The 56624-nt window shown below is 59.5% G+C and carries 56 protein-coding genes, 1 CRISPR repeat array and 1 other annotated feature (1 of these 58 running past the window's edge); of the genes, 20 read left to right on the top strand and 36 right to left on the bottom strand.

All coding sequences use genetic code 11. The features are described from left to right. A protein-coding gene (gene larA / locus HMPREF1153_RS06625; RefSeq protein WP_009646148.1) for a nickel-dependent lactate racemase crosses the window boundary here: on the top strand, positions 1-380 show its end. It extends 892 nt beyond the left edge of the window; 380 of the gene's 1272 nt are visible here — the last part of the coding sequence; its start codon lies beyond the left edge, outside the window; its stop codon occupies positions 378-380. 60 nt (positions 381-440) lie between these two features. Here larA and HMPREF1153_RS06620 read toward each other — a convergent pair whose 3' ends face one another. The 18 genes from HMPREF1153_RS06620 to HMPREF1153_RS06530 form a co-directional block, all read right to left on the bottom strand. Beyond that, entirely contained in the window at positions 441-1808 is a 1368-nt protein-coding gene (locus tag HMPREF1153_RS06620; RefSeq protein WP_009646118.1) for an FAD-dependent oxidoreductase, read from the bottom strand. 95 nt (positions 1809-1903) lie between these two features. Next, the gene (cas6, locus tag HMPREF1153_RS06615) at positions 1904-2659 is read right to left on the bottom strand and encodes a CRISPR-associated endoribonuclease Cas6 (RefSeq protein ID WP_009646133.1); all 756 of its coding nucleotides are present in this window, start codon (positions 2657-2659) and stop codon (positions 1904-1906) included. 192 nt (positions 2660-2851) lie between these two features. Beyond that, positions 2852-3148, bottom strand: coding sequence for a CRISPR-associated endonuclease Cas2 (gene cas2, locus HMPREF1153_RS06610; RefSeq protein ID WP_009646154.1), 297 nt, complete (start codon positions 3146-3148; stop codon positions 2852-2854). Next, positions 3129-3533: a CRISPR-associated endonuclease Cas1 gene (locus tag HMPREF1153_RS06605; RefSeq protein WP_009646124.1), complete on the bottom strand. Its 405-nt coding sequence runs from the start codon at positions 3531-3533 to the stop codon at positions 3129-3131. The genes cas2 and HMPREF1153_RS06605 overlap by 20 nt, the downstream gene beginning before the upstream one ends. 15 nt (positions 3534-3548) lie before the next feature. After that, positions 3549-3812: direct repeats of the CRISPR family, unit length 35 nt; unit sequence GTTTCCGTCCCCTTTCGGGGTTCGTGTTCTGAAAT. Positions 3813-4010: 198 nt separating this feature from the next. Further along, the gene (locus HMPREF1153_RS06600; RefSeq protein ID WP_009646135.1) at positions 4011-4853 is read right to left on the bottom strand and encodes an ankyrin repeat domain-containing protein; all 843 of its coding nucleotides are present in this window, start codon (positions 4851-4853) and stop codon (positions 4011-4013) included. Between the two features lie 375 nt (positions 4854-5228). Beyond that, positions 5229-5615: a biotin/lipoyl-containing protein gene (locus HMPREF1153_RS06595; protein ID WP_009646137.1), complete on the bottom strand. Its 387-nt coding sequence runs from the start codon at positions 5613-5615 to the stop codon at positions 5229-5231. 45 nt (positions 5616-5660) lie between these two features. Next, entirely contained in the window at positions 5661-5804 is a 144-nt protein-coding gene (locus HMPREF1153_RS12920) for a hypothetical protein (protein WP_006193510.1), read from the bottom strand. A 15-nt stretch (positions 5805-5819) separates the two neighbouring features. Then, a complete protein-coding gene (locus tag HMPREF1153_RS06585) occupies positions 5820-7349 on the bottom strand; it encodes a methylmalonyl-CoA decarboxylase subunit alpha (RefSeq protein ID WP_009646169.1) in 1530 nt (509 codons plus the stop codon). Between the two features lie 124 nt (positions 7350-7473). Continuing rightward, positions 7474-7896, bottom strand: a complete 423-nt coding sequence (mce, locus tag HMPREF1153_RS06580) for a methylmalonyl-CoA epimerase (protein ID WP_009646173.1) — start codon at positions 7894-7896, stop codon at positions 7474-7476. A 33-nt stretch (positions 7897-7929) separates the two neighbouring features. Next, entirely contained in the window at positions 7930-8868 is a 939-nt protein-coding gene (gene meaB / locus HMPREF1153_RS06575; protein ID WP_009646130.1) for a methylmalonyl Co-A mutase-associated GTPase MeaB, read from the bottom strand. A gap of 139 nt (positions 8869-9007) precedes the next feature. After that, positions 9008-9400 (bottom strand): cobalamin B12-binding domain-containing protein, encoded by a 393-nt coding sequence (locus tag HMPREF1153_RS06570; RefSeq protein WP_009646128.1) that lies wholly within the window; start codon positions 9398-9400, stop codon positions 9008-9010. An 87-nt stretch (positions 9401-9487) separates the two neighbouring features. Next, a complete protein-coding gene (locus HMPREF1153_RS06565; protein WP_009646138.1) occupies positions 9488-11137 on the bottom strand; it encodes an acyl-CoA mutase large subunit family protein in 1650 nt (549 codons plus the stop codon). Positions 11138-11280: 143 nt separating this feature from the next. After that, on the bottom strand, positions 11281-12780 hold the full coding sequence (locus HMPREF1153_RS06560) for an acetyl-CoA hydrolase/transferase family protein (RefSeq protein WP_009646151.1): 1500 nt from the start codon (positions 12778-12780) through the stop codon (positions 11281-11283). A gap of 251 nt (positions 12781-13031) precedes the next feature. Further along, complete coding sequence (locus tag HMPREF1153_RS06555; protein WP_009646119.1) at positions 13032-14378, bottom strand: O-antigen ligase family protein; 1347 nt, start codon at positions 14376-14378, stop codon at positions 13032-13034. Continuing rightward, the gene (locus HMPREF1153_RS06550; RefSeq protein WP_009646143.1) at positions 14368-15663 is read right to left on the bottom strand and encodes a bifunctional folylpolyglutamate synthase/dihydrofolate synthase; all 1296 of its coding nucleotides are present in this window, start codon (positions 15661-15663) and stop codon (positions 14368-14370) included. The genes HMPREF1153_RS06555 and HMPREF1153_RS06550 overlap by 11 nt, the downstream gene beginning before the upstream one ends. A 13-nt stretch (positions 15664-15676) precedes the next feature. Continuing rightward, entirely contained in the window at positions 15677-18337 is a 2661-nt protein-coding gene (locus tag HMPREF1153_RS06545; RefSeq protein ID WP_009646131.1) for a valine--tRNA ligase, read from the bottom strand. A gap of 123 nt (positions 18338-18460) precedes the next feature. Beyond that, positions 18461-18705: a binding site (T-box leader), on the bottom strand. 60 nt (positions 18706-18765) lie between these two features. Continuing rightward, positions 18766-19650 (bottom strand): Hsp33 family molecular chaperone HslO, encoded by an 885-nt coding sequence (gene hslO, locus HMPREF1153_RS06535; protein WP_009646162.1) that lies wholly within the window; start codon positions 19648-19650, stop codon positions 18766-18768. A 74-nt stretch (positions 19651-19724) separates the two neighbouring features. Beyond that, entirely contained in the window at positions 19725-20276 is a 552-nt protein-coding gene (locus HMPREF1153_RS06530) for a hypothetical protein (RefSeq protein WP_009646153.1), read from the bottom strand. Between the two features lie 292 nt (positions 20277-20568). Here HMPREF1153_RS06530 and relB point away from each other — a divergent pair, with 292 nt between their 5' ends. From relB to HMPREF1153_RS06465, 13 genes are all read left to right on the top strand, one after another. Further along, complete coding sequence (gene relB, locus HMPREF1153_RS06525) at positions 20569-20847, top strand: type II toxin-antitoxin system RelB family antitoxin (RefSeq protein ID WP_009646165.1); 279 nt, start codon at positions 20569-20571, stop codon at positions 20845-20847. After that, positions 20792-21055, top strand: coding sequence for a type II toxin-antitoxin system RelE family toxin (locus HMPREF1153_RS06520; protein WP_037370118.1), 264 nt, complete (start codon positions 20792-20794; stop codon positions 21053-21055). Before relB ends, HMPREF1153_RS06520 begins: the two co-directional genes overlap by 56 nt. A 151-nt stretch (positions 21056-21206) precedes the next feature. Then, positions 21207-22115, top strand: a complete 909-nt coding sequence (gene pfkB, locus HMPREF1153_RS06515; protein WP_009646155.1) for a 1-phosphofructokinase — start codon at positions 21207-21209, stop codon at positions 22113-22115. A gap of 29 nt (positions 22116-22144) precedes the next feature. Further along, positions 22145-24085: a PTS fructose transporter subunit IIABC gene (locus HMPREF1153_RS06510; RefSeq protein ID WP_009646149.1), complete on the top strand. Its 1941-nt coding sequence runs from the start codon at positions 22145-22147 to the stop codon at positions 24083-24085. A gap of 36 nt (positions 24086-24121) precedes the next feature. Then, the gene (locus HMPREF1153_RS06505; RefSeq protein WP_232208232.1) at positions 24122-24502 is read left to right on the top strand and encodes an ArsR/SmtB family transcription factor; all 381 of its coding nucleotides are present in this window, start codon (positions 24122-24124) and stop codon (positions 24500-24502) included. Positions 24503-24571: 69 nt separating this feature from the next. Then, the gene (locus HMPREF1153_RS06500; protein ID WP_009646159.1) at positions 24572-25132 is read left to right on the top strand and encodes a hypothetical protein; all 561 of its coding nucleotides are present in this window, start codon (positions 24572-24574) and stop codon (positions 25130-25132) included. Positions 25133-25157: 25 nt separating this feature from the next. Beyond that, positions 25158-26144: an asparaginase gene (locus HMPREF1153_RS06495; protein WP_009646134.1), complete on the top strand. Its 987-nt coding sequence runs from the start codon at positions 25158-25160 to the stop codon at positions 26142-26144. A 159-nt stretch (positions 26145-26303) separates the two neighbouring features. Continuing rightward, positions 26304-28034 (top strand): IS1096 element passenger TnpR family protein, encoded by a 1731-nt coding sequence (locus HMPREF1153_RS06490; protein WP_009646136.1) that lies wholly within the window; start codon positions 26304-26306, stop codon positions 28032-28034. Next, positions 28031-29137 carry a redox-regulated ATPase YchF gene (gene ychF, locus HMPREF1153_RS06485; RefSeq protein ID WP_009646158.1) on the top strand — a complete coding sequence of 369 codons (1107 nt, stop codon included), beginning with the start codon at positions 28031-28033 and terminating at the stop codon, positions 29135-29137. The genes HMPREF1153_RS06490 and ychF overlap by 4 nt, the downstream gene beginning before the upstream one ends. An 80-nt stretch (positions 29138-29217) precedes the next feature. Continuing rightward, positions 29218-30600 (top strand): MFS transporter, encoded by a 1383-nt coding sequence (locus tag HMPREF1153_RS06480; protein ID WP_009646122.1) that lies wholly within the window; start codon positions 29218-29220, stop codon positions 30598-30600. Further along, on the top strand, positions 30597-30809 hold the full coding sequence (locus tag HMPREF1153_RS06475) for a DUF951 domain-containing protein (RefSeq protein WP_006194016.1): 213 nt from the start codon (positions 30597-30599) through the stop codon (positions 30807-30809). Before HMPREF1153_RS06480 ends, HMPREF1153_RS06475 begins: the two co-directional genes overlap by 4 nt. A 49-nt stretch (positions 30810-30858) precedes the next feature. Further along, positions 30859-31506: a CheB methylesterase domain-containing protein gene (locus HMPREF1153_RS06470; protein ID WP_009646147.1), complete on the top strand. Its 648-nt coding sequence runs from the start codon at positions 30859-30861 to the stop codon at positions 31504-31506. A gap of 11 nt (positions 31507-31517) precedes the next feature. Continuing rightward, positions 31518-32096: a hypothetical protein gene (locus HMPREF1153_RS06465; RefSeq protein WP_037370113.1), complete on the top strand. Its 579-nt coding sequence runs from the start codon at positions 31518-31520 to the stop codon at positions 32094-32096. Positions 32097-32432: 336 nt separating this feature from the next. Here HMPREF1153_RS06465 and HMPREF1153_RS06460 read toward each other — a convergent pair whose 3' ends face one another. The 15 genes from HMPREF1153_RS06460 to HMPREF1153_RS06395 all read right to left on the bottom strand — a co-directional run bounded on the left by HMPREF1153_RS06460 (position 32433) and on the right by HMPREF1153_RS06395 (position 46237). After that, a complete protein-coding gene (locus HMPREF1153_RS06460; RefSeq protein ID WP_009646156.1) occupies positions 32433-33071 on the bottom strand; it encodes a DUF421 domain-containing protein in 639 nt (212 codons plus the stop codon). Between the two features lie 12 nt (positions 33072-33083). After that, positions 33084-33536, bottom strand: a complete 453-nt coding sequence (locus HMPREF1153_RS06455; RefSeq protein WP_009646167.1) for a DUF3290 domain-containing protein — start codon at positions 33534-33536, stop codon at positions 33084-33086. A 63-nt stretch (positions 33537-33599) separates the two neighbouring features. Continuing rightward, complete coding sequence (locus HMPREF1153_RS06450; RefSeq protein WP_009646150.1) at positions 33600-34439, bottom strand: metal ABC transporter permease; 840 nt, start codon at positions 34437-34439, stop codon at positions 33600-33602. After that, positions 34439-35308, bottom strand: coding sequence for a metal ABC transporter ATP-binding protein (locus tag HMPREF1153_RS06445; protein ID WP_009646146.1), 870 nt, complete (start codon positions 35306-35308; stop codon positions 34439-34441). The genes HMPREF1153_RS06450 and HMPREF1153_RS06445 overlap by 1 nt, the downstream gene beginning before the upstream one ends. A 54-nt stretch (positions 35309-35362) precedes the next feature. After that, positions 35363-36100, bottom strand: a complete 738-nt coding sequence (locus HMPREF1153_RS06440; protein WP_009646176.1) for an ABC transporter permease — start codon at positions 36098-36100, stop codon at positions 35363-35365. After that, the gene (locus HMPREF1153_RS06435) at positions 36101-36967 is read right to left on the bottom strand and encodes an ABC transporter ATP-binding protein (RefSeq protein ID WP_009646152.1); all 867 of its coding nucleotides are present in this window, start codon (positions 36965-36967) and stop codon (positions 36101-36103) included. A gap of 334 nt (positions 36968-37301) precedes the next feature. Next, the gene (locus HMPREF1153_RS06430) at positions 37302-37772 is read right to left on the bottom strand and encodes a hypothetical protein (protein WP_009646174.1); all 471 of its coding nucleotides are present in this window, start codon (positions 37770-37772) and stop codon (positions 37302-37304) included. A 74-nt stretch (positions 37773-37846) separates the two neighbouring features. Continuing rightward, the gene (locus tag HMPREF1153_RS06425; RefSeq protein WP_009646163.1) at positions 37847-38647 is read right to left on the bottom strand and encodes an ADP-ribosylglycohydrolase family protein; all 801 of its coding nucleotides are present in this window, start codon (positions 38645-38647) and stop codon (positions 37847-37849) included. 131 nt (positions 38648-38778) lie between these two features. Continuing rightward, positions 38779-39216, bottom strand: coding sequence for a WapI family immunity protein (locus tag HMPREF1153_RS06420; RefSeq protein ID WP_009646177.1), 438 nt, complete (start codon positions 39214-39216; stop codon positions 38779-38781). A 34-nt stretch (positions 39217-39250) separates the two neighbouring features. Further along, a complete protein-coding gene (locus HMPREF1153_RS06415) occupies positions 39251-39979 on the bottom strand; it encodes an ATP-binding cassette domain-containing protein (protein ID WP_009646168.1) in 729 nt (242 codons plus the stop codon). After that, on the bottom strand, positions 39976-41526 hold the full coding sequence (locus HMPREF1153_RS06410; protein WP_009646170.1) for an ABC transporter permease/substrate-binding protein: 1551 nt from the start codon (positions 41524-41526) through the stop codon (positions 39976-39978). The genes HMPREF1153_RS06415 and HMPREF1153_RS06410 overlap by 4 nt, the downstream gene beginning before the upstream one ends. Before the next feature lie 16 nt (positions 41527-41542). Beyond that, positions 41543-41614 (bottom strand): 4Fe-4S binding protein, encoded by a 72-nt coding sequence (locus tag HMPREF1153_RS13230; protein WP_369791800.1) that lies wholly within the window; start codon positions 41612-41614, stop codon positions 41543-41545. A 252-nt stretch (positions 41615-41866) separates the two neighbouring features. After that, positions 41867-42883, bottom strand: a complete 1017-nt coding sequence (locus HMPREF1153_RS06405; RefSeq protein WP_009646121.1) for a LacI family DNA-binding transcriptional regulator — start codon at positions 42881-42883, stop codon at positions 41867-41869. Further along, positions 42868-44337 carry a glycoside hydrolase family 32 protein gene (locus HMPREF1153_RS06400; protein WP_009646171.1) on the bottom strand — a complete coding sequence of 490 codons (1470 nt, stop codon included), beginning with the start codon at positions 44335-44337 and terminating at the stop codon, positions 42868-42870. The genes HMPREF1153_RS06405 and HMPREF1153_RS06400 overlap by 16 nt, the downstream gene beginning before the upstream one ends. Positions 44338-44341: 4 nt before the next feature. Continuing rightward, entirely contained in the window at positions 44342-46237 is a 1896-nt protein-coding gene (locus HMPREF1153_RS06395) for a sucrose-specific PTS transporter subunit IIBC (RefSeq protein ID WP_009646175.1), read from the bottom strand. Positions 46238-46438: 201 nt separating this feature from the next. On the opposite strand from HMPREF1153_RS06395, the gene HMPREF1153_RS06385 reads away from it, so the two are divergent. From HMPREF1153_RS06385 to HMPREF1153_RS06370, 4 genes are read left to right on the top strand one after another with little or no spacing between them, the layout of a single operon-like run. Continuing rightward, positions 46439-48652 (top strand): carbon monoxide dehydrogenase, encoded by a 2214-nt coding sequence (locus HMPREF1153_RS06385; protein ID WP_083847472.1) that lies wholly within the window; start codon positions 46439-46441, stop codon positions 48650-48652. After that, entirely contained in the window at positions 48649-49608 is a 960-nt protein-coding gene (locus HMPREF1153_RS06380; RefSeq protein WP_009646142.1) for an ABC transporter substrate-binding protein, read from the top strand. The genes HMPREF1153_RS06385 and HMPREF1153_RS06380 overlap by 4 nt, the downstream gene beginning before the upstream one ends. Before the next feature lie 14 nt (positions 49609-49622). Further along, the gene (locus tag HMPREF1153_RS06375; protein ID WP_009646126.1) at positions 49623-50384 is read left to right on the top strand and encodes an ABC transporter permease; all 762 of its coding nucleotides are present in this window, start codon (positions 49623-49625) and stop codon (positions 50382-50384) included. Further along, positions 50381-51154, top strand: a complete 774-nt coding sequence (locus tag HMPREF1153_RS06370) for an ABC transporter ATP-binding protein (RefSeq protein ID WP_009646160.1) — start codon at positions 50381-50383, stop codon at positions 51152-51154. Before HMPREF1153_RS06375 ends, HMPREF1153_RS06370 begins: the two co-directional genes overlap by 4 nt. Before the next feature lie 54 nt (positions 51155-51208). On the opposite strand, the gene HMPREF1153_RS06365 is transcribed toward HMPREF1153_RS06370, so the two are convergent. The 3 genes from HMPREF1153_RS06365 to serA all read right to left on the bottom strand — a co-directional run bounded on the left by HMPREF1153_RS06365 (position 51209) and on the right by serA (position 54800). Continuing rightward, a complete protein-coding gene (locus HMPREF1153_RS06365; RefSeq protein WP_009646144.1) occupies positions 51209-51850 on the bottom strand; it encodes a flavodoxin in 642 nt (213 codons plus the stop codon). 132 nt (positions 51851-51982) lie between these two features. Beyond that, a complete protein-coding gene (fliB, locus tag HMPREF1153_RS06360) occupies positions 51983-53197 on the bottom strand; it encodes a flagellin lysine-N-methylase (protein WP_009646127.1) in 1215 nt (404 codons plus the stop codon). A 19-nt stretch (positions 53198-53216) separates the two neighbouring features. Then, on the bottom strand, positions 53217-54800 hold the full coding sequence (serA, locus tag HMPREF1153_RS06355) for a phosphoglycerate dehydrogenase (protein ID WP_009646145.1): 1584 nt from the start codon (positions 54798-54800) through the stop codon (positions 53217-53219). Positions 54801-55003: 203 nt separating this feature from the next. Here serA and serC point away from each other — a divergent pair, with 203 nt between their 5' ends. Both serC and HMPREF1153_RS06345 read left to right on the top strand, forming a co-directional pair. Further along, a complete protein-coding gene (gene serC, locus HMPREF1153_RS06350; RefSeq protein WP_009646164.1) occupies positions 55004-56092 on the top strand; it encodes a 3-phosphoserine/phosphohydroxythreonine transaminase in 1089 nt (362 codons plus the stop codon). 241 nt (positions 56093-56333) lie between these two features. Then, positions 56334-56615: a helix-turn-helix transcriptional regulator gene (locus HMPREF1153_RS06345; protein ID WP_009646139.1), complete on the top strand. Its 282-nt coding sequence runs from the start codon at positions 56334-56336 to the stop codon at positions 56613-56615. Positions 56616-56624: the final 9 nt, after the last annotated feature.

Genomic DNA, 56624 nt, shown 5'->3' with positions numbered 1-56624 from the left:
GCATGACGGCGGCCGAGGCGAACTGCAACGAGGGCGGTGTCATCATCATGGTCGCAGCCTGCAACGACGGTCACGGCGGCGAATCCTTCTATAAGACCTTGAAGGCCGCAAAGACGCCGCGCGAACTGCTCGATCAAATCGAAGCAACGCCGCAGGAAAATACGCTGCCCGACCAGTGGGAGATGCAGATCCTCGCGCGCATCCTCGACCGCTTCACCGTCATCATGGTCACGGATCTCTGCGATCCGCAGATGATTCGCGACATGCACATGGAGCACGCGCTGACCTTCGACGAGGCCTTGAAGCGCGCCTTCGAGATCAAAGGCAAGGACGCAAAAGTCACCGTCATCCCCGACGGCGTTTCCGTCATCGTGCGCTGAAAAGACACTTGGCAACAAAAAAGGCTGCTTGCGCAGCCTTTTTTGTTGCCTATTTTTCATTCAAGCGAAAAGATCGTTGAACGCCTCCGTCATCGTCGGGTGCGTGTAAACAGCATCCGCCAGCGTACCCGCCGTGATGCCCGCATCCATGGCGAGCTTTATGATATTGATCATTTCCTGCGACTCCGGGCAAAAGAGATGCGCCCCTAAGATCTTGTCCGTCTTTGCATCGATGACCGCCTTCAACAACCCCGCGGGCTTTCGCAGCACCTGCGCCTTCGGGATAGCGGCAACAGCAAGCTTGCGCACGGCGACCTCGAAGCCTGCGGCTCGCGCTTCCTCCTCCGTCATGCCCACGCGAGAAAGCGGCGGGTCAAGAAACACCGAATAAGGCACGGCGCCGCGGTTCTTCGTCGTGCGTTCGCCCTTGTCGAACAGCGTATCCTTGACGATGCGGAAATCATCGAGCGAGATGTACGTGAACTGCAAACTGCCCGCGACGTCGCCCATCGCCCATATATGCTCTGCCGTCGTCCGCAGTTTCTCATCGACCGCGACCGCACCGCGCTCCGAAAGCTTTACGCCTGCCTTTTCCAACTGCAAAGCGGCAAGCTCAGGCCGTCTGCCCGTCGCAACGAGAACGGCGTCCGCGGCGAGCCGACGCTCACTTCCAGCCGCCTCGACCGTGAGCACAGCACCGCCGTCCTCATCCTTGACACCGAGCACCTTCGCGCTCTTCATGATCGATATGCCGCGCTCTTCAAGCACTTTCTCCACGCAAGCAGCGATTTCCTTGTCCTCACGCGGAATGAATTCCGCCGTATCCTGCACGACCGTGACGTCAGAACCGAAATTTGCATAGTAGGATGCAAACTCCAAACCGATGTAGCCGCCGCCAATGATGACAAGCTTTTCAGGCAGCTTGTCAAGCTCCATCATTCCCTCGCTCGTATAGACATGCGCACTCTCCTTAAGCCCCGGAATCGGCGGCACGAAGGGCGCCGCGCCCGTATTGATGAAGATGCGCCCGGCGCGCACGATTCTTTCTCCCGTCTCCGTCACAATGCGCACCGTATGCGCATCGAGGAAGGAAGCCTCTCCGTCGATGACCTCCGCTCCCGCCGCCGTGACCTTCTCGTAATTCTTCTGGCGGAGCATCGCCGTCAGACGCCGCTTTTCAGCGATTGCCGCCCGATAGCGCGCCGCCCTCGCCGCAAAGTCGCCGCCCGCCGCAGCAGAAAGCCGCGCACTGTACTCAAGTGACTTCGACGGGATGCAGGCGACATTGATGCAAGTGCCGCCGTAGCGTTCCTTCGAACGTTCGACAAGCGCGACAGACTCGCCGCGCTTTGCCAGAAGCCCTGCCAAAGTCTTGCCCGCCTTGCCGAAGCCAAGAATCAAATTCTGATATTCTCTCATTTCCTGCATAAAAAATCCTCCTTATTCATATATAAAAAATACGCATAAATGCGTAGCAAAACAGTACCATGCGCCTCATGACAAGAGAAAGAGAGCCGCGCTCTTCACCTCTCCCACACCCTCGTCTCGACCGCCCCCATACCGAGTGCCGTCTTGATGCCAATACCGACGAAAGGCGCGAAGGAAAACAACATTCCCAGAATCCGCCGCATGCCGTCCGTGCCAAAAAACCGCACGCGCATCGTGCCGCAAAAGCCACGAATCGTATGATCTTCGATAGAAAAAGGAACGGAACGAAGCGCGTATTTAGAAAGCTGACAGGCCAGCGCCATCCGCTCCGTCAAATCCTCATCATAGAGATAAATTTCCTTGGCGAAGCGATTCCATCGCATCAAAAGGCTCTGGCAAATCAAGAAGAAATCCGGCAGCATCACATAGCGCCCCTCGCGCTTGAACGAAGTCGGCGTGCAAAAAGAAAGCTCCGCCCCCTTGGGCGCCGCCTCCTGCAAGAAGAACGTATCGGCAATCTCCTCAAAAGAGCTTTCCGCCAACAACCTCCGCTCTCCCAGACGAACCTCATACTCCTTCTGCCGCAGGAATATGCCATCTCCTTGTCGCAAGGCCTCCCCGATCGCCTCGCCGGCCTCTTCCTCCACGACGCCGATGCGCCAACGGGCGAAGCCGCCCTTCTTGTCCCACGAAACGCTCTGACTGTACGGGCGCATATCCTGTTCGTGCAGCCTCTCTACCAACTCCTTCGGCAGCCGCTCCATCAAAGCGCCGTGCAGCAACGAGCCGAAAGAGCTGACCGCACGCTCTTCCTCGGGCAGAAAGAGTACCGATTCGAAAAGACGTATCATCGATTGACCTCCTGCGAACGGCAAAGTCCCAGAATCCATGCCACTCCATGTGTCGTAATTCTTTCGCACAAATCCTCCACAGCCTCATCTCCCCTCTTTGTCGAAATCATAGGAACTATATTGGAAATATTCTGTTTCCAAAGAAAATTTCCTGCCCACCTCGTCCTGGAATCCTAGATTTTCCTGCAAATTCTAAAAAATAATGACATCCTCGATATGACGATCGCCCACACCCCATGAACGAACTGACGTATGATCGGCCAACAAATAGATGCGCAAAGAATCCGTCTCCAAATCAATCAAGCGGCTCGTTTCCTCGACGAGCCGCTCGTACTTTTTCTTGCTCAAAAATGCCTCAAAAGCAGACTTCTGCACACGAATCCCATAGCGCTCGACACACGTGACCATGCGGTTGCGGCGCTTGTTGTCCACGATGTCGTAGATTACAAGCACGATGTAACGGCGCTCGTCAGCAGCGACAAACTCCATCTCCTCGCATTCCAGACTCCTCAGGCACGAGTCGCCCCAAAGCGCGAAAATACACCTTCGCTGCAATCGCCTTGCGTCCCAGCGCGAGATAAAAGGACGAACCCTTGAGCAAGATCTGCTGCTCCTGCCGAAAGACATGCACATGGCGCGTCGATTCAAGACGACCGAAGAACGCCCCCGTGCGCGACAGCCATGTGACAGGGATGCCCAAGCGAAGAAGCTCCACCATTGCCTGTGAGGAAACCTGCACGCGATCGATCAGAGTCAGCCCCTCCAAGACCTCCTCGGGAATCTCCATGATGCACTCACGGTTGCGACCGATAACGAAATTCCCCCCGCGCTTCTGAACATAAGCTCCCTCTTCCGTGATATAGACAAAACTCATGCTCACACCTCCAAGAACTACCGTCCCCTTTCGGGGTTCATGTTCTGAAATTATATTATATAGTTTTTACCCCATATATGACTGGTCGGCGGAAGACGAGTTTCCGTCCCCTTTCGGGGTTCGTGTTCTGAAATGCTCGTGCTGCTCTTCATGTTCATGGCCGATCGCGTATCGTTTCCGTCCCCTTTCGGGGTTCGTGTTCTGAAATTGCGTATGAGATGGCGTTTCAGCGCATGGTCGACAAGTTTCCGTCCCCTTTCGGGGTTCGTGTTCTGAAATCCTCATCTTGCAATCCCTGATTTTACGCGGCTTCAAGATGCTGTTTGCGGCGCGGACTGTTTTTTTGTCTCTTTTCTGCGCCATTTCTTTGAAAAAATACGCTTCAAGCCTTGTCATTGTTGATGCGGCGCGGATTTCTCTTATAGTATAACATAAAGGAAGCAGAAGGACAATGATTTCTACTTCCTTTTCCCAGTATCAATATCGTTGCAAGAGTTGGGCGTTTTCCAAATCGTTGTTCAGCAGGCAGTAGTCAATCGCCGTATGCCCCGACTTGTCTTTCCGATAAGGATCCGCTCCTGCATCGAGAAGAATCTGTAGAAGCTCGTGCCTTGCCTCGGAAGATGTATAGGTGTGAGATACATACATCAACGGCGTCGTGCCATCGTTTGAACGATAGTTGACATCTATCCCTTGTTCGACAAGGTAGCGGCAGATTGCAATACCATCTCTCCCCAATGGCATGGACAAGAGCGCATTGCGCCGATCCATAGCATAGACGTCCTGAATGGAATTGATAGGCGCACCCCAGTTGTGCAGATATTCCATCAACGGAAGATTGCCGTTTGCTGCTGCTTGCACGAAATAAGAGTGAACGCGATATTCGCGCGTACTGGTGACATACCCGCGCACATCCGCGCCGCGTTCAAGAAGCATCTGCATGATTTCGCGCTTGTCGTTGTAGATTGCGCAGGACAAAGGCGTAGCGGTCTTGAAATTGTAGTAGGCGTTGATGTCAAGACCCTTGTCGAGCATACGCCCTACGGTATCGGCATCGCCTTTTTCAATCGCCACGAAGAGCATCCTCTCATCCGTCGTCGGCTCTCGCTCGATGATGCGATTGTTGATCTCCCCATGCCGAGTCTTCTCCTCCGGCTTTTTCTCTTGTCCTTCCTGCTTGCCGCCCTTGAGGATTGAGCCGAGGACATCGCCGATAATCTTGCCCCATTCGCTCGCTTCCGCTTTTGCTGGGTGGATGACAGCAGGGACACCTGTGAACAGGAAGGCCGCAGCCACGGTTGTGGCGACAAATTTCTTCACAGCATTCGCTCCTTCATTTCGTGGCGGCTTGGTCGCCGCGCATCACTGGTTCTATTCCAATTCCAAAGATGCCAAAAAGGCGCCGCTTTCGGTCGGAGCGTCACACCCGACATCTCTTTTGCCCATTGCCGAAGCATGCGGCGCGTGAGGACGCTTTTTTCACCTCAAAAGCAAGATGCCTTTTCTTGCTCAAGTATAGCAAGATTATTCTCACCTGTAAAGAGCACCACCACAGAGCCTCGTCCTCTTAGCAAAGCAAAACTGCCGCACGCGAATGCGTGCGGCAGTTCCATTCGTACAAGCTCAACCTACGATGACCAGGAAGCCCCCCCGCCAATAGAGGGCGGAGGTTCAACCTCGTTCCATTCGTACAGCTTAGCCGACGATGACCAGCGGATCGCCAGCCTTGACGCTCTGACCGGCGGCGACGTTGATCGCCTTGACCGTGCCGGCCTGCGTTGCAGCGATTTCGTTCTGCATCTTCATGGCTTCGAGAATCAAGAGGACATCGCCCGAGTTGACCTTCTGGCCCTCAGAAACGAGGACGTTGACGATCTTGCCCGGCATCGGGGCGTTGACGGAAGCTTCGCCGGCGCCAGCGGAAACAGCTGCCTTGGCAGGAGCGGCAGGAGCAGCCGGAGCAGCGGCCTTCGGAGCGGCGGGAGCGGCAGCCTTAGGAGCCGGAGCCGCGCCTGCGACCTTCTCTTCCTCGACCTCGACTTCGTAGCTCGTGCCATTGACCTTGATGTTGAACTTTTTCATTGTAAATTCCTCCAAGTCTTCAATTTGTTTTCGCTTACGTCTTTCTTAATGGATGCTCTGGCGACCCGCCATTGCCCATGCGTCGTTGCGCTTGATCTTGACGGCAACGACTTTATTGCCAACCATCATCTGGACGGCTGCAGCGATGACCGCAGCGACCTCAGGTTTGACGTCTTTTGCGTTTTGCATAAGTGAACCTCCCGATTACAACGGAATATTGCCGTGCTTCTTCGCCGGCCCGACTTCGCGCTTCGAGGCGAGAGCGTTCAATGCCGTGATGACATAGGGGCGCGTCTCCTTCGGCTCGATGACCATGTCGGCGTAGCCGCGCTCCGCCGCCTTGTACGGCGTAGCGAATTCCTCGACGTACTCCGCCGTCTTCTGATCCTTGTCGGGATCCTTGCGGAAGATGATGTTCGCAGCGCCCGCAGGGCCCATGACGGCGATTTCAGCCGAAGGCCATGCCATGACCTGGTCTGCGCCGAGTTCACGGCAGCACATGGCGATGTATGAACCGCCGTACGCCTTGCGCGTGATGACCGTGACCTTGGGCACCGTCGCCTCGCTGTAGGCGTAGAGCATCTTCGCACCGTGGCGGATGATGCCCGTGTGCTCCTGGCCGACGCCCGGCAGGAAGCCCGGAACATCGACGAGGTTGACGAGCGGGATGTTGAACGCATCGCAGAAGCGGATGAAGCGTGCCGCCTTGTCGGAAGCGTTGACGTCGAGGCAGCCTGCCATGACGTTCGGCTGGTTCGCGATGATGCCGACGGAGCGACCGTCGAAGCGTGCGAAACAGGTGATGATGTTCGTCGCGAAATACTGATGCACTTCGTAGAACTCGCCGTTGTCAACGATGCTGCGGATGACGTCCTTCATGTTGTACGGCGCGTTCGGGTTGTCGGGAATGACCGAGTTCAGGGACTCGTCCATGCGGGACGGGTCGTCGCCCGTCTCGACGATCGGTGCGTCGTCCATGTTGTTGCTCGGCAGGAAGGAGAGCAGGTAGCGGATCTGCTGGATGCAGTCATCCTCGTCCTCCGCCGCGAAATGCGCAACGCCCGAGACCGAGTTGTGCGTCATGGCGCCGCCCAAGGCTTCCGCCGTGACTTCTTCCGCCGTGACGGACTTGATGACGGCAGGACCCGTGATGAACATCTGGCTCGTGTTCTTGACCATGTAGATGAAATCCGTGATGGCCGGGCTGTAGACAGCGCCGCCCGCGCACGGTCCCATGATGACGGAGATCTGCGGTACGACGCCCGAAGCCGCCGTGTTGCGGTAGAAGATGCCCGCATAGCCCGAAAGCGCGTCAACGGCTTCCTGGATGCGTGCGCCGCCCGAGTCGTTGATGCCGATGCACGGAGCACCCATCTTCATCGAGAGATCCATGACCTTCCAGATCTTGTGCGCGTGCTTCTCGCCCAAGGAGCCGCCCTCGACCGTAAAGTCCTGCGCGAAAGCGTAAACAAGGCGGCCGTCGACCGTGCCGTAGCCCGTAACGACGCCCTCGCCCGGCAGTTCCTTCTTGTCCTGTCCGAAGTTCGTGCAGCGATGCTTCATGAACATGTCAAGCTCGACGAAGGTGTTCTCGTCAAAGAGCTTCTCGATGCGCTCGCGAGCCGTCATCTTGCCCTTTTCATGCTGCTTGTCGATGCGCTTCTGTCCGCCGCCCAGTTGGATATGTTCCTTCTTGGCGTGCATGAGGGCGATTTTTTCCTGAACTGTAGCCATACTCTTCCTCCTCTATGTCGAATCTTTCTCGTATATAGTACCTTATGAAAGTCCAGGCGGTCAAGCCCGACTCTTTCATTCCCGCTCATCCCAAGCGCACAGGCGCAGGCTATGCGGCAAGGGTTCAGCGGTCTTCGTGCTCACAGATTTCGAGGAGGACGCCGTGCGTGGCTTTCGGATGAATGAAGGCGATCTTCGCGCCGCCCGCACCGTAGCGCGGCTTCTCGTCGATCATCTTCACGCCCTTCGCCATGAGGTCGGCGATCGCGTTCTCGATGTTGTCTACGCGAAGAGCGATGTGCTGGATGCCGCCTCTGCCGCCGTTCTTCTCGATAAACTTCGCAATCGGGCTCGTCGGCTCCGTCGCCGCGAGAAGCTCGATCTCCGAGCCGTTCGGCGTCGGGTTGAAGCTCGTCTCGACCTTCTGCTCGGCAACAACTTCCTTGCCCGTGCACGGGATGCCCAGCTGCTCCGTCCAGAACTTGCCAACCTCGTCGAGATCGTTGACAGCAATACCGATGTGGTCTACACCCATAACTTTGAACATGTGGATTACCTCCTAATATAGAAAGATCTGCCGTCACTTGAGCATATTTTTCATGATGTCTTGCGTGACGGTGTAGGGATCTGTCCTGCCTTCCTTGATGTCGGCGACGAACGCGTCAAGCTTGCCCGAATCGACAACCTTGCTCTTGACGTACGAGCCGATATTGCTTTCGAGGATATCGATCATCTCGTCCTTCGTGCGCTTCGTGCGCCGCTCGGCGAGAATTCCCTTCTCCTCGATATAGGCGCGGTGCTTGTCGACGGATGCGACAAGTTCCTTGACGCCGATCTGTTGGTTTGCTATGACCTTGTCGATGGGCGGACGCCAATCTTTCATCACGCCGTCCAAATCGAGCATCATGTTGATCTCGCGCACGAGCTTGTCCGCGCCGTCGAGATCTGCCTTATTGATGGCGAACACGTCGCCGATCTCCAAGACGCCCGCCTTGATGGCCTGGATGTCATCGCCCATGCCGGGAATCAATACGACCATCGTCGTATCGGCTGCCCGAACGATGTCGACCTCGGATTGCCCGACGCCGACGGTCTCGACAAAGATAACGTCCTTGCCAAAAGCGTCCATCGCCTTGACGGCGTCCGCCGTCTTGTGCGAAAGGCCGCCCAAGCTGCCGCGTGTCCCCATGCTGCGGATGAATACGCCTTCGTCCATCGCCAGACTCGCCATGCGGATGCGGTCGCCCAGGATGGCGCCGCCCGAAAACGGGCTGGTCGGGTCGATGGCGATGACGCCGACGGTCTTGCCCTGCTTGCGGTATTCGTTCGCGAGCTTGTCCGTCAGCGTGCTCTTGCCGGCGCCCGGAGGCCCCGTGATGCCGAGCACATAGGCGTGACCCGTATGCGGGTAGAGCGCCTTCATGATGTCGATGGCATTTTCCGCCTCGTTCTCGATCGCCGTGATGGCTCTCGAAAGCGCGAGGCGATTTCCTTGCAGGAGTTCCTTGGCTATGTCCATGGAATGCACCACCTATGCCATTGTTCCGGAAAATCTCGAAAAACACAGAATTGCCCGTTGTTTCCCGAAATTTCGCGCATGATACGGATAAAAGCAAGGCTGGCGGCAGACGAGCTGCTGCCAGCCCCATATCGAACTCTTACTTCTTCACATGCTCGTTGATGAAATCGACGATGTCGCCCGTCGGCGTGCCCGGCGTGAAGACGGCGGCAATGCCCGCTTCTTTGAGTGCGGGGATGTCCGTCTCAGGAATGACGCCGCCGCCAATGATCAGCGTGTCCTTCATTCCCTTGCTGCGCACAAGCTCGACAACCTTGGGGAAGAGATGCGGATGAGCGCCCGAGAGGATGCTCATCGCGATGACATCGACGTCTTCCTGCAGAGCTGCTTCCGTAATCTGCTCCGGAGTCTGGCGAAGACCTGTGTAAATGACCTCGAATCCTGCATCACGAAGAGCACGCGCGACGACTTTCGCGCCGCGATCATGGCCGTCCAAGCCCGGTTTTGCTACCAATACCCTGATTTTTGCCATTTGAAATTACCTCCAAGTTCAAGTAGAGAAAGGAATGCAGGGTGCGGCCGCCCGAAAAACGGACGGCTTCCCCAAAAGCCCTGCGGATTACAGGGACGTATGAGCCTCGTATTCGCCGAAGACGCTGCGCATGACGCCGCAGATTTCACCGAGCGTCGCATACGTCTTGACAGCCGTGAGGATGTGCGGCATGAGGTTTTCCTTCTCATCCTCGCACGCCTTCTTGAGGGCTTCGAGCGCGGACTTCACAGCTGCGTTGTCGCGCTTCGCCTTGACCTCGGCGAGCTTCTTCTTCTGCTTCTCGCCGACGGAGGCGTCGACCTTCAGGAGGTCCTTCGGCGGCTCCTCGTTTTCCTTCTGATACTTGTTGACGCCGACGATGATGCGAGCGCCGGACTCGACATCCATCTGCCAGGCGTAAGCACTGTCCTGGATTTCCTTCTGGATGTAGCCCTTCTCGATGGCAGCGACAGCGCCGCCCATCTCGTCGATCTTCTTGATGTACTCCATCGCTTCCTTCTCGATCCGGTTCGTCATGGCCTCTACATAGTAGGAGCCTGCCAGCGGATCGATGACGTCAGCGAGGCCGCTCTCATGCGCAACGATGTGCTGCGTGTGCAGAGCGATGGAGACGGACTCTTCCGTCGGAAGCGCGAGCGCTTCGTCGCGGGAGTTCGTATGGAGGGACTGCGTGCCGCCCATGACGGCTGCCGCCGTCTGCAGCGCGACGCGGACGATGTTGTTGTCCGGCTGCTGCGCCGTGAGCATGGAGCCTGCAGTCTGGGTATGGAAGCGGAGTTTCATGGACTTGTCCTTCTTCGCGCCGAAGCGGTCGCGCATGATCTTCGCCCAGATGCGACGGGATGCACGATACTTCGCGACTTCTTCGAGCACGTTGTTGTGCGCGTTCCAGAAGAAGGAGAGACGGCCCGCGAAATCGTCGACGTTGAGTCCCGCCTCGATGGCGGCATTGACGTAGGCGATGCCGTCGGAAATCGTGAACGCGATTTCCTGAGCAGCCGTGGAACCGGCTTCGCGGATATGGTAGCCCGAGATGGAAATCGTGTTCCACTTCGGTACGTTCTTCGAGCAGTAAGCGAAGATGTTGGTGATGAGGCGCATGGACGGACGCGGCGGGAAGATGTAGGTGCCGCGAGCCGCATACTCCTTGAGGATATCGTTCTGAATCGTGCCCGTGAGTTTGTCTGCGGGCACACCCTGCTTCTCAGCAACAGCGATGTACATCGCAAGAAGCACGGAAGCCGGGGCGTTGATCGTCATGGACGTCGAGACCTTGCCGAGATCAATCTGGTCGAAGAGGGTCTCCATGTCAGCGAGCGAATCGATCGCCACGCCGACCTTGCCGACCTCGCCTTCGGAAATCGAATCGTCGGAGTCGTAGCCGATCTGCGTCGGCAGATCGAAGGCGCACGAGAGGCCCGACGCGCCTGTCGCGATCAACATGCGGTAGCGCTTGTTGGACTCTTCGGCCGTGGAGAAGCCGGCGTACATACGCATCGTCCAGAAGCGGCCGCGATACATCGTAGGCTGCACGCCACGCGTGTAGGGGAACTGGCCCGGAACGCCGAGATCCTCGACGTAGTTCTCGCCCTCGACGTCGAGCGGCGTGTAGAGACCCTGCTCGGGAACGTGCGGGCGAAGCGGGAATTTCGCGGTGGTCTTTTTCAGGTCAGCCTCGTACTTTTCCAACTCGGCCTGGATTTTCTCATTGCTCATATTGTTTTCCTCCTGTCAGGGAATGCAAAAAGGGGCGCATCCGCTCGTCTCCTGCGTGTCTTTGCCGCGGAAGTCCGAGCGGTCTATAGCCGCTTCCTTTTCCCCATTGATTTCCGATCCGTTCAAAAAATGTTTTCTGCGCCTTATTTCATGGATTTCGTTTCGATGAACTTCTCATGGAAGGAAAGCGCTTCCTTGATGATGTGCGGCGTATGTGCATGCTTGGTGGCCTCTACGGCTCTGTTGTAGTAGTCAAGCAGCACCGGCTTGTAGTCGGGATGCACGCAGTTGTTGATGATCTCCAAGGCGCGTGCCCTCGGTGCAAGGCCGCGCAGATCCGCGATGCCCTGCTCCGTGATGATGACGTCAACGTCGTGCTCCGTGTGATCGATATGCGAGCACATCGGAACGACGGACGAGATCGCGCCGTTCTTCGCAATGGAAGGCGTGTAGAAGATCGTCAGGAAGGCGTTTCTCGCGAAGTCGCCCGAGCCGCCGATGCCGTTCATCATCTTCGTGCCTGTAACGTGTGTGGAGTTCACGTTGCCGTAGATGTCGACTTCAAGAGCCGTGTTCATGGCGATGACGCCGAGGCGATGGACAACTTCCGGGCTGTTGGAGATTTCCTGCGGACGCAGCAGCAGGTACTTCTTGTACTTCGCGACGTCCTTGTAGAAGCGCTCCATGCCCGCCGGCGAGGGTGAAAATGCCGTGCCCGAGGCGAAGTTCAGCTTGTTTGCGTCGATGAGGTCGAGCATGCCGTCCTGGATGACCTCGGTGTAGACCGTGAGGTCTTCGAGGTCGGAGTCAACGAAGCCCGCCATGACGGCGTTCGCGACGTTGCCGACGCCCGACTGCAGCGGCAAGAGGTTCTTCGGCATGCGGCCCGCCTTGATCTCCGCGTTGAGGAATTCGAGCGTGAACTGCGACATCTTCTTCGAGTTCTCGTCGATCGGCGCGAGGTCACGCGTGTGATCCTTGATGTCGCACGGCACGATGTACTTGATCTTGTCCGGCGTGCACGGGATGAACGGCGTGCCAACGCGGTCATCTGCCTTCACGATGGGAATCGGCAGACGATTCGGCGGGTCGAGCGGCACGTAGACGTCATGCATGCCCTCAAGCTCCAGCGGCTGCGTCGTGTTGACCTCGACGATGACGACATCGGCCTGCTGCACATAAGAGGCAGCGTTGCCGAGCGAAGTCGACGGAATGATGTTGCCCTCTTCTGTGATGGCGACGGCTTCGACGATGGCGATGTCGAGCTTGCCGAGGTAGCCGACGCGTGCGAGCTGTGCGGACTCACTCAGATGGAGGTCGAGATAGTCGACGGAGCCATTGTTGATCTCGCCCCTAAGAATGGCGTCCGTCTGGTACGGCAAGCGCCTCTTGATGCCGTGGACGGCGGCAAGCGTGTCGTCAAGCTCCGGGCCAGTCGAAGCGCCCGTCCAGATGTCAACGGTGAAGGGCTCCTTCTTCATGCGCTCGGCCAGGGCAAGCGGAATTGCCTTCGGATAAGCGGAAGCGGTGAAGCCGCTCATGCCGATGCTCATGCCCGGCTTAATGAAGGCCGCCACTTCCTCCGCGCTCACGATCTTCGCCTGCAGGTCTTTGTTGCGTACGCGATCCGAGATGTCAATCATTCAATACATCCTCCCTCACAAGGCCGTCCGGCCCGTGTAATCTAAGGAAACCGCCGCTTCTCCCGGGAAAGCAGGAAGAGCCGGGCTTCCAGTGATGAACTGCCGCCGCAGCCGAACTCACCCTCCTCTTCCGTTTCCGCATGATAGCTTCTCGCTATCGCGCGAAAATGGGATAACTGAGGCTTATCGTACTACTATGCGACAATTATATCCTAAGCTAAAGAATACCACTTCGACGCTTTAGCGTCAAGTCAATTTTCGGACTCTTCGCCGCTATTTTTAGGCGATTCGCCGCCCTCTTTCGCCCTCTGGCGAAGCTCTCGAAGCTTCTGCCGCTTCCTCGCCGCCAGTTCGTCCATGACGATGGCCTCGTCCTCCTCGTTGCCCGCGAACTCCGTGACGGCGGCGAGCGCCGCGAGAAGCCACAGGAGCATCGACGACGGGATGTTGAAGAGCACGTCGTCCGTGAGGCCGTTCAGCGCGATGGAGAAGAAGGCGAGGCTGATCCCCAGCATCAGCCCTTGGCGGAAGCCCTCGCTGTCGTGCACCTTCGAGAAGAATGCCAGCCCCATCGTGCCGAAGAAGAACCACAGGAAGGATACGGCGCCGACGACGCCGATCTCCGCCGCGTAGTTCAGATACATGTTGTGCGCGTGGACGATGAGCACGTCCGCGCCCTGCAGGTAGAAGTCGTATTCGGGGTAGACCATCCAGTAGGCACCCCAGCCGATGCCGAAGAACGGATGGTCGCCGATCATAGCGAGCGTGCTTTCCCACAGCGCAAGGCGCATTTCCGACGAGGTGTCGACGCGCGTGAAGACCGACGTCACGCGGTCGAGAAGCGCGGGGTCGAGGAGGAAGAGCGCGCCTGCGACGATGCCGACCGCAAGCAGCACGCGCCCGTCGCGGAACATACCGTAGAGGATGAAGATCAGGGCGACGACGAGGAACGCCATGCGTGCATACGTCATCGCGAGGCACGCTGCCAGGAGCACGAGCGCCGCACCGAGCGCGATGCGCCGTCGTTGATCGCGCATCTTCACGAAAAAGGCGAAGGCGAAGCACATGGCGACGTCGAGATAGCCCGCGAGAATGTTGGGGTTCTCCCACGTTGAGAAGACGCGCTTCTTGAGCTCGGGGAAGGCATCACCGTCGACCCACTTCATCGTGCTCGTGTCGATGCCGAAGGCGAACTGGTAGAAGCCGTAGAGCACGACGAGCACGCACGAGAGACCGAGCGCGTAGACGATCTTGCGGATGTCCTGCGACGCCTGGACGTTCTGCCCGATCAGAAGATACGTCAGAAGGTAGACGCCGACGAGGTTATAATAGTTGTAGAAGCTGAAGCCGCGGTCGGGCGAGACGAAGATGGAAACCGCGCCCAAAAGCGCGAAGAGCGCGGCAGGCACGTCGTAGGGCAGGCGGCGGAAGCGACGGCACTCCTTGTCGACGACGAGGCGCGCGAGCCAGAAGATGACGCCGAGGAGCAGAGCCGCCGTCGCCAGGGGCGGCGAGAGCGCAATGAGGAAGGCTTCGAGCAAGATGGCATAGTAGATGCCGCCCGCAAGATAATCCGACAGGCTGTCCTTAGCCGTCATGGTGCGCCCCCCTCTCCAAAAGCAGACGCCGCAAGTTCCCTATGAGATATAAGGAGCCTGCCGCGCAGAGGATGCGCCGTCCGTCTGCTCGGTCGAGCGCACGCGAGAGCGCCGCGTCCGCCGCCGGGACGACTTCGACCTCCTGCGTGATTTCCCGCGCGACGCGGGCAAGGTTCTCGGGGTCGCCCGCGCGCGCCGAATCCGGCAGCGTGATGACGACGCGATCGTCCGCGCGCACGAACGTCCGAAGCATCGCGCGGTAGTCCTTGTCCTCCAAGATGCCGAGGAGCAGCACGCGCTTCTCGTCCGCGAATGCCGCGTCAAGACTCTCCTTGAGAGCCGCCGCCCCCGCCGGGTTGTGCGCGCCGTCAACGACGATGCGCACGCCTTCGAGCGCGAAGCGCTCGAAGCGCCCCGGCCAGGCGACGGACTTCAAGGCGCGGGCGATTGTCTCGTGCGTGACGGCGCGATGCTTCTCGGCGAGGAGCATCGCCGTCCGAATGGCGAGCGCGGCGTTCTGCCGCTGGTATGCGCCGCCAAGCGCGAGCGCGTAGTGCGCTGCGCCGCCGTCCTTCGACGAGAAGTCGATTCCCTCAGCACCTGCGGCCGCGCGGAAATCTTCGCCATAGGCGAAGATTTCGCTTTCCTCCGCCGCGGCCTTTCGGCGCACGACATCGAGCGTCATGCCCTCCGCCGCCGTGACGACGGGCACGCCCGGCTTGATGATGCCCGCCTTGTGATGCGCGACACCTTCGAGCGTGCCGCCGCAGCGGTCGGCATGCTCCATGGCGACGTTCGTGATGACGGCGACCTCGGGCATGATGACGTTCGTCGAGTCGAGAAGCCCGCCCAGGCCGACCTCGATGACGGCATAGTCGACGTGCTTTTCGGCGAAATAATAGAACGCCGCCGCCGTCAGCACCTCGAACTCGGTCGGCTGCTCCAGCCCCTCGGCGAGCATCGCCTCCGCCGCCTCTTTTGCAGCCGAGATCGCCGCCGCGAAGTCTGCCTCGCTAGCCTGCTCGCCGTCGATGACGAAGCGCTCCGTGTAGGAAGTGAGATGCGGCGAGGTGTAGAGTCCCGTCCTAAAGCCCGATTCCGTCAAAATCGCCGCCGTCATGGCGCTGACTGAGCCCTTGCCATTCGTGCCTGTGACATGGACGGTTCTGTATCGCCTTTCGGGGTGGCCGAGCAGCTCCGTAAGCCGCTCGATGCGCGAAAGGCCGAGCTTCGAGCCGAAGACGTTGAGACTTTCGAGGTAAGAAAGACTTTCCTTGTAGTCCATTTCCCCACCTTCCTCAGAGTTTTGCCAGATAGGCGAGGCGCTCTTCGACGGCCTTCTTCTTCTCCCGCGCCGCTTCGAGCTTTTCGCGCTCTTTTTCCACGACGGCGGGCGGCGCCTTCTTGACGAAGCCCTCGTTCGCGAGCTTGCCGCCGAGGCGCTTCTCCTCGCCGACGAGGTTTGCCAATTCTTTTTCCAGACGCGCCTTTTCCTTCTCGACGTCGATGAGCCCCCTCAGAGGCAGGTAGACCTCAACACCCGAGACGATCGCCGCCATGGCATTCTCGGGCTTCGCCGCGCCGTCTTCCAAGACGGTCAGAGGCTCCGCCCACGAGAGCGCGGCGAAGTACGCGGCGTGCGCGGCGAATACGGGCGCGAGCGCCTTGTCCGCGAAGTGCAAAATGACCTCGCTCCTCTTGCCCGGCGCGGCCTCAACCTCGGCGCGCATGTTACGGATGCGCACGATCACTTCCATGATGCTCGCCATCTCGCGCTCCGCCGCCTCGTCGACGAGAGCCTTGTCCGCCTCGGGCCACGGCGCGATCATGACGCTCCTGCCCTCATGCGGCACGCGCTGCCAAATCTCCTCCGTGAGGAACGGCATGAAGGGGTGCAGCAGGCGAAGCGTGCGCTCCAAGACGTACGAGAGGACATACTGTGCCGTCTTCTTCGAGCGCTCGCCCGCCGCATCTTTGTCATAGAGCCGCGCTTTCGCCAACTCGATGTACCAGTCGCAGAACTCGCTCCAGATAAACTCGTAGATCATGCGCCCCGCTTCGCCCAGCTCGAACTTCTCCAGATTCTCCGTCACGCCCGCCGCCGTCTTCTGGCAGCGCGACAAGATCCAGCGGTCGGCGAGCGTATAGTCCTCCGCCGTCGGAGTGAAGCTCGCATCGAAGTCCTCCAAATTCATGAGCATGAAGCGCGAGGCATTCCACAGCTTGTTCGCGAAATTTCGCGCCGCTTCGACGCGCTCCCAGTAGAAGCGCATGTCGTTGCCCGGCGTGTTGCCCGTAATGAGCATGAAGCGCAGGGTGTCCGCGCCGTACTTGTCGATGACCTCGACGGGATCGATGCCATTGCCGAGCGACTTCGACATCTTGCGCCCCTCGCTGTCGCGCACGAGACCGTGGATGAATACGTGGCGGAAAGGGATGTCCTTGCCGAACTCCAAGCCCATCATGACCATGCGTGCGACCCAGAAGAAGATGATGTCATAGCCCGTCACGAGAACGCTCGTCGGGTAGAACTGCTTGAGTTCCGGCGTGGCATCAGGCCAGCCCATCGTCTCGAACGGCCAGAGTCCCGAGCTGAACCATGTATCGAGCACGTCCTCATCTTGGTGCAGATGGTGGCCGCCGCACTTCGGGCAGGTCTCGACGTCCTCGCGCGAGACGACCGTCTCCTTGCAGTCTTCGCAATACCACGCAGGGATGCGATGCCCCCACCAAAGCTGGCGCGAGATGCACCAGTCGCGGATGTTTTCGAGCCAGTTCACATAGATCTTCGTGAAGCGCTCGGGCACGAACTTGATGCGGCCGTCCTGCACCGCCTCGATCGCGGGCTTCGCGAGGCTCTCCATCTTCACGAACCACTGCTTGGAGACGAGCGGCTCGACCGTTGTATGGCAGCGCGAGCAGTGGCCGACGGCGTGCTCATGCTCCTCTGTGGAGACGAGAACGCCCGCCTCTTCGAGGTCTTTGACAAGCATCTTGCGGCACTCGTAGCGGTCGAGTCCCGCGTACTTGCCGAGACCTTCCGACATCGTGCCGTCATTTTCTATGACGCGCACCTGCGGCAGATCATGACGAAGCCCCATCTCGAAGTCGTTCGGATCGTGCGCAGGCGTGACCTTGACCGCACCCGTACCGAAGGCGGGATCGACGTACTCGTCGGCAAAGATGGGAATCGGACGGTTGACGATGGGCAGGATGACGTTCCTGCCGACGAGTTCCTTGTAGCGTGCATCATCGGGGTGCACGGCGATTCCCGTATCGCCGAACATCGTCTCCGGGCGCGTCGTCGCGATCTCGACATAGCCTTCGCCATCCTCGAAAGCATAGCGCAGATGCCAGAGATGACCCGCTTCCGTCTCGTGCTCGACTTCGATGTCCGAGAGTGCCGTATTGCATGACGGGCACCAATTCGTAATGCGCGTCCCCTGATAGATCAGCCCCTTCTCGTAAAGGCTCACGAAAACTTCGCGCACGGCGCGCGAGCAGCCCTCATCCATCGTGAAGCGCTCGCGCGCCCAGTCGCACGAAGAGCCGAGCGTTCGGAGCTGATACATGATGCGGCTGCCGTACTCCTCCTTCCACTGCCAGACGCGCTCCGTGAACTTCTCGCGCCCGAGTTCGTAGCGATTCGTCCCCTCTGCGCGAAGCGCCGCCTCCACCTTCGCCTGCGTCGCGATGCCCGCATGGTCGCAGCCCGGCATCCAAAGAGTATTATAGCCCTGCATGCGCCGCCAGCGGATCAAAATGTCCTGCAAGGTATTGTCGAGCGCATGCCCCATGTGCAGCTGCCCCGTCACATTAGGCGGCGGAATCACGATGGAAAACGGCTTCTTTCCCTCCTCGGGTTCGGCATGAAAGAGATCGTTCTTCTCCCAGAACTCGTACCATCTCTTCTCAAACGACTGCGGCTCATAAACCTTCGGGATATTATCCTTTGCCATGAAAAAACCTCCATACATGTCGCATTGACGCAAAAGTCCCCTGCAGGAAGCACGGACAGCCGCAAGACAAATCCCCGCAGCCCGCATAAACCTCCCGCAAACAAAAAATAAAGCTCTCCCGTCCGAAAGGACGGAAGAGCCTGCTTCCGTGGTACCACCTAACTTCCCGCAAGGCGAAACGCCCTGCAGCTCCAAGGCATAACGCCGCCGCCGCGCCCGCGCCTACGCACCGAACAGCAAAATATGCCATGCGGCTTCAGCCCGAAAGCTCCGAAGCGACCTTCCGCCGCCCGCCGCAGGGATTCTCACCAGCCATCCCCTCTCTGAAGCGGCGCTTGCAGCGTACTCCTCTTCCTCATCGCCTTTACCGACAAAAGGATACCATAAGAATGGCATTTTGGCAAGATGCGGCGACGCTCCCTTGCCGTTCACCCCTTCGCCGCTCGCTCCTTCTCGGCGAGCAGCGCCTCCAAATCCTCGCGCGTGAACGCGTACTTCTCGCCGCAGAAGTGACAGCAGACCTCCGCCTTGCCGTCGGCAACGAGGGACGCGAGATCCGCTGTACCTAGGCTCAGAAGCACGGACTCAACGCGCTCCTTCGAGCATGAGCAGCGAAAGGCGAGGTCAGTCTCGGCGAGGACTTGCATTTCGCCCAAGCCCTGCATGACGCGCTCGGCAATCTCGTGCGCTGTCATGCCCTGATGCACCATGTCGGAGACGGCGGGAAGCGCGGCAAGATTCTCCTCCAACTGGGAAAGCGATTCCTCCGACGCGCCCGGCAACGGCTGCACGAAGAAGCCACCAGCCGCCAGCACCGAAAGATCGGGCGCAACGAGCACGCCGAGCGCGACGGAAGACGGCGTCTGCTCCGAATCATACAGGTATCGCGTCAAGTCTTCGGCGATCTCGCCCGTGACGATCTCGGACGAGCCGGCGACAGGATCCTTGAGTCCCGTGAAGCGCGTGACCGTCAAGAGTCCCGTGCCGACACCCGCGCCGACGTCGAGCTTTCCCTTCGCGTTCAGCGGCAGATTTACGTGAGGATGCTCGACATAGCCGCGCACGAAGCCCTCGGGCACGGCATCCGCCACGATGGCGCCCAAGGGACCTGCGCCCGCGAACTTCACGGTCAGCGCCTCCTCGTTCTTGAGGTTCGCCGCGAGGAGCAGCGCCCCCGTCATCGTGCGGCCGAGAGCCGCCGCCGCGACGGGCAGGCAGTCGTGGCGGCGCACGGCTTCGCCGACGAGATGCGTCGTGCGCGCCGCATAAATGCGGAAGTCGCCCGCCATCGCCTTGACCAAGGTATCTTTCATCGGGAAAATTCCTCCTTCTTCAAGCAAGGCGGGTGGACACACAGCGTATCCACCCGCCTTATCTCTTATATTCATCATTCATCCCATGCGTAGAGCACAAGGATGTCGGGCGCATGGACGGCGTCGTAGAAAGCGATGATCTTGCGCCCCGCCGCCTTGCACCACGCATGGCGCAGCGCGCCGCCCTTGTCCGGTGACTTCTCTTCCGAGCTGAAGAAGTCCGCACGCTCCGCCTCCGTCAGCCCCAGCGATTCCAATGCGAGCGCCAGTACGCGCCGCAGAGCCAAAGAGCGCGGCGCAGGGGCCTTTTCGCTCTTCATGACGATGCTCGAAAGCGCCCCCGCCTCGTTGACGTTCAAAAAAAGCCTCCCCTTCTCCTCAATGCCGAGGAGTTCGGCCTCATAGACGCGGTAATTCTTGAGCTTCACGTCGTTCGACAGAAACGGCGCAGCAAGGCGCACGACGGAATCCTCGCGCTGAGCCGTATCGTTGTAACGCGCGACAAAGGCCGCCGCATCGAGATCCGAAACACGCACCGCATGGTTCGCCAGACAGACGCCTGCGCTCGTCACAAAAAATACGCCGGCAAGCGCAAGGCCGCGCAAAAAGTCATGCCACAAGGTCAAAAGACGCCTCCCCAAAGACTATCCAAGCCACTATTTCAATGTGCAAACTACACGCACAAACATCCACTTCGTGGACATTGTGCGCCGCCCTTAATGAAAGTTACCCAATCAGTCTGCGCCCTTCGGGCTTGACTTCTTGGACTTTCATAGTAAGCTCCATTATAGCACAACGGAGCGGGGATTCAAGGAAAATCGTGCCGCCACCTGCGCCCGCACGGATTATTTATAAGGAAGGGAATTGACAGTCTCATACCGATGTAGTACATTGTAATCAACGAAAGGAGTGATGGAAATGAGCTTTTCAATCCGACTGACGGACACGGAGCGGGCGCTCGCCGAAAGCTACGCGAAGCTGCATTCGCTCTCGCTCGCCGAAGCATTCAAGCGGGCGCTCTTCGAAAAGATCGAGGACGAGTACGACATCGCGCTTGCCGACGAGGCGTATGAGGAGTATCTGCGCAGCGGCAAGCAGGCAAGACCGATTGAGGAGTTGTGGAAGGAGCTGGATCTTGAAGATGACGTATACGGTGCAGACGACCGCCGCCTTCGATCGGGATTTCAAGAAGCTTGACAGCTATACGCGCCGCATCATTCGCGGCTGGATTGCCAAAAATCTCACGAACTCGGAAAATCCTCGTGCACACGGCAAGGCACTCACGGGTAACCACAAGGGCGAATGGCGCTACCGCATCGGCGACTACCGTCTGATCTGCGCCATCGAGGACGAGCGGCTCGTCATCCTCGCCCTCGCCCTCGGGCACAGGCGCGAGGTGTATTGACGTGCAGACGAGAGCATAACGATCTGCCGCACACGCCTTTGCCGCGAAGGTCCCAGACGCAAAAGACTTCGATTCTTCTTGCCTTTTCATCCGTCCCTAAGGTATACTGAAATCGTGATAATCGGTGTCATATTGGATTGAGGTGAAGAATATGATTTACACCGTGACATTCAACCCGTCGCTCGACTACATCCTGCGGCTCGACTCGCTCGAAAAAGGCGAGATCAACCGCGTGACGTACGAGCATATCCTGCCCGGCGGCAAGGGACTGAACGTGTCGATGGTCTTGAAGAACCTCGGCCACGCGAGCCGTGCGCTGGGATTCGTGGCGGGATTTACGGGCGAGGCTGTCAAAAAGCAGTTCGAGAGCTTCGGCTGCGAGGCGGACTTCGTACACCTCGCAGAAGGATTTTCGCGCATCAACGTGAAGATCAAGGCGAAGGAAGAGACGGAAATCAACGGACAAGGGCCGCAAATTACAGAGGCGGCGCAGGAGGAGCTTTTCCAAAAGCTTGAACAGCTCCAGGCGGGCGATACGCTCGTCCTGGCGGGCAGCATACCGAACACTTTGCCCGACGACATCTATGAGCGCATCATGGAACGACTCGGAGGACGCTCCATCCGCATCATCGTCGACGCGACGAAGGGGCTGCTCCTCAAGGTCTTGAAGTACGGGCCGTGGCTCATCAAGCCGAACAACCACGAACTCGGCGAGATGTTCGATACGGAGCTCAAGACAGAAGAGGAGCTGATCGCGCACGCGAAGAAGCTGCAGGAGATGGGCGCGAAGAACGTGCTGATCTCGATGGCGGGCGAAGGCGCGCTCTTCCTGACGGAAAGCGGAGAATCCTTCAAGAGTCCCGCGCCCAAGGGAACGCTCGTGAACTCTGTCGGCGCGGGCGATTCGATGGTCGCGGGCTTCCTCGCCGGCTACGAGGAGTCGGGCGGCTCGTGGCGTGACGCCTTCTTCATGGGCGTCGCGACAGGCTCTGCGTCGGCATTTTCCGAAAACCTCGCACGGCGCCCCGAAGTCGAGGCGCTATTGAAGGCCATCGGCTGAACGCCGGCTGAAAGAAAGGAGCGGTCGATATGCGTATTACGGACTTATTGAAGAGCGAGAGCATCATGCTCGGCGCACAACCGAAGGACAAGCGTGACGCCATCGCCATCTTGACGGGACTGATGGAAAAGGGCGGCAATCTCTCGGACAAGGCGCAGTACGAAAAGGACGTGCTCGCACGAGAAGCGTCGGGCACGACGGGACTCGGCGACGGCATCGCGACGCCGCACGCCAAGAGCGCGGGCGTCAAGGCGCCGGGGCTTGCAGCGATGACGGTGCCGGCGGGTATGGATTTCGAGGCGATGGACGGCAATCCCTCGCGCCTCTTCTTTGAAATCGCCGCGCCAGACACAGCAGCCGATGTGCATCTCGAAGTCCTGAGCAAACTCGCGACGATGATCATGGATCCCGACTTCAAGGAAGCTTTGGTCGCGGCGAAGTCGAAGGAAGAGTTCCTCTCGCTCATCGACGCGAAGGAAGATGGCAAATTCGAGGCTGCGGCAGAGCCTGCGCCCGCCGCAGCAGAAGCCGGCGCACAGGCAGCCGCACCAGTCGAAAGCACTGCGGCTCCTGCGGCAATCACCAAGAAGATCCTCGCCGTCACGGCGTGCCCGACGGGCATCGCCCACACCTTCATGGCGGCGGAAAGCCTGGAGCAGCACGCGAAGAAGCGCGGCATCCCCATCAAGGTGGAAACGAACGGCTCAGGCGGCGCAAAGAATATCCTGACGGCGGCGGAAATCGCCGACGCCGCATGCATCATCGTCGCGGCGGACAAGAACGTGGAGATGGCGCGTTTTGACGGCAAGCCCGTCATTCAGACGAAGGTCGCGAACGGCATCAACAAGGCGGACGCGCTCTTGGACGAGGCACTCTCCGGCACAGCGCCGATCTACCACCATGCGGGCGGCGCGGCTGCAGCGAAGGAAAGCGCGGCAGATGACGAGAGCATCACGCGCCAAATCTACAAGCATCTGATGAACGGCGTCTCGCACATGCTGCCGTTCGTCATCGGCGGCGGCATCTTGATCGCCCTCGCCTTCCTCCTCGACACCTTCGACCCCGCCAACCCCGGCAACTTCGGCTCAAATCTCTGGTACGCCAAGACCTTCATGGACATCGGCGGCATCTCCTTCGGCTTCATGCTGCCCGTGCTCGCAGGCTTCATCGCCATGAGCATCGCGGACAGGCCGGGACTCGCCGTCGGCTTCGTGGGCGGCGCGCTCGCCTCTTCGAGCGGCGCGGGCTTCTTGGGGGCGCTCATCGCAGGCTTCGTCGCGGGCTACGTCGTCAATGCGCTCAAGAAGGTCTTCGCCGATCTGCCGCACTCGTTGGAAGGCATCAAGCCCGTGCTTCTCTATCCACTCCTCGGCGTCTTCCTCGTGGGCGTCATCATGATCTTCGTGATCAACCCGCCCGTCGCCGGCATCAACAACTGGATGATCGAAACATTGAAGGGCATGGACACGTCGAGCCGCATCTTCATCGGCATCCTCATGGGCGGCATGATGGCGGTTGACATGGGCGGTCCCGTGAACAAGGCGGCGTACGTCGTCGGCACGGGCATGCTCGTATCGGGCGAATACGGCATCATGGCAGCGGTCATGGCGGGCGGCATGGTACCGCCGATCGCCATCGCTCTTGCGACGACGTTCTTCAAGAGCCGCTTCACGGAGCAGCAGAGGAAATCGGGCGTCGTCAACTATATCATGGGGCTTTCATTCATCACGGAGGGTGCGATCCCGTTTGCGGCGGCCGACCCCCTGCGCGTGATTCCGTCGTGCGTCATCGGCTCGGCGACAGCGGGCGGCCTGTCGATGTTCTTCGACTGCACGCTGCGCGCCCCGCACGGCGGCATCTTCGTCGTGCCGACGATCGGCAACCCGCTGCTCTATCTCGTCGCGATTTTCGCCGGCGCCGTCCTCAGCGCGCTCTGCCTCGGCATCGTCAAGAAGAAGGTCGAGGAATGACGGCACTGAAGAAGGACGGCACACGCTGAAATTCACTTGAAGGGACTGGAAACCATGCAGGAAACTCCCGTGCGCCTGCCGCACGATCACGGCCATCAAGGAGCCGCCCTGCCGCACATGCCCGATGCGGATACGCTCGCCACGGTATCGGCGGCCATGAAGCAGCTCGGCGACGCGACGCGGCTGCATATCTTCTGGTTCCTGTGCCATTACGAGGAATGTGTGATCAACATCGCCGCTTACATGCAGATGTCGAGTCCGGCGATCTCGCACCACTTGCGGCTCTTGAAGGCGAGCGGCCTCATCACCTCGCGGCGCGAAGGCAAGGAGATGTACTACCGCGCGGCCGAGACGCCGCTCGTCGAAGAACTGCACCACACAGTTGAACGAGTCGGACGCATCTCATGCCCGCGATAAGAAAAAACAGGCGCAAGGCAAGCGTGCTTGCCTTGCGCCTGTTTTCCATAAAAAGTAAAGGAGGATTCCATGTCATATACAGATTTTCAAATCGGCGAGAAGTTTCCCCTGCCCATCCGCCAGCAAGGCGAGGGCGGACTTTTTCAAGTCGATGCGAACGGCGCGATGTTCATTTTGCAGCTCGCCAAGAGCGACATCATCGCCATCGAGGCCTTTCGCACGGGAGAGATGGAGCTTGCCCTCTACGAGAAGGAAGGCGTCCTCTTCCTTCTCTATCGGATTCCCGGCATCTTCAAGGACGGCTGGGGGGACGCGCCGCTTTCCTTCGGCGGTCTTTCCAACGAGCATCTGCCGTCAGAGGAGTCGCTCGCGAGAGCATCGCTGCACCTCTGCCTCGTCGACGCGCGGCTTTCCCTGCTGCTCGCACAGCGCGAGGCGCAGATGCCCGCCCCGTTCGCCGATTTTTTGCACCGCCACACGCTTTCCGCCTTGGAAGCGCCTCTCGCGCCGCAGGACTTCGCCGCGCGCGTGCAAAGCATCTGGCAGCGCATGAGTCCCGCCGAGATGCGCGAGAAGGCCGCCGTCGTCTGGGAGATTCCGCTCGCGCTCAAGGGCGCTGCGCTGCATTGACGCGCACGAGGAAAGGAGAATTCGCATGAAGCCGAAAATCTGCATACTGACGACGGGCGGCACGATCGCAGGCGCGGCGGCGCGTTCCGATGCGCTCACAGGCTACCGCGCGGGCGCACTCGGCGCGGACGAACTTCTCGCCGCCGTGCCCGAAATTGCAGACGTCTGCGCCATCGACAGTGAGGAGGTCTCCGCCATCGACAGCAAGGACATGACGGAGGCAGTCTGGCTGCATCTTGCCGCCCGCATCGAGGCGGCGCTCGCAGCGGGCGCGGCGGGTGTCGTCGTCACGCACGGCACGGATACGCTCGAAGAGACAGCGTACTTCCTGCAGCTTGTCGTAAAGAGCGAAAATCCCGTCGTCCTGACGGGCGCGATGCGTCCCGCGACGGCGCTATCCGCTGACGGCCCCCTGAACCTCCTCGACGCTGTGCGACTTGCCGCCAGCCCCGAAGCGCACGGACAGGGTGCGCTCGTCGTGCTGAACGGCGAAATCCACAGCGCACGCGACATCCAAAAGGTGCATACGACGGCCGTGCAGGCGTTCGCCTCGCCCGATGTCGGCGCGCTCGGCCGCATGGAAGAAGGGATACCGCATTTTCGCCGACGCGTGCTCACGCGCCATACACGCGAGAGCGAATTCGACCTTGCGGGCGTGACGGCTCTTCCCTATGTACCGATCCTCTACGGCCATGCGGGCGCGGACGCCCGCCTCGCCCGCGCCGCCATCGACAGCGGCGCGGCGGGCATCGTCCATGCGGGTACAGGCAACGGCAGCATACACGAAGCGCTGCTCGCGACGCTCGCCGACGCAGCAGGGAAAGGCATCCCCATCGTGCGCGCGAGCCGCACGGGCGCGGGTGCAGTTCTCTTCGCCGAGAGCGCCTACGCGGACGCGGGCTTCATCGACGCCGACACGCTGCCGCCCGCCAAGGCGCGCATCCTGCTCGCTCTCGCGCTCTTAAAGACAAACGACCGCGACGAAATCCGGCGCATGTTCCGCGAATATTGACACAAAAGGGCTTTCATGCACAGACAACAGCGCATGAAAGCCCTTTCCCCAAAAGACGCGTGAAGAAGTCTTGTGCGTCCCACTGGAATAACTGCCCGCGATGGAGTATAATAGAGAGAGTATGATTTGGGGTCGTGTGCCGTCCGAAGGGAGAGTTACATGAAGGCCTATGAGTTGAAAATCGCTTTGCGCGGACAGTCGCCGGAGGTTTGGCGGCGCGTTCTCGTGCCCGAGGAGCTGACGTTTTCACAGCTCGCACTCGTCTTCAACCTGGCGATGGGTTGGGAGAAGGAAACGGTGTTCTCCTTCCTGCTGCCGCACAAGAAGATGGTCATCACCGAACTGTCGGAAGAGCAGGCGCATGGCGAGCGCCTGAAAGAAGCTGCCGTGGTGCAAATCTGCTGCCATCTGGAACGTGCGGGCGCTTTTCTTTACCTCTACGCAAACCGGCGCGAAATGCGCCACGACGTGCATCTGGAAAAGATTGTCGAGCCGTGGAGCGGCAGAGCGCCGCAGGTGCTCGAATGGAGCGGTGCGCGCACGGCGGCAGCAGTACTCGAAGGCGCGAAAGATGCGGAAGACAGCGTCCGCTACGACATGGACGCCGTGAACGAGAAGCTCGCCCTTTGGTGCCGCCTTGACCGACGGCGCTACGAGGATCGCCCGCTGGCAAAGCTGTACGAGGATATGGAGGCGGGGAGATACGGCTTTTCCGCCTACAAGTACAAGATGCGCTCCATCGAGGGGACGAACGCCACGCCGGAAGCGCAGAAGACCTTCTTTTCCACGGTCTTTCACCAGCGCCTGCAGGATACGGAGGACGAAGAGCGCGTGCCGCCGACGCTTCGCGACATGTTCGCAGGCTTCGCCAAGGAAGAGCTGCTCTCGATTGCCGATCAAAAGGGCATCGAGGTGCGCCACGGCATGCGCAAGCAGGACATCATCCGTCAGCTGACGAAGCAGATGCTCGATCCTCGCGTCATGGAAGAGTACTTCCTCTGCCTGAGCGACGAAGAGGTCCTTTCCCTGCAGCAGCTGCTCGCGAACCTTGACGACTTCGAGGAAGAACCGCAGCACAACTTCGAGACCCTTTCGACTGCGGGCTACATCGCCGAAACGCCCGAATTTGAACTCGTCATCTCGCGCGATGTCGCCGCAGGATTCATCCCCTTCGCCGTGGACATGGGCGAGGAGCTGTACAACAGGCGCAGAAGGCGCACATGGCTCATCAACACGATTCTCACGGCGAACGTCCTCTACAGCGTGACGCCGCTCGACATCCTGTGCCGCATCTACAACCAAGGCGGCATCGGCGACCTGAAGCCTGCGGAACTCAAAAAGGAAATGGAAAAGATTCCGCCCGAGTTCCTCGCCGGCTACTGGCAGCGAGGCGACGTCTTCATCTCCGAAGGGCTGGACGAAGAGGAGATCCGCGTCATCCTGGAATCGCAGGGCGACGGCGACTTCTACATCCCCGCCACAGAGGAAATCCCTCTCTTCGCACAGGGGCTTGCGCTTTCCGATCCGAACGACGAGCAGGCGCTGGGTCTCTTCTTCCACGAAACGCTCTCCTACGATGAGGAGGAAACCGTGGAAATCATGCGGCACATCCATTGGACACTGCTCGCGGGCGCTCCCGTTTCCTTCGTGCGCGACATGCTTAAGGACGACGGCTATTTTGACGCTCTGACGAAGGAACAGGACGTCACCCTGCGCCGCCTGCTGAACCGACTGCACGACAGCACGCGCTCCGTCGCGAACCGCGGCTTCACGACGAACGAGATCAAGGAGCGACAGCAAGCAGCACGCGCAAAAAAAGAAGAGCGCAAGAAGGCCTCACGCCAAAAAGTCATTTTTTTGAAAGACAGGAACAAGGAGAAATCACATTGAGCAATCTGGACGTAGGTATCGTAGGTCTGCCGAATGTCGGCAAGAGCACCCTTTTCAACGCGATTACGAAGGCGGGCGCAGAAGCGGCGAACTATCCCTTCTGCACGATCGAGCCGAACGTCGGCGTCGTCGACGTGCCCGACGCTCGCCTTGCGGTGCTGCACGAGATGTACCAGTCGAAGAAGACGACACCCGCCTCCGTGCGCTTCGTCGACATCGCCGGCCTCGTCGCTGGCGCGTCGAAGGGCGAAGGACTCGGCAACAAGTTCCTCGAGCACATCCGGCAGGTCGATGCCATCGCCCACGTTGTGCGCTGCTTCGAGGATACGAACATCACGCACGTCGCGGCGACAATCGACCCCGTGCGCGACATCGAGACGATCTTGACGGAGCTGTGCCTCGCCGATCTCGAAGTCCTCGAAAAGCGCATCATGAAGCTCGCCAAGCTCGCCAAGAGCGGCAGCAAGGAGGCGAAAGCGGAGGACGAGGTGCTGCGCCGCATCAAGGCTTGCCTCGAAGAGGGCAAGTCGGCCAGAAGCCTCGATCTCACGGAGGACGAGCTATCGCTCATCCGCGAGATGAACTTCCTGACCTTGAAGCCCATGCTCTACGTCGCCAACGTCGCCGAGGACGAGGCGGCAAAGGACGGCGCGGGAAATGCGCACGTCGCCGCCGTGCGCGACTACGCGGCAAAGGAAGGATCGGAAGTCGTCGTCGTCTCGGCGCGCGTAGAGTCGGAAATCGCCGAACTCGACGCAGAAGATGCGAAGGCCTTCCTCGAAGAACTCGGCCTTACGGAAAGCGGACTCGACCGTCTGATCAAGGCGGCGTTCGAGCTTCTGGGACTCTTGACGTTCCTGACGGCAGGGCCGGACGAGTGCCGCGCCTGGACGATCGTGCGCGGCACGACAGCGCCCAAAGCGGCGGGCAAGATTCACTCCGACATCGAACGCGGCTTCATCCGCGCGGAGATCGTCAACTACGACGACCTCGTCGCTGCGGGCAGCACGGCGGCCGCCCGCGAAAAGGGGCAGGTGCGCCTCGAAGGCAAGGACTATGTGATGCAGGACGGCGACGTGACGTACTTCCGCTTCAACGTGTGAGTTTGCAGCGCGTGATACTGGGGACGGGGCGCGTGCGCCGCTTCCCCGATCTATTTCTATCGCAATAGGAGGCGGCGGCCATGACAGCACAAAAGCGGATCTTTGCGGCAGTCCTGCTCACGTCCTTCATGGGGCCGTTTCTCGGCAGCTGCATCAACATCGCCATCCCGACGATCGCCGTGGAGTTCTCGTGCCTCGCGACGGATCTCTCGTGGCTCGCGACCGCCTTCCTCTTGGGTGCCGTCGCCCTGCTCCTGCCTTTTGGCCGCATGGCGGACATCCTCGGCCGATGTCGCATCTACGCGATCGGCACGGCGGCGATGGCCGCCGTCTCCTTCGTCGCGGCGTTTTCCCCCTCGGTCTCCTTCCTCATCGCCATGCGCGCCCTGCAGGGACTGTCCCTAGGACTCGTCTTTTCGAGCGGCATGGCGCTCCTCGTGGCGGCACATCCCGCGAAGCAGCGCGGGCGCGCCATCGGCTACTCCGCCGCCGCCACCTACGTCGGACTGTCCTTGGGGCCTGTGATCGGTGGTCTCGTCACGCAGCACCTGGACTGGCGGCTTCTCTTCGTCCTCACAGCCATCGTCATCCTCGTGAGCAGCCTGCTCGTGCGCACGATCAAAGAAGATTGGTACGGCGAGCGAGAAGGCGGCTTCGATCTGCCCGGCGCAATCTTCTACACGGCAGCGAGCACGCTGACGCTCTACGGGCTTTCCTCTCTCGCCGCCTTCACCTGGATGCGTTTCGTACTGCTCGCGGGACTCGTCTTTCTCGCGCTCTTTCTTTGGCAAGAGCGGCGGGCGAGCACGCCGCTCCTTCATCTCTCGCTCTTTAAAAACACGGTCTTTGCCATGAGCAACCTCGCCGCGTTTTTGAACTACAGCGCGACGTATGCGATCGGCTTCTTGCTCTCGCTCTACCTGCAGCTCGTGCGCGGCCTCGACGCTTCGACGGCGGGCGTCGTCCTGCTCCTGCAGCCCTTGATGATGGCGATCCTCTCGCCCATCGCGGGAGCGCTCTCCGACAAACACGAGCCGCGCCTCGTCGCGAGCTTCGGCATGGCACTGACGACCGCGGGCATCTTCTTCTGCTCGCTCTTCGATGCCGGGACGCCGCTTCCCCTCATCGCAGCTGCCTGCGTCATCATCGGCATCGGTTTCGGCTTCTTCTCGCCGGCAAACAACAATGCCATCATGGGTGCCGTCTCCAAGAAGCTCTACGGCGTCGCCTCTTCCATGGTCTCGGTCATGCGCCTCTCGGGACAGGCTGTCTCCATGGCGGTCGTGACCCTGCTGCTCGCACAAGCGACACTTCCCGCAGCCGCCGACTGGACGGAGGAACTTTCAGCGGCGATCCGCCTCATCTTCTCCTGTCTGACCGTCTCATGCGTTGCCGGCGTCATCGCCTCGCTCATGCGCGGCAGGAGAAAAACAGCCGAAGAGGACGCGAGCGGATATGAATGACGGAAAGGAGTGCAGCCATGCAGCGCTATGAACCGGGCGACATCGTGCGCATGAAGAAGCGCCACCCGTGCGGCAGCGACCTCTGGCGCATCCTGCGCACAGGCACGGACTTCGGCCTCAAATGCGAAGGCTGCGGGCGCTTCGTACAGATCGGGCGCGAGAAATTTCTGCGCCTCGTGCGCGAGGTCAAGGAAAAGCCGGACACTTAAAGCCATTCCTTCGGGTGATAAAAGCATGAATGAAAGGAGGAGAAGCGACATGGAAAGCGGCAAGAGCGATAAGAGTGGCAAGACGAGCCTTTTTCCTGTCGCCATGCCTCCGGCATCGACGAAGGAAAAGCAGCTGATCGCCATCGGCGCCTCGACGGGCGGTACGGAAGCGATCGCGGCCATCCTCAAGAACCTCGCGCCGCCGCTCCCTCCCATCGTCATCGTGCAGCACATCCCGCCCATCTTCAGCAACCACTTTGCGCACAGACTCAACGCCATATCGAAGCTCACAGTCAAAGAAGCCGAGGACGGCGAAGCCATCAAGGACTCGACCGCCTACATCGCGCCCGGCGGCCAGCACATGAAGCTCGAAAGGCGCTCGGGCAGGCTCATCGTCACATGCACGAAGGGCGACCCCGTGAACTGGGTGCGCCCGTCCGCCGACGTCCTCTTCTTCACCGTCGCAGAACTCGTCGGCGACGCAGCGCTCGGCGTCATCCTCACGGGCATGGGCGCGGACGGCGCGAAGGGACTCTTCGCCATGCGCCGCGCGGGCGCCATGACGTTCGGTCAGGACGAAACCTCATGCGTCGTCTACGGCATGCCGCGCGCGGCCTTCGAGTTGGGAGCAGTCGAACGCCAACTGCCGCTCGCGATGATGGCCGGCGCGATCACGCAGGCCGTGCGCGGGCGATAGAAAGGACTTTTATGGAAATCAGCAACCTCGCCTGCCCCAACTGCGGCAGTGAAAACACAGTATCCGTTCCTCTCATGTACAAGAGAGGCCACGCCACGGGAACGGCAACGCATAAGGAAATCGTCGGCTACGACGTAGAAACGACGACAACCACCTATTCAGACGGCTCGAAAAAAACAGAAGAGACCGGCCGGCATGCCGTCTACGGCGATGTCACGCGCCCAACTTACACGGTCACGGATCTTGCCCGTGAGATCGCTCCGCCGCCCGAGCCAAAGCTCAAGCAACTTGAACATGACACTATGACGGTTGGCTGCGTTTCTTTTGGTTGCCTGCTACCAATCCTGTCGCTTGTCATAAGCCTAGTGGCCTACAAATTTTCAAAGCTCTCGGGTCTGGAAAATACCTTGACCTATATCGCTGCGGCACTCGTCATTTGGAAACTCTGGAACGACCGCAGAACTACAAACAAGAAAAATCGCGCACGGAAAGAAGAATATGATCAGGCCATGGAAGAATATACGCGCCGTCTTGCGGAGTGGGAAAAACTCTTCATCTGCATGCGCTGTGGTCATATCTTTAAGCCATAGCCTCCTTCCGAAAAAAACGAGCGACTGTATGAGACATCTCCCCGTTTCATACAGTCGCTCGTTTTCTTCTCTACAAATCCCTTATATCTCACAAATCCCGATCCTGCGCAGATAATTATATGTTCCATCATAATATTCTGGTCTACGCGTAGCATCACTTAAGTCACCTTGCGGTATGAAAATGACCAGTCCCTGTCTCGCTCTCGTCAGAAGAACCCGATAGGCAAAATCTGATCTGCTTCACATGCAAGAAAACCTTGGATTTCACTGGAATAATACGCTCTTCCCACCTTATTTCCCCCCTGAATATCCGTCACATTCCTCCTTCGTGCCTTTTCACGCCCGCGCCTCGTACGGATAGACCGTGAGTGCGCCCTCCTTGTACTCGCCGATGTAGACATCCTTGAGTTCATATCCCTGCTCTCGAAGCGCCGCGTCGAGCCAGATCCGATCCTTGTCGGCAAGTTCCAAGGCTTCCTCATCTGCCTGTCCGTCGACGACGACGGGATAGCGTGCGTTCTGCTCGCCGTACTGGATGACCGTGAGCTGACCGTTCGGCTCAAGAACGGCACGCTTGACGTCCTTGACGAAATAGACGCCCGCCGTGCGCAGTTTCAGATGGATGTCGTGCGCGAGGAGTCCCCGCCTCATGCACTCTTCGACGTCGAGCTTGCCGCGCTCGATGATGCGCACGGGATGTCCGTCGACGAAGGATTTGACGGCGCTGCTGTTCGACTTCATGTATTTCAGGAGCAGGACGAGCATTGTCCAAGCGATGAGCACGAGGATGAAGTCCATGAAAGAAATATTCTCGTTGTATATGACGCCGCCGATGATGCCGCCGAGAACGTAGTTCTGCACCTGATCGGTCGCGGAGCTAGGCGCGAGATTTCCCTTGCCGAGGAGATTCATCTGCAGCACGAGGCACAGAAGCCCGAGCGCAAGTTTTGCCAAGACCAGCGAATATGTGAGCATTGCGCGTCCCTCCTAAGAATCCTTGTCAACAAGCTTCACGTCACGCGTCATCAGATGCGTCTCCTCGTACTTGAAGGACGTGTAATCGCCGTTGAACGTGATCTCGTAATACTTGCCCTCCGCTTCGACGAGAAGTCCCTGCTTGAGATGGGTGGAACTCGTGCGAATCTCCTCGGGCGGCACCTCCATCTCCTCGCCGAGATTGTGCAAAAATCCCGCCATGCGCGAAGTCTGCTCGCGATCACTCTTCGTCTGGCTGAAGCTATTCCACTGTGCACCGCCCAGGAAGGCGACGGCGAGGAAGAGGATGACGATGAGGTCGCGATAGCGCGTGACGAGACGGTTGCGAAAATACTTGATGATGGCAACGAGCAGCGCGAAAAGCATGAGAAAAGACACGCCGTACCGTACAGCGTCGTTGATCTGACTGTGCTGCACGATGTAAGCATAGGTATAGAACTGCAAGAAAAGCACCTCCCATAGTGCGGTGAGCCGCCGCAAAAAAAGAACTGCCGCGAGAGCGCAGCCTCAGCGCACAAAGTACGGTTTCAACAGCAATGTGAGGAAAAAGACGGCGGCGGCGACGACGACGATGCTCGCGCCCGCCGCCATGTTGCAGTAGTAGGCGAGCAAGAGTCCCGCAACGCCCGAAAGGAGCGCGATGGCAACGGAGAGCAGATGGTAGCTCTTGACGTCCTGCGCGATATTTCTCGCGGCGGCTGCGGGCAGCACGAGCAGCGAGTTGATGATGAGAAGCCCGACCCACTGGATGCTGACGGCGACGACGACGGCGAGCACGGAAGCAAAAAGCCCCTCCGTGAGGAAGGCGGCGACGCCTCGGCTTCTAGCGAACGACGCGTTGATCGAGAGCACGAGAAGCGAGTTGAACACGAGAGCCCAGACGAGGACGACGGCGAGAAAGACGAAGAAGAGCGAGCCGATTTCCTCGGGCGAGATGGAAAGAAGATCGCCGATCAGGTATGAGGAATATTTGTTGAAGCCGCCGCCCCGGCTCATGAGCATGAGGCCGAGCGCGATGCCCGTAGACGAGAAGACGCCGATGATCGTGTCCGTCGACGCGCTGCTGCGGTTCTTGATGTAGGTGATGAGGAGCGCGAAGACAACGGAGAATGCGACGAGCGAGAGGAGCGGCGAGAGCCAACCCAAGAGCACGCCGACGGCAAGCCCCGTGAAAGCGCCGTGTCCCAGAGAGTCTGAGAAGAACGCCATGCGGTTCGACACGACCATCGTGCTCAGAAGCCCGAAGAGCGGCGTCACGAGCAGCACGGCGAGAAAGGCGTTCTTCATGAAGCCGTGCTGCAGCCAGTCGAAGGGCAGAGCGCCGAGAAGCGTATAGAGGATTTCCATCAGTGCCTCACCCCTTCCTTCTCCGACTCGACCTGCAGTGACTCATTTATCAGAGCTTCATCCTGCAGCGCATCGGGCGCCGTCTCCATTTTCTGCGGCGCTGCGCCCGCGAGCATACCGAAGATCTTCTTCGTCCGCGCATCGCCGAAGACCTCAGCGGGCGTGCCGCTCGTGACAACTTTATGGTCGAGCAGCACGACCTGGTCGGCATACTTTGCAACGAGGTTCAGATCGTGCGAAATCAGAATGATCGCCATGTCCTCTTGGGCGCGAAGCTCGGCAACGATATTGTAAAAAAGCTCCAAGCCGTTCTGGTCGACGCCCGAAACAGGCTCATCGAGGAGCAGCAGGTCGGGCACGGGATCGAGCGCGAGCGCAAGAAGCACGCGCTGCAGTTCGCCGCCCGACAGTGCGCCGAGCCGTCGGTCGACAAGGTGCTCGGCATGGACGCGCGCGAGGCTCTTCAAGACGCGCGGCCTCAAGGACTTCGCAGGAAAGAGCCAGACGGGGCGGCGCGAGAGGCACGCCATGAAGATGTCCATGACGCTCGTCGGCGAACTGACGTCGAAGCGCAGGTACTGCGGCACATAGCCGATGACGGGCTGCCCCGTGCGCCGTCCCGCAGCGTCCGCATAGGAAAGCCTCCCCTTGTGCGGCACTTCGCCGAGGATGGCGCGAAGGAGCGTCGATTTTCCCGCGCCGTTCGGCCCGATGAGCGCCGTGAGCTGTCCGCAGTGGACGTGAAGGTTCACGCCCGAAAAGATTTCCACGCGCCCAAAGGATACGGCGAAGTCTTCGATCTTCGTGCAGCAGAGATGACCGCTGTCGTCCGCGGAACGCGCACGGTGATGCAAGATATTCTTGAACAAGGAGACGCCCCTTTCTAAGGAAGCATAGATAAAAATGTGGGAACGCAAAAGCGCCTAGCGCGTCAACCGGGAGAAAGACCGGTTCGCAATCCAGAAGCAAAGGAGCGCGTAGAAAACGAGCGCACCGAAAGAAAGCGCAGACGCCGCCTCGCCGCCCGCGAGTGCACGCAGGAGCACGCTCGTATGCGTGAGCGGCAGAAGCTCGATGAGGACGCGCACGACCTCGGGTAAGGCCTTCGTCGAGAAGAACGTGCCGCAGAGGAACGACATCGGCAGCAGGATGTATGTATTGACCTGTCCCATCTCTTCGTACGTCTCAATCTTCATCGCCGCGATGAAGCCGATCTCCGCAAAGATCACGCAGTTCAGCACGAGCACGAGGAGAAAGAGCGGGGAAAGAGAGAGCTTCGCGCCGAAAAGGCAGGCGAGCGCAACGATAATGGCAGAGGAAATGAGTCCGCGCAATACGGCCGCAAGCACCTTGCCGATGACGAAGGCTGCCGGACGGATTGGCGCGACGAGGTACTCTTCAAGGCTCTTGTGGTAGATGCGCTCGGCATGCACGGGGATCACGCTGTTGAAGCTGATGTTCATGGAATTGAGCGCGAGGATGCCCGGCACGAGAAAATCAAGATAGGTGCCGGAAGACACCGATATGCTCCTGCCAAGACCCCAGCCGAAGGCGACGAGGTAGAGGAGCGGCGCGACCATGCGACTCAAGATGAACTTCGCCAAACGGCGCTTCAAGACGATCCAATCGCGCCAGAAGACCGTCCATATATCATAGAGCAATCACAGCCCCTCCTTTCGCCCCGTCAGCTCGATGAAGGCGTCCTCCAGATTCGAGCGGCGGATGCTCGCCGCGCCGTCGAGCGCGGCGGCAAACGCGGCGGCGTCTTTGCGCCCTGCGAAGTAGCGGTACTCGCGCCCCGCCTCGCCGTCCCACTCGACGACGAAATCGCCGAGCCTTTCGCGCAGGGCGGCGGGCGCATCAAGCGCCGCGAGCTTGCCGCGATTCATGATGGCGACGCGCGCGCAGAGGCTCTCCGCCTCCTCGATGTAGTGCGTCGTCAACAGCACCGTCACACCTTCGTGCGCCATTTGCCGGATCAGCTCCCAAATGCGCCGCCGTACCTGCGGGTCGAGCGCAACCGTCGGCTCGTCGAGGAAGAGGATGCGCGGGCGATGCACAAGGGCGCGCGCGATGAGAAGCCTGCGCTTCATGCCGCCCGACAGACGCCGCACGGGATCGCGCCGCACGCCCTCAAGCTCGACGAAGGCGAGCAGCTCTTCTATGCGTGCGCGGCGCTCCGCCGCCCCGATATGATGCAGGCGCGCGTGCAGCTCAAGATTCTCGCCCGCCGTCAAATCCTGGTCGAAGTTCACCTGCTGCGGCACGACGCCGATCAGCTCCTTGACCGCCGCTTCATTTCCAGCAAGCGGCCTGCCCTCGTAGAAAATTGCACCCGAAGTCGGCTGCGTGAGCATCGTCAACATGCGGATCGTCGTCGTCTTGCCCGCGCCGTTCGGCCCTAAAAGCCCGAAGATCTCCCCGCGTGCGACAGCAAAAGAAAGCCCGTCTACCGCACGCTTCACCGCTGCCTTTCCCGCAGCATCGGTATGACGAAACTCCTTGACAAGATTTTCCACGCGAACCAAGACAGCACCTCCTCAGCCTGCAACTTTTTCTCTTCGTTGGTAGATTACTACAGGAAGCACGTCGCGTCAACCATGCGAGGAGAAAAATCACCGTCTGCCGTACTTCGTGCCGCGTCCGCTGCCAAAAATCGTATCGCACGGAAAAATTTTTCCTGCCGCACGCAAATGATACGAAAATTTCTATCGTTCCATTTTCGTGCGAACGATAGCACGAGAAATATTTTTTCGTACCGCACGAAAACACACCGACGAAACATCCAACAGAAAAGTTCGCACAGAAAAGCCCTCGACGAAAATCATCGAGGGCTTTTTCAATTGTGCTTCCAGCACTTTTTCAATCGAAAGCGCCTACATGGATGCTCGTGATCTTTCCTGCCCCATTGAACAGAAACTTGATGCCAAGATTGCCATTGGATTCGCTCTGATAAAAGAAGCTCCCTTTCCCTTGACTGTCCGGCTCGCCATAGATGCGCAGCACCGTTTCCTTCGTCATGCCGACCGTGATGCCCGCAGGTGTGGCCCAGCCGTTATTTCCCTTGCAGTCCGCATGCACCATTGCGGCGTTGCAAAAAATGACATCCACGCTCGCTCCATAATGATATGTGTCGACCCAGCCCCGCCAAAGCGGATGCTGACTCGTCGTCGACACCTTCGACGGTGCGCCGTATATGCCGCGCACATAATCCACCGACGCCCCATAAGGGATGCCGCCGAGCGACACTTCCTCATCGGGTACGGAAGCGGACGCCGCGCTCATCGTCGAAAACAATGCGAACACAGCGATTGCAGAAAAAAACTTACGCATGAGGTTCACTCTCCCTTTCAAAAATCGATTTCAGTCTGCTGAAACCCTACCTTCTTCATCCCCATCCAACGCGCTCACCTCTGCCGCGCCTCGTCAAACGCATCGAGCACCGCGAGCATTTCCTGCGGCAGACGGCGGCGGCATTCCGATTTCAGCGCTTCGGGCACGCCGTAGAAGGCTTCGGCAATGCTGCCCGCGATGCAGGCGACCGTGTCCGTATCACCGCCGAGGGACACGGCGTTTCGCACGGCATCCTCGAAATCCGTGCTTTCGAGGAACGAAATAATCGCCTCGGGCACAGATCCTTGGCATGTAGCGTCCATCGAGTAATGCGGACGAATCTCATCGAGCGTGCGTGACAAATCGTAGCTGAACTCCCGCACGATATATTCCTTGATCTCCTCCTTCGGCTTGCCCTCACGCGAAAGGAAGATGGCGCTCGCCGTCGCCTCCGCGCCCTTGATTCCCTCCGCATGGTTGTGCGTAACGACCGCCGTCTGCCTTGCGACCTCGCGCGTTCTCGTGAGTGTATCATAGAGCCAGCCCGCAGCGGCGACGCGCATCGCCGAGCCGTTGCCGAAACTGCCGTAAGGCTTCGGCTCATCACTTGCCAGCCAGCGGCGGAAGAGTCCGCCGTAGCCGGCGCGAGGATACCTCCTGCCCCAGCGCTGCATCGAGCGAACGATCGCCGCACAAACCGCCGCTTCGTCCGCCTCTTCTCCCACTTCCAACAAGGCGTCGGCCACGGCGATCGTCATCACCGTATCATCCGTAAAGCGCGAGCCTTGACTGAACAGAGGAAAATCCTTCGTCTTGCCGCCGCGATCAAATTCATACGGTGAACCGATCATATCGCCTAAGATTGCTCCATACATGCGAATCGCTCCTTTCCTTGCCCCTTGATTTTATCATTTTCTACTAGAATACTAGAAACTCATCAACTTCTGCGTCGACGCCCATTTCATTTTCAACGTCCATTAAAAAATCGAACGACGGTCACTTCGCTTCATCCCTTTAGCAAATTCGGGATTTCCTCCGCATATCTCCCATAGTCAGCAAACAGAGCCTTTGCAAAAGTCCGCAAATATGTCTGGTCGAATTCGTTTTCAAATGTCAGCTCATGCGCATGACCTATCCCCATCTTGTTGTGAAGGTTGCCTTTCACATGGATATGACCGCCTGCCGCAGCTATGAATTCAAGGAAACAATGCATGCTGTACGGCTCTTCCAATCGCACCGAACCTTTCAGTGTTTCGCACAATTCATTCAGCTGTACGGCAAACGCGGCAAAGTGAAGATCGTCGACATCCATGAAGGAGTCTGCCGAGAAGCCTCGGCTTGATACCTGCACCCGCAGACTGTTTACCTCAGGATAGGAAGAATTTTCCTGTGAGACTCGCGGCGTCAATTTCAATGAGAAATCTTCTGCATTCAATCTGTACATAACACCCTCATAAATACACCCTGTTGATTCTCTCCTACGCTTTTTCCACAAGCTGCCGCACGAAGTCCGTCGCAGGATGCGCCTTGATCTCCTCGGGCGCGGCGAACTGCTCGATGCAGCCATCCTTCAATATGAGGACGCGCGTGCCGAGACGCAGAGCCTCTTCGACATCGTGCGTGACGAAGACGATCGTGAGACCGCCGCGCGCATGAATGGCGCGGATTTCGTCCTGCAGCTGGCGGCGCAGCAGGGCGTCGACCGCGCCGAACGGCTCATCCATCAGCAGAAGCTCGGGCGACGCCGCCAAGGCGCGCGCGATGCCGACGCGCTGCTGCTGCCCGCCCGAAAGCTCGGCAGGGTAGCGTTCGCCAAGCTCTCCGGCAAGGCCGACGATCGCCATCCACTTCGCCACTGCCTTCTTTGTGCGCGCTTTGTCGCTCTTGTTCCAGAGGTTCGGCACATAGGCGATGTTTTCCTCGACCGTCAGATGCGGGAAGAGCACACTGCCCTGAATCGCATAGCCGATTTTGCGGCGCAGCTGCACGAGATCCGCCGTTTTGAGGCTGTCACCGAGCACCGTGATCTCGCCCGAAGTCGGCTCGACGAGTCCGTTGATCATCTTGAGAAATGTCGTCTTGCCGCCGCCCGACGCGCCGAGCACCGTGATGAATTCGCCCGTCTCGATGGAAAGACTCAGACCGCGGACGGCCTCCGCCCCTCCATACGATTTGCTTACATCGCGAAACGTGATGACCGCGCTCATCGGAGCACCCCCCTTTCTTCCAAGAAGCGGCGTGCAACCGCGCGCGGCTCCTCGCCGCCCGACTCGACCGCGTCGTTCATCTCTGCCATCTCCGCTTCCGAAATCAGTCCGTCGAAATGCGCGAGCAAGGCGCGAAGCTCGGGATGTGCCGAGAGCGCCTCTTCGCGCACGACCATGCCGCATTCATACGAAGTAAAAAATTTCTTGTCATCTTCAAGCACGACACCATTGACCTTGGAAAGCCTCCCGTCCGTCGTGAAGACGATCATCGAATCGAGCTTGCCTTCATCAAGCGCCTGATACTTGAGACCGATGTCGATATCGACGGTCGAAGCGAAGTTCATGCCATAGGCGCGGCACATCGCAGGGAAGCCGTCCTCTCGCTCGAAGAAATCGTACTCAGCGCCAAAATTCATCTTGTCTGCGACGCGTGCGAGGTCGGAATACGTCCTGAGCTGATACCGCTCGGCAAGATCCCGCCGCACGGCGATGCCGAAGGTATCGTTGAAGCCCGTCATGCCGAGCCACTCCATGTGATACCGATTGCGATACTCTTCCTGCAGCTCGGCGAAGCGCGATTCGTCATAGGCGTCCGTGCGTTTCAAGACCTGCAGCCAGCCCGTTCCCGTATACTCGGGATAGATGTCGAAATCGCCATGCTCCATCGCCGGCATGATGTTCGACGTGCCGCCGCCGACGCCCGGCGTCAGGGCGACCTTGAGCCGCCCGTCCTGCTCAATGACGAGTTTGAGCATCTCGCCGAGGATCAACTGCTCCGTCATCGGCTTCGTCGCAATGCGGATGACAGCCACCTTCGTGCTCTGAAAGAACGCATAAGCGCCGCCTGCTGCGACGAGCGCGAGAGAAATCGCCGTAAGACGCCGCCACGAACGTCTCCTCCGCCCCCTCGTACCGCTTCGGCGGAAAAAGACCCGCTTTTCGAGGCGAGCGAGAACGGTATCAGCCAAGAGCGCCAGACAGGCGATGAGGAGGGAGCCGTCGAAGGCGAGCGCCGCATTGTTCGTCGTGATGCCGCGGTAGATGGCGATGCCAAGACCGCCCGCACCGATGAAGGACGCGATGCCCGCGAGCGCGATCGTCATCGTCGTCATGTTGCGGATGCCTGCGAGAATGACGGGCATGGCGAGCGGCAGGGCGATGCGCCTGAGCACCTGGAAGCGCGTCGACCCCATGCCGACCGCCGCCTCGATGAGGAGCGGATCGACATTCTTCAAGCCCGTATGCGTATTCTTCACCATCGGCAAGAGCGCGTAGAGCGTCAAGGCGATGATCGCCGTCGTATTGCCGATGCCCGAAAAAGGCAGAAGAAAGCCGAACATCGCGATCGACGGGATCGTGTAGAGAAAATTGACGACGAGAAGCGTCGGCTGCGCCATGCGGTCAACCTCGGCGATCAAAATGCCCATCGCGCCGCCAAGCACGATGGCGAGGACGATTGCCACCAGCGCTATGGCAATATGCTCCAGCGTAAGCTGCAGGAAAAAATCGCTGCGCTCCTGGAAAAGTCGTATCATCTCTGAAAACATGGGGATTCCTCCTCAGTCAATGCGCCTCGCTGCCCAGCCTTTCGATTGCTTCCACAGGACAGCTTTCAAAACAAAGTCCGCAGTGCAGGCAGGCGCACGGCGGGCGCTCCCGTGCAATCGACGGTCGCAAAGGCGCAGTCGCGGATATTGCGCAGGATTTCCAGATACTCTTGAACGCTCATCATGCTATCGCTTCCTTTCGGTGATTCATATATTCATTGTAGCATAAAACTCGCCATACGAAACATTTTTTCTCTTATCGGCTTCGTCCCCATTGTCACTCGAAAAACAGAAACCCCGCCTTCGACTCACAATCGTAGGCGGGTTTTCTTCATCTTGCTTATCCCTCGCTGCCCCAAAGTACCTTGCTGACGCTGCCGCGCTCGATGAGTTGGGCGGGGAAATCGCTGACGGATTCGACGACTTCTCCCGCAAGTATCTTCAACAGCATCTTCGACGCGCGGCGGCCGAGCGCTTCGTAGTCGAAAGCGACGGTCGTCAGCGGCGGATACGTCACAGCGCCCAGTTCGTACCCGCCGAAGCCCACGACGGAGACTTCTCCGGGCACGGCGACGCCGTTCTCATGCAGCGCACGCATGATGCCGACAGCCAGTCCGTCCGTCGCGCAGATGACGGCGCTGGGGCGATAGGCTAGGATCTCCTCGCTCTTCTTGTAGGAGTCTTCAAAGCCGAAGTCCGTCTCCACGAAGTTCACGCTCGCGTTGCGGTTGCCGCGCGAGAAGACCTCGACGAAGCCGTCCTTGCGTGCGACGCCGACGGCCTTGTCCTTCTCCGTGACGCCCACGAAGACGACGCGCTCATGCCCCATGCGGCGGATGTAGTCACCGAGCAGACGACCCGCACCGAAATCGTCGGCCTTGATATAGCGCACCTTCTCATGCTGCTGTCCGATGAAGAGCACGGGAATGTCCCGCTCTTTCAGTTCCTTGACAAGCGCGATATGCTCGTCCGTGATGCCAAGAGAAGATACGAGGATGCCGTCAACGCCGAACTGCGCGAGATGTTCAATATTCTTGATTTCACGCGGCATTTCCAGAAACGAGGATTCGAACAATGTCCGGCAGCCGACCTCGTCGAATGCCTTCGCAATTCCCGTGAGCAGCTTGCCGCCCGTCGGCGAATCGACGCGCGGCATGACGATGCCGATCACGCCGCTCTTCTTCGCCTTCAGCCGACGCGCGAAGGCGTTCGAGGAAAATCCCGTCGCCGCGATCGCCTTCTGGATGCGCTCCGCCTTCTCCTCGCTCACATAACCATGGTTTAAATAGCGCGAAACCGTGCTTTTCGACACCTCGGCAATCGCTGCGATATCCTGGATCGTCACCTTGCGTTCCATGTAAATCCCTCCAATTCCCACAAACTTCCCTCTATGCGTTCGAGCTTCCTATCCGCCGAGATCACGAGCTTCGGCTTTTCCTTCTTCGTCGGAAAGACGAAGAAGGAAGCAGCTTCCTCGCCGTCTTGGAAGAAGACTTCGACGGCGGTCTTGTCCTGATAGATGTGCAGTTTCAGCGAATCGCGCACAGCGAGCCGGAAGCGGCGCACGCCGCGCCCGCCGAGCCGCATTCCCGTGCGGTCGAGCGTCATGACGGCGGTCGGCCGCATATAGGAAAGCCGCATATATTCGCCCGCCTCCCTATAAACGAGATCGACATGCACCTCCTGCGCATCGCCGAAGGCAATTTCCAGTTCGATTTCCGACTTCTCCGCGAGATCCTGCCCCAACTCTTCTATCCGGCAAGCGCCGAACTTCTGCGCCGCACCGTTGCGAAGAGCCTTCATCTCTTCGAGCGGCGCAAAAAAGAGCCTGCCGTCCGAAAGGCGCACCTCGCGCGGCATCGTCAGCGAGAAGAGCCAGCCCTCTTCGCGCGTCGGGTACTCTTCCTCGCGCTCGGGCATTCCCATCCAGCCGAAGAGAATCGCACGCCCCTCGTGCACGAATGCCTGCGGCGCATAGAAGTCAAATCCCCGATCAAGCTCATGAAAAGCGCCGTGCTGCAGCTTCAGTGAATCGACGTCGAGCTTTCCTGCGACGTAGCCCGACTGGTAGAGGTTCTGCCAGCGATAGTCCTCGGCGCCAAGCCCCTGCGGCGAGAAGAGCAGCACATCGCCTTCCGCAAGCGGCAGGAGCGTCGGGCACTCCCACATGTAGCCGAAGTCCGATAGCTCCGTCTTGATCTCGCCCGCAAGCTGCCACGCGCCCTCCTTTTTTTCGTAGAGCACGGCGCGTCCCTTCTCTTCTGTCGTCTGCGCACCGAGCACGAGGAACTCGCGCCCGTCTTTTACGAAGCGGCTCGGATCGCGAAAATGCGCCGTAACCCCGCGCGGCTCGTGCTCGATGATGATTTCATCCTTCTGCGCGATCCCCTTTTCCGGCTGCCACGTGGCGAGTCTCTGCGCAGGCGTGCGCACGCCGTCCTCCTTGCGGTTGCACGTGTAGACGAGGCGCAGGGCATCGTCCTCGACGAAGCCCGCGCCCGAGTAGCAGCCGTCCTTGTCATGCACATCGCTCGGCCAGAGCGCAAGCTCGGGCAGGCGATAATGCACGAAATCCTCGGTTTCCACATGCCCCCAGCACTTGTGCTTGTGCTCGACGCCCAAGGGATTCCACTGAAAGAAGATGTGGTACTTTCCCGCGTACCACGAAAGCCCGTTGGGATCGTTGACGAGGCCGAACGGCATTTCGAGATGGAAGTCGTTGTGCCAGCGATGCTGCAAGGGAAATCCCTCGCGCACCTTCGCGTCGATCGCTTCCTTGTCAAACGCCTTGTCGAACGCTTCGTTTGCCATGTTCTCACTCCTTCGGATCGAAGAGCGTGTACGTCAGGCCAAAAGCGATGCCAAAGCCGATGACATTGACGATCAGGTATTCGAGGAGATGATCCATGTAGAGCAGCGTGCCCGGCAGAACCGTCACGCCCATGCCCGTGCCCGCGAGGTGCATGATGCCCGACGCCGCTCCCGCGCAGGCACCGCCCGCGAGCGCGTAGAGAAAGGGCTTCATGAAGCGCAGGTTGATGCCGAAGATCGCCGGCTCCGTGATGCCGAGGAACGCCGGAATCGCCGACGAGATGTAGAGGGCGCGCTTCTTCTTGTTCTTCGTGCGCGCCGCGACAGCGACGGCAGCGCCGCCCTGCGCGATGATCGCGCCCGTGATGATCGCGTTGAAGGCGTCGCGCCCCGTCGAGGCGAGGAGCTGAATCTCAAGCGCGTTGAATACATGGTGGATGCCGCTGACGACGATGACCTGATGCAGGCCGCCGACGATGAAGCCGCCGATGCCGAACGGCAGTTCAAGGAACGCACGCACCGCACCGAACACGGCAAGTTCCAGCGTATGCATGATGGGGCCGACGATGAGGAGGCCGACGATCATGCACGAAAAGAGCGTGAGGAACGGCGTGAAGATGAGGTCGACGACATCGGGGATGAACTTCTTGAGTCCCGCTTCAACCTTTGCGGCAAGGATGCCGAGGACGAGTGCCGGCAGAACCGATCCTTGGTAACCGACGACGGGAATCGAAAGCCCCAAGAGATTCATGTAGATGGGTTGCGCTTCCCCGCTCGCGATCGCGTAGGCGTTCGGCAGCTGCGGCGCAACGAGCATGAGTCCGAGGACGATGCCGATGACAGGCGTGCCGCCGAACTTCTTCATCGTTGACCAGCAGACGAGCGCCGGCAGGAAGGCGAACGCCGTATCCGTCAGGATCTGGCTCATGCGCACGAGATTGTCGCTCATCTCGACGCCGAGGTTCTGCAGCATGCCGCGCAAACCCATGAAAAGACCGGTAGCGACGAGCACGGGAATGATCGGCACGAAGACGTCACCGAACGTGCGCGAGATCTTCTGCGCCGTCGTCATCTGCTCGTATGCAGCTTCCTTGTTGGAGCCGCCCGCGAGCGCCGGATTCATGCCGACGAGCACGTCGTAGACCTTGTTGACGAAGCCCGTGCCGAGAATGATCTGGTACTGCGCCGCCGCGAAGAACTGCCCCTTGACGCCGTCGATGTTCTCGACCGCCTTGTCCTCGATCTTATCCTTGTCGTTCAGGATGAGGCGCAGGCGCGTCGCGCAATGCTCGGCGGAGCGGATGTTCGCCATGCCGCCGATGTGGTCGAGAATCTCTCGCGCCACGCGCTCCTCGGCAGGCATCGAGGCGTAGGCGGGATTTGGCCCTGCCGGCGCTGCAGGCGCCGCAGGTGTTCCCGCCGCCGCAGGCGCTGCCGCATCGCTTGCCTCTTCCTCGCCTTCGCCCGGCGAGGAGACCTTCTGTGCGCCCAAAGAGAGCGTAATCGTGCCGTAGTCCGCCGCATTCGTCACGACGACGGGCGTCGTCGTATCGTAGCCGGCCGCGCGAATCGCCGCCTCGTCAAACTCGATGAGCACATCGCCCTTCTTGATCTGCGCCCCCTGCTCCACATGTGCCGTGAAGTGCTTGCCCTCAAGGTTCACCGTGTCGAGTCCGACGTGGACGAGCAGATCGACGCCGTCCGACGAGTGAAGACCGATCGCGTGCTTCGTCGGAAAGAGCACCGTGACCTCGCCGTCGAACGGCGCGCGAACCTTGCCCTGCGGATTCTTGACCGCAGCACCGCGCCCCATGGCCTCACTGGCGAAAGCAGGATCGTTGACCTCCTTAAGGGCGATAAGCTCGCCTTCCAAGGGGCTTTCCAACAATAATTCCGCCATTCCCATTCCCCTTTCTATGAAATCGGTTTCATAACTCCACTTTTATCTTACCCCGCGCAAGAATCATTGTCAATAGATTAGAAGGAATGCACAGCAAAAGAATTTTTCCGCCCCATTGACATGTAATCCAGTATGTTATATTATGTCTATTGTATACTAAACATGTATGAATAATACCTTCTGCAAAAAAGGAGCGCCGACATGAAGAAGACGACTGACAGCCACGAGCACACGCACAGCCACGACCATAGCCATAGCCATATCCACAGCCACAGCCATAGTCATGACCACGAACAAGCGCATGGCCACACGCACGACCATGAGCACACGCATGATCACGACCACGCACACCCTGCCTGGCAGCCGCACACGCACGACGCGGCGCACCCGCACACGCACGGCGGCGTCAACGACTACATGCAGGCGGTTTCCGCCTACCGCAAGACGTTCGCCTCGAAGCAGGATGTGCTCGACAAGACGCCCGATCCCGCCGTGCGCGAGATGCTGCTGCACATGGAACAGATCGGCTGCGATACGGCGTTCGACCGCTTCGATCAGCAGAAGCCGCAGTGTTCTTTCGGCCTCGCCGGCGTCTGCTGCAAGAACTGCAACATGGGACCGTGCAAGATCACAGCGAAGAGTCCGCGCGGCGTCTGCGGCGCCGATGCCGATCTCATCGTCTCGCGCAACCTCCTTCGGAGCGCTGCGGGCGGCGTCGCCCAGCACGGCGCACACGCGCGCGAAGTGCTGCTGTCGCTGAAGTTCGCCGCCGAAGGCAAACTCAAACTGCCGCTCCTCGGAGCAAAGCGCATCCGCGAGGTCTGCCGTGCCTTCGGCATCAATACGCGCGGTCAGAGCACGCGCCGCCTCGCGAGCCGCCTTGCCGACGTGCTGCTCGCCGATCTCTCCCGCGCCCTGCCCGAAGAGTATCGCTCCATCGCTGCACTCGCCCCCGCCGAACGAAAAGAAGTCTGGCAGAAGCTCGACATTCTGCCGATCAGCGCCTACAACGAGGTCTTCGACGCCTTCCACCGCACGGGCTGCGGCACGGACGGCGATTGGCAGAGCGTCATGAAGCAATTCCTGCGCTGCGGCCTCGCCTTCTGCTACACGGGCGTCGTCGCCGCCAACATCGCGACCGACGCGCTCTTCGGCGTCGGTCATCGCGCGACCTCGAAGGTCAACGTCGGCGCACTCAAGAAAGGCTGGGTCAACATCGCCGTGCACGGCCATCTGCCGACGCTCGTCAGCGAGATCGTGCGCATTGGCCGCACGCAGGAATTCATCGACCTCGCGAAGAAGCACGGCGCAGAGGGCATCCAGTTCTACGGCATCTGCTGTTCGTGCCTCGCCGCCATGTACCGCTACGAAGGCGTCATCCCGCTCTCGAACGCCGTCGGCGCAGAACTCGTGCTCGGCACGGGTGCGCTCGACCTCTGGGTCGCCGACGTGCAGGACGTCTTCCCCTCCATCATGGACGTGGCGCGCTGCTTCAAGACGACCGTCGTCACGACGAGCGATGCGGCGCGTCTGCCCGGCGCGGAGCACTACGCCTACGACCACCATCACTCGAACGTCGCCGACACGGAGAAGATCGCACGCAAAATCGTCACACGCGCCATCGAGAGCTTCGCCGCGCGGCGCGACGTGCCCGTCTTCATCCCCGCCTACGAGGTCACAGCGGAGATCGGCTTCAGCGCCGAATCCGTCAGCGAGCGCTACAAGGGATTCGGCGCGATTGCAGAAGCGCTGAAGAGCGGCAAGATCCGCGGCATCGTCAACATGGTCGGCTGCAACAACCCGCGCGTCGTCTACGAGCGCGCCATCATCGACATCGCTGAGGAGCTGATAAAGAACGATGTCCTCATCTTCACCAACGGCTGCGCCTCGTTCCCGCTCTTGAAGCTCGGCTACTGCAGCCTCTCGGCGCTCGCCAAGACGGGCAGGAATCTGCGCGAATTCCTCGGCGACGACCAGCCGCCCGTATGGCACATGGGCGAGTGCGTCGACAACACGCGCGCCTCGACGATCCTCGGCGGCACGGCAGCAGCGGCAGGAGAGGACATCAAGGACATGCCGTTCGCGTTTGCGAGTCCCGAGTGGGCGAACGAGAAGGGGCTTGACGCCTCGCTCGCCTTCCGCCTCTTCGGCATCAACTCCTACCACTGCGTCGAACCGCCCGTACAAGGCTCAACGAACGTTGAGAACTTCCTTAAGAAGGACACGCTGGAAACGCTCGGCGCCGTCATGACGGTCATCACCGATCCCAAGGCGCTCGCGAAGAAAATGCTCGAAGACATCGACGAGGCGCGTCGGGCGCTCGGCTGGAAGGCGTGCGCACCGCTGCAGCTTTCCGCCTCGGAAGCGAGCGGCGAGACGGCTTCCATCCCGGCAGCGAAGGCGGCAAACGCATGAAACAAGCAGCAAGAAAGCGCCTCCTCGTCCTCGCTTCGCTCTTTGCCGTCGTCGGCGTACTCGCCGCCTTCGGCAGCTACAGAAGCGAAGCCGAGCCGCGAGACGTGCGCACCGTGCGCCTCGCCTACCTGCCGACCACCCATGCCCTGCCGCTCTTTGCCGAAAAGGAAATGGAATCGCCCGACGGTCCTGTCCGGATCGAGCTGATCAAGTACGGTTCATGGCCCGAGCTTATGGACGCGCTCAACACAGGGCGCGTCGACGGTGCCTCGGTGCTCATCGAGCTTGCCGTCAAAGCGCGCGAACAGGGCATCGATCTCAAGGCGGCGACTCTCGGGCATAAGGACGGCAACATCGTCGTCACCCTGCCCGAGATCGAACGCGTCGAAGACCTCACGGGCAAGGTCTTCGCCATCCCGCACAAGCAATCGACGCACAAGCTGCTCCTCGACGAGCTTCTCGCCGCTCACAGCATGACGGAACGCGATCTGAAAGTCGTCGAGATGACGCCGCCCGAAATGCCCGCCGCACTCGCGCAGAAACAAATCGCCGGCTACTGCGTTGCCGAGCCTTTCGGCTCGCAGGCCATCGCTCTCGGCGCGGGCAAGCTCTTCGTGCGTGATGACGAACTCTGGAACGAAAGCCCGTGCTGCGCCCTCGTTTTCAACGGCAGCTTCGTGCGCGAAAACGAGGAGCTTGCACGCGCGACGGTCAAGGCATACATGGAGGCGAGCGAGCATCTGAGCGAACATCCCGAAAGCCGGACAGAGATCGCCGGCCATTTTCTCAAGACGAAGCCCGCCGTACTGGAAAAATCCTTCGACTGGATCTCCTACGACGATCTCGCCATCAGCGAAGAAACCTACAATGCATTGACCGCACGCATGAAAGCGGCGGGGCTGCTGCAGAAAGCGCCGCCCTACGAAGACTTCGTCGACCGAAGCCTTCTCCCCTGAAAGGTTTGTGATTTATGAAAAACGTCCGGCATCTTATCGGCGCGGCCGCCGTCACTCTCCTCTTTTGGCAGGCGATCTGTGCGTTCAGCGGCTGGCACGAGGCGCTTTTCCCCTCACCTCTCGCCGCCTTCCTGGGATTTGTCGAGCTCATCAAGGATGGTGTGCTCTTCGAGGACGTCGCGGCGAGCCTCGTGCGCTTCGCCGTCGGCTACCTCGCCTCCGTCCTCCTCGCGCTCGCTGCAGGTCTCATTCTCGGCTGGTACTCCAAGGTATGGGCGTACCTCAACCCCATCGCGCAGGTGCTTCGCCCCGTCTCACCCGTCGCCTGGCTGCCCTTCATCGTGCTCTTCTTCGGCATCGGCGAAGCGCCTGCCATAGTCATCATCTTCCTCGCAGCGTTCTTCCCCGTGCTGCTCGCGACTGTCGCCGCCGTGCAGAAGCTCGACCCCGTCTATCTGAAGGTCGCGCAAAACTTCGGCATCAAAGAGCCTGCCGTCTTCACGAAGATCATCCTGCCCGCCATCTTCCCGCAGATTGCCACGGGGCTTCACCTCGCCCTCGGCACGGCCTGGGTCTTCCTCGTCGCCGGCGAGATGGTCGGCGCCCAGTCGGGGCTGGGCTTCCTCATCATCGATGCGCGAAACAACCTCAGAGCCGACCTCCTGATGGCAGCAATCCTCACCATCGGACTTCTCGGACTTCTCTTGGACAGCGCCATGAGCCTCGCCGAGAGGCAGCTTTACCGCGCCTGGGGCATACGAGGAGGGAAATCATGAGCTACATCGAAATACGAGACGTCTGCCGCCACTACGAGCAGAAGGGCGCACGCTTCACGGCGCTCTCCCACGTCGACCTAGCCATCGAGCGCGGCGAATTCATCTGCCTCCTCGGCCCCTCGGGCTGCGGCAAGAGCACGCTCCTCGCGGCGCTCGCGGGCTTCGACCGCGTATCGAGCGGCAGCGTGCGCATCGCGGGCGAGGAGGTCACCTCGCCGAGCATCAAGAACGTCACGATCTTCCAGAACTACGGCCTCCTGCCGTGGCGCACGGTAGAAAAGAACGTCGAGCTCGGTCTGGAAAGCCTCGGCACAGCGCCCGAAGAGCGCACAAAAATCGCGCGCCGCTACCTCGCCCTCGTCGGCTTGGAGCGCTTCGCCTCGCACCATCCCGCGGAACTCTCGGGCGGCATGCAGCAGCGCGTCGCCATCGCACGCGCCCTCGCCGTCGATCCCGACATCATCTTCATGGATGAACCGTTCGCCGCCCTCGACGCCATCACGCGCATGAGCCTGCAGGACGAGATTTCCGCCATCTGCCGCAAGCAGGGCAAGACCATCATCTTCGTCACGCACGACATCGACGAAGCCGTCGTGCTCGCCGACCGCGTCGTCGTCATGACGCCGAACCCCGGCAAGGTCAAGAGCATCATCGAAGTCGACCTCCACGGCAAACGCGACCGCACGAGTTCCGACTTTCTCCACATCCGTGACCGCATCTTCCGCGAATTCTCCCTGAAGCCCGCCGACAAGACGGAATACTACATATAAAAGGGAAGAGGCGTCCTCTGCACGCAGAGGACGCCTCTTCTCTTTCCCATGTCCCTATTCGCTTTTCGCAGCCTCTTTCCAGTTGAGGTTGTCGAGCCATTCCTTGACCAGCGGCTTCACGAGCCTCGGCGTATCGTGGACAAACTTCCCTTCAAGACCGAGACCGTCGAGAACCTTCGCGCCCTTCGCATGGAGCGGGATGTTCTTCTCATTTCCAGTCAGAGCATCCGTCAGGGACGTCGAAAACGGAATGATCGTCTTGCCCTCGAAATCATTCGTTTCGAGGAACGTATAGACCGCCATCGGCATATCGCTGCACCAGTTCGGGTAGCCGAGGAAGATGATGTCGTAGTCGGCGAGATTCACCTTCTCCGCAAGCTCTGGCCGCGCGTTCTCCTTCTGTTCGCGGCGTGCGACTTCAAGCACCTCCTTGAGCTTCTCCGGATACGCCTCCTTCGTCTTGATCTCAAAAAGATCGCCGCCCACTTCGTCGGCGATGATCTCCGCCAGTGCCGCCGTATTGCCCTTCTCGGTGCGGCCGACGGCATAATTCTCACCTGCGCGAGAGAAATACGCGACAAGCACCTTAGGGCCGCCAAAACCGAAACCGGCAAAGGAACCTTGCAGACTGTACGCCGCAGCAGCCAGGACAGTCAGCAAGACAGCGCCGATCAGCATTGCTTTTCTCAAATTCATGATGGCCTCCTCTCTCTTTCCTCCTCCATTATAACCTACATGATGGAACAAGAAAAGGGGCGGCCTGCCCATGCCGCCCCTTTTTGAGGAAACTTCTCTCCACCGTGTTTTTCATCACGCCTGCATCCTTCATCAGCGTTCACCGCAGACGAGCATCTGCCGCATCCACAAGAGAGGCTCCTGCTCTCCTGCCTGGATGTAAGCGTTCCATGCTTCTGTATACAACGGGAAGTGATTGTCGGCACGCTCGGCGCACTCGATGAGACTCAAGACCTCCTCTTCCCCGATGTCACCGTCGCAGCGCTTCACCCAGGCGATGAGGAAGAACTCCAGGAGCTTCCAACGTGCGACAAAAAGGCGCCAGTCAAGGAAAACAGGGCCTTCCCATTTGCAGGGAAAACCCGTGAGGAAGATCTCATTGACGAGATAATTCTCAAGGATATGCCCATACGCGGGCAAAAACTTCTCGCGATAAAATGCCCGATATGCTGCATAAAGCACCTTCAGTCGCGAGAGGCTGTTCTCCCCCCGAAGCTCGTAAACATCCGTCACTTGATTGAAGGAAGCCTCCTGCGTTCCTTCGCGGCGTCCCCAGAAGAGCGCATCCCAGCCATGACGCTTTGCCTCGTCCATCCAGCCGAAAATCCAACGCATATGTGCCGCAGCGTCGAACGGCACATGCGCCAGGAGGCCTGCGGCAGCCGGCGTCCGATAGAACTGTGCGATTGTCACCAGCGCCTTCTCCGTCGCGCCCTCGCCGAGAGCCTCATCCACGCGATCGAGAAAGAAACCGAGGATTGTCAGCCTCTCATCGAGCGTATAGCGACGCTGCTGCAAAAGTGCGATCGCTGTTTCCTGCACGAGGCGAAAGGAAGCATCGCTCATTTTCGGGCGCACCATCCAGTAGACATTGCGGGCAACAGGTGCCTGCCCACGCTCCAACCGCAGGGGCTCCTTCCCGAGCAGAAGCAGCTTCTGCGCGATGGGGCAGGTAAGCGTCAACGAACCCGAAGCCATATTGCCCATGAGATATGTCACGCGCGGATAAAGCGCGCAGGTCGTCGACAGGTATTGTTCCCCGAAATTCTTGTGCAAAAAGCAAAGTCCGTCGGGTTCGAGCAATGCGCAGGCACCATCCGTCTCCTCACACTTCTTGATGGCATAAGTGCCGTCTTCACGCTGCTCGATCGCATCAAGAACGCGCATACGGATTCTTATATTCGAAATCCTCTGGTACAGCGCATAATATTCTTTATCAATCGCAATACCCCAACCAAGGGCACAGCAATTCGAGCCGCAGACTCTGCTATCACACAGGAACTCCGCCACACATGCAGGGCGCAGCATGTCAAAAAGAGGCTGTGAATCAGATCGCATGGAAGTTCACGAGGCGTGCGCCGAAGATGCCATCGACAGCGGTGATCTTTTGCAGCAGATCTTCGGGGATGTCGTGATCGACGGTCAGAACCATGACATTCGTCCCTTCCTTGTCCGTACGGCCGACCTGCATGCTCGAAATGTTGACACCGCGCTCGCCCATCATCGTGCCGACCGTGCCGATGACGCCGGGACGGTTGATGTGCGGGCAGATGAGGATGCGATCGTGCGGATCGACGTCGACGCGATAGCCGTTGATCGAAACGATGCGGCCTTCCGTGCCGAAGAGTGTTCCTTTGACAACCGTTTCTCCCTTCGCCGTCTTGACGCAGACGGAGATGAGGTTCTGGAAGTCTTGCGACTCCTTGTGCTTTACCTCGCGCACCTTGATGCTGCGCTCCTTGGCAAGGCTCGGCGCGTTGACGTAGTTGACGTTGAACTCCAGGACGGGGTTCAGCATGCCCTTGATGACGCCCGTCGTGAGCATCTGCGTGTTGACTTCCGTGATGTCGCCGCTGTACTCGACGGCAAGCTCCGTGATCGCGCCGTCAGCCAGCGAGCATACCGTACAGCCAAGGCGCTCGGCGAGGTCGAGATAGGGGCGGATGACGTGCATGACGTCTGCCGACACGGGCGCCATGTTGACCGCTGTCAAGACAGGCTCGCCCGAAAGCGCCGCACGGATTCCCTCCGCCACGTCGAGGGCGACGCCGATCTGCGCCTCGACCGTCGATGCGCCAAGATGCGGCGTGAGGATGATGCCCGGCACGCCGACGAGCGGATTGCCCTCTTCCAAAGGCTCGCTCGTGAAGACGTCGATCGCCGCGCCCGCGACATGCCCAGCCTTCACGGCGTCGGCGAGATCCTGCTCGTTGATGATGCCGCCGCGCGCGCAGTTGACGAGGCGCACGCCCTTCTTCATGCGTGCGATCGCCTTCTTGTCGAGCATGTCCTTCGTATCTGGATTGAGCGGCATGTGCACCGTGATGAAGTCCGACTTCTCGATCACTTCATCGAGCGTGCCGACAACGACGCCCATCGCCTTGGCGCGCTCCTCGTTGATGTACGGATCGTAGCCGATGACGTTCATATCGAAGGAGAGCGCACGCTTGGCGACGCCCGAGCCGATGCGCCCCATGCCGATGACGCCGAGCGTCTTGCCGCGCAGCTCGACGCCGACATACTTCTTGCGGTTCCACTCGCCCTTCTGCATCGTCTCGTTGGCGATGGGGATGTTACGGCTCATCGCGAGCATCATCGCCATCGTATGCTCCGTCGCCGCGATCGTATTGCCGCCCGGCGAATTGATGACGATGATGCCGCGCGCCGTCGCCGCCGCCACGTCGATGTTGTCGACGCCGACGCCGGCGCGGCCGATGATCTTGAGCTTCGCCGCCTTGTCGATGACGTCCTTCGTCACTTTCGACGCCGAGCGCACGATAACAGCCTCGAAATCGCCGATGATGTCCAGAAGCTCCTCATGCGAAAGCTTCGGCTTCTCGACAACCTCAAACTTCGGGGAAAGGATGTCAATCGCCTTCTGAGATACGCCGTCTGCTACGAGAATTTTCATATTCATCGCTCCTCTACGACTAGATGTTCACTCCACGGGTAATATCATACCATTTTTCCAGCAACTTATCCAGTGGACAATCGTATGGCAAACATACTTACGGAGAAAACAAAGATTCACTTGACGAAAACACGAAAAAGGGGGTAGAATTGAGTGTATATTTGTATAGGAGTCACTTTTTCACTTTGTCAGGAGGTCTTTCTGTGGAAGCGAATCGCATTTACAATTTCAATCCCGGCCCTGCCGCTCTGCCGCTTGATGTGCTCAAGGAAGCGCAGGCGGAGTTCCTCAATTTCCGCAACTCGGGCATGTCGATCCTGGAGATTTCGCACCGCGCCAAGGCGTACGACGAGGTGCACAACCAGGCGAAGGCGGACATCCTCTCGCTCATGGGACTCGGCGACGACTACGACGTGCTCTTCGTGCAGGGCGGCGCGAGCCTCGCTTTCGCCATGGTCGCGATGAACTATGCGACGAAGGAGAGGAAGGGCAGCTATGTGCTGTCGGGCAGCTTCGCAACGAAGGCTTACGACGAGGCCGCTCTCCTCGGTGTCGGCGAGATTGCGGCTTCCTCGAAGGACGGCGGCTTCCGCCATGTGCCGACGCAGGAAGAAATCAAACTCGATCCGAATGCAGCATATCTTCATCTGTGTTACAACAACACGATCTACGGCACAGAGTATCACTACATTCCCGAGACGGGCGACGTACCGCTGATCGCTGACATGTCGTCCGACATGCTCTCGCGTCCCCTCGACTTCAAGAAATTCAGCTTCATATACGCGGGCGTGCAGAAAAACCTCGGCCCTGCCGGCACCTGCCTCGTCGTCGCAAAGAAGTCGATGCTCGAAAAGAGCCCCGAGACGCTGCCGACGATGCTGCGCTACTCGACGCACTACAAGAAGAACTCCCTCTACAACACGCCGCCCGCTTTCGGCATCTACATGGTCGGCAAGGTCGCCGCATGGATCAAGGCGCAGGGCGGCCTCGCTGAGATGGCGAAGCGCAACGAGAAGAAGGCGGCGCTGCTCTACGATGCAATCGACAGCTCCGACGGCTTCTACAAGGGACATGCGGACAAGGACAGCCGCTCCTTCATGAACGTCACCTTCCGCCTGCCGAGCGAGGAGCTTGAGAAGAAGTTCGTCGCCGAAGCCGCAGAATACGGACTCGGCGGCGTCAAGGGACACCGCTCCGTCGGCGGCATGAGGGCATCGATCTACAACGCGATGCCCTACGAAGGCGTAGCCGCTCTCGTCGACTTCATGCAGAAATTCCGCAAGGAAAACTGAGATATGTATAGAGAAGCAAGAACCCGCAGCTGATTTTCAACTGCGGGTTCTTGCTTCTCTGTCTTGTTTTTCGTTATCGTATATGATAACATTGAAACAAGGAGGCTGAAGCATGTCTTGGAATATCGACTTTTATCATTGTCCTTCTCCACGGATTCAAAAAGAAAACGATGCGAACTCCGCTAAGGGAATTGGAACGCGCCTTGCAATACAAAGCAGACTATGAGAGGAGGTCTAGAAAATGAAGCCAGGAGTGAGCCTGTCGCATATTCGCGAAAAATTGCTGGAGAATGAGAATTTTGCTTCAGAATATGAGCGACTGCAGCCGCGCTATAAACTGATCGCCCAGATCATAGCCGCCCGCACCGAGCAGAATATGACGCAGAGCGAGTTGGCTCAGCGCATGGGCACGCAGCGTTCGAACATCTGCCGCTTGGAAAGCGGCACATATAATCCATCGTTGGATTTCCTGATTCGTACAGCACATTCGCTTGGAAAAGAACTTCAAATCGAACTTCGATGAATGTTGACT

This window comes from Selenomonas sp. CM52 (assembly GCF_000292955.1).
In the GTDB taxonomy this organism is placed as follows: Bacteria; Bacillota; Negativicutes; order Selenomonadales; family Selenomonadaceae; genus Selenomonas.
Note: the sequence above shows the minus strand (reverse complement) of the source record. Positions and strands in the feature narration are given on the sequence as shown.

Excerpts from the sequence above, each read along its gene's own strand:
- HMPREF1153_RS06620 (WP_009646118.1), bottom strand. The coding sequence starts at position 1,808 with ATGCAGGAAATGAGAGAATATCAGAATTTGATTCTTGGCTTCGGCAAG.
- cas6 (WP_009646133.1), bottom strand. The coding sequence starts at position 2,659 with ATGATACGTCTTTTCGAATCGGTACTCTTTCTGCCCGAGGAAGAGCGT.
- cas2 (WP_009646154.1), bottom strand. The coding sequence starts at position 3,148 with ATGGAGTTTGTCGCTGCTGACGAGCGCCGTTACATCGTGCTTGTAATC.
- HMPREF1153_RS06605 (WP_009646124.1), bottom strand. The coding sequence starts at position 3,533 with ATGAGTTTTGTCTATATCACGGAAGAGGGAGCTTATGTTCAGAAGCGC.
- HMPREF1153_RS06595 (WP_009646137.1), bottom strand. The coding sequence starts at position 5,615 with ATGAAAAAGTTCAACATCAAGGTCAATGGCACGAGCTACGAAGTCGAG.
- HMPREF1153_RS12920 (WP_006193510.1), bottom strand. The coding sequence starts at position 5,804 with ATGCAAAACGCAAAAGACGTCAAACCTGAGGTCGCTGCGGTCATCGCT.
- HMPREF1153_RS06585 (WP_009646169.1), bottom strand. The coding sequence starts at position 7,349 with ATGGCTACAGTTCAGGAAAAAATCGCCCTCATGCACGCCAAGAAGGAA.
- mce (WP_009646173.1), bottom strand. The coding sequence starts at position 7,896 with ATGTTCAAAGTTATGGGTGTAGACCACATCGGTATTGCTGTCAACGAT.
- meaB (WP_009646130.1), bottom strand. The coding sequence starts at position 8,868 with ATGGACATAGCCAAGGAACTCCTGCAAGGAAATCGCCTCGCGCTTTCG.
- HMPREF1153_RS06570 (WP_009646128.1), bottom strand. The coding sequence starts at position 9,400 with ATGGCAAAAATCAGGGTATTGGTAGCAAAACCGGGCTTGGACGGCCAT.
- HMPREF1153_RS06565 (WP_009646138.1), bottom strand. The coding sequence starts at position 11,137 with ATGAGCAATGAGAAAATCCAGGCCGAGTTGGAAAAGTACGAGGCTGAC.
- HMPREF1153_RS06560 (WP_009646151.1), bottom strand. The coding sequence starts at position 12,780 with ATGATTGACATCTCGGATCGCGTACGCAACAAAGACCTGCAGGCGAAG.
- HMPREF1153_RS06555 (WP_009646119.1), bottom strand. The coding sequence starts at position 14,378 with ATGACGGCTAAGGACAGCCTGTCGGATTATCTTGCGGGCGGCATCTAC.
- HMPREF1153_RS06550 (WP_009646143.1), bottom strand. The coding sequence starts at position 15,663 with ATGGACTACAAGGAAAGTCTTTCTTACCTCGAAAGTCTCAACGTCTTC.
- HMPREF1153_RS06545 (WP_009646131.1), bottom strand. The coding sequence starts at position 18,337 with ATGGCAAAGGATAATATCCCGAAGGTTTATGAGCCGCAGTCGTTTGAG.
- hslO (WP_009646162.1), bottom strand. The coding sequence starts at position 19,650 with ATGAAAGATACCTTGGTCAAGGCGATGGCGGGCGACTTCCGCATTTAT.
- relB (WP_009646165.1), top strand. The coding sequence starts at position 20,569 with ATGAGCTTTTCAATCCGACTGACGGACACGGAGCGGGCGCTCGCCGAA.
- HMPREF1153_RS06520 (WP_037370118.1), top strand. The coding sequence starts at position 20,792 with ATGACGTATACGGTGCAGACGACCGCCGCCTTCGATCGGGATTTCAAG.
- pfkB (WP_009646155.1), top strand. The coding sequence starts at position 21,207 with ATGATTTACACCGTGACATTCAACCCGTCGCTCGACTACATCCTGCGG.
- HMPREF1153_RS06510 (WP_009646149.1), top strand. The coding sequence starts at position 22,145 with ATGCGTATTACGGACTTATTGAAGAGCGAGAGCATCATGCTCGGCGCA.
- HMPREF1153_RS06500 (WP_009646159.1), top strand. The coding sequence starts at position 24,572 with ATGTCATATACAGATTTTCAAATCGGCGAGAAGTTTCCCCTGCCCATC.
- HMPREF1153_RS06495 (WP_009646134.1), top strand. The coding sequence starts at position 25,158 with ATGAAGCCGAAAATCTGCATACTGACGACGGGCGGCACGATCGCAGGC.
- HMPREF1153_RS06490 (WP_009646136.1), top strand. The coding sequence starts at position 26,304 with ATGAAGGCCTATGAGTTGAAAATCGCTTTGCGCGGACAGTCGCCGGAG.
- HMPREF1153_RS06480 (WP_009646122.1), top strand. The coding sequence starts at position 29,218 with ATGACAGCACAAAAGCGGATCTTTGCGGCAGTCCTGCTCACGTCCTTC.
- HMPREF1153_RS06475 (WP_006194016.1), top strand. The coding sequence starts at position 30,597 with ATGACGGAAAGGAGTGCAGCCATGCAGCGCTATGAACCGGGCGACATC.
- HMPREF1153_RS06470 (WP_009646147.1), top strand. The coding sequence starts at position 30,859 with ATGGAAAGCGGCAAGAGCGATAAGAGTGGCAAGACGAGCCTTTTTCCT.
- HMPREF1153_RS06465 (WP_037370113.1), top strand. The coding sequence starts at position 31,518 with ATGGAAATCAGCAACCTCGCCTGCCCCAACTGCGGCAGTGAAAACACA.
- HMPREF1153_RS06460 (WP_009646156.1), bottom strand. The coding sequence starts at position 33,071 with ATGCTCACATATTCGCTGGTCTTGGCAAAACTTGCGCTCGGGCTTCTG.
- HMPREF1153_RS06450 (WP_009646150.1), bottom strand. The coding sequence starts at position 34,439 with ATGGAAATCCTCTATACGCTTCTCGGCGCTCTGCCCTTCGACTGGCTG.
- HMPREF1153_RS06430 (WP_009646174.1), bottom strand. The coding sequence starts at position 37,772 with ATGCGTAAGTTTTTTTCTGCAATCGCTGTGTTCGCATTGTTTTCGACG.
- HMPREF1153_RS06425 (WP_009646163.1), bottom strand. The coding sequence starts at position 38,647 with ATGTATGGAGCAATCTTAGGCGATATGATCGGTTCACCGTATGAATTT.
- HMPREF1153_RS06420 (WP_009646177.1), bottom strand. The coding sequence starts at position 39,216 with ATGTACAGATTGAATGCAGAAGATTTCTCATTGAAATTGACGCCGCGA.
- HMPREF1153_RS06415 (WP_009646168.1), bottom strand. The coding sequence starts at position 39,979 with ATGAGCGCGGTCATCACGTTTCGCGATGTAAGCAAATCGTATGGAGGG.
- HMPREF1153_RS06410 (WP_009646170.1), bottom strand. The coding sequence starts at position 41,526 with ATGTTTTCAGAGATGATACGACTTTTCCAGGAGCGCAGCGATTTTTTC.
- HMPREF1153_RS06405 (WP_009646121.1), bottom strand. The coding sequence starts at position 42,883 with ATGGAACGCAAGGTGACGATCCAGGATATCGCAGCGATTGCCGAGGTG.
- HMPREF1153_RS06400 (WP_009646171.1), bottom strand. The coding sequence starts at position 44,337 with ATGGCAAACGAAGCGTTCGACAAGGCGTTTGACAAGGAAGCGATCGAC.
- HMPREF1153_RS06395 (WP_009646175.1), bottom strand. The coding sequence starts at position 46,237 with ATGGCGGAATTATTGTTGGAAAGCCCCTTGGAAGGCGAGCTTATCGCC.
- HMPREF1153_RS06385 (WP_083847472.1), top strand. The coding sequence starts at position 46,439 with ATGAAGAAGACGACTGACAGCCACGAGCACACGCACAGCCACGACCAT.
- HMPREF1153_RS06380 (WP_009646142.1), top strand. The coding sequence starts at position 48,649 with ATGAAACAAGCAGCAAGAAAGCGCCTCCTCGTCCTCGCTTCGCTCTTT.
- HMPREF1153_RS06375 (WP_009646126.1), top strand. The coding sequence starts at position 49,623 with ATGAAAAACGTCCGGCATCTTATCGGCGCGGCCGCCGTCACTCTCCTC.
- HMPREF1153_RS06370 (WP_009646160.1), top strand. The coding sequence starts at position 50,381 with ATGAGCTACATCGAAATACGAGACGTCTGCCGCCACTACGAGCAGAAG.
- HMPREF1153_RS06365 (WP_009646144.1), bottom strand. The coding sequence starts at position 51,850 with ATGAATTTGAGAAAAGCAATGCTGATCGGCGCTGTCTTGCTGACTGTC.
- fliB (WP_009646127.1), bottom strand. The coding sequence starts at position 53,197 with ATGCTGCGCCCTGCATGTGTGGCGGAGTTCCTGTGTGATAGCAGAGTC.
- serA (WP_009646145.1), bottom strand. The coding sequence starts at position 54,800 with ATGAAAATTCTCGTAGCAGACGGCGTATCTCAGAAGGCGATTGACATC.
- HMPREF1153_RS06345 (WP_009646139.1), top strand. The coding sequence starts at position 56,334 with ATGAAGCCAGGAGTGAGCCTGTCGCATATTCGCGAAAAATTGCTGGAG.